Genomic DNA, 57,188 nt, shown 5'->3' with positions numbered 1-57,188 from the left:
CGGTGACGCACCCGCCCCGGCCCGTCAGTGGCCGCTGCTCGCCGTGCTCTGCACGGCCGGGATCGGGCTGCTGATCGTGGCGGTCGACCCGTTCGCCGAGGCCTTCCGGGTCGGCACGATGCTCATCGGCGCCGCCCTCATCGGCGGCGCGGTGCTGCGGCTCGTGGTGCCGTCGGTGGGCATGCTGGCGGTACGTTCCCGCTTCACCGACCTGGTGACGTACGGGCTGCTCGGCTTCCTCATCGTGATGCTCGCGCTGGTGGCGCAGCCCAAGCCGTGGCTGGACATTCCGTTCCTGGAACAGGCGGTCCACTTCACCATCCGCTGAGCCCGCCCGCACGGCCGGGTGCGCCGCTCGGAAGCGGTGCCCGTCCCCTCCCCCGAGAAGGGACGGACACCGGTATCGGGGCCCACCGGAACGTAAACGCCCCGGAATGCGGTGACTTGAGCGGCCTTGCCCCGTCCGGACTTCAGCCTGGTCGACGGGGTGAGGCCGGTTCAAGGGATGCCCGTGGCCTGTGGCACGGAAGTGACCATTCCGCCACCGTGTGATCGTCAGGCAACGGAGAGCCGGGCCGAGGGCGGAGCAGGGGGCGTGCGGCGGTGCCGCTGAACGGCCCGGGGCGCCGACGGCGGGCCGTGCGGGCGCCGCCACCGGGCCACCGTCTCCCGGGTGACCGGGATTCGGCCGGGTGAGCGCTGTGTGACGGGTTGTGTGCGGTGCCACAGGGGGCAGGGCGGCCGGGAGGTTCCGGGTCGGATAGCCTGATCGCTGGATATCTCTTCACATCAAGATTCAGGGATGTCCAGCACCAGGGGCCAGGAACCCCCACCGCCAGCTGTCTAACGGAGATCGCCATGACCCGCACTCCCGTGAATGTCACCGTGACCGGCGCAGCCGGCCAGATCGGCTACGCGCTGCTCTTCCGCATCGCCTCCGGCCACCTGCTCGGCCCGGACGTGCCGGTCAACCTGCGTCTCCTGGAGATCCCGCAGGGCCTGAAGGCCGCCGAGGGCACCGCGATGGAGCTCGACGACTGCGCCTTCCCGCTGCTGCGCGGCATCGAGATCACCGACGACGCCAACAAGGCGTTCGACGGTGCCAACGTCGCCCTGCTCGTCGGCGCCCGCCCGCGTACGAAGGGCATGGAGCGCGGTGACCTGCTCTCCGCCAACGGTGGCATCTTCAAGCCGCAGGGCAAGGCCATCAACGACAACGCGGCGGACGACATCAAGGTCCTCGTCGTCGGCAACCCGGCCAACACCAACGCGCTCATCGCGCAGGCCGCGGCCCCGGACGTACCGGCCGAGCGCTTCACCGCGATGACCCGCCTCGACCACAACCGCGCGATCTCGCAGTTGGCCGCCAAGACCGGTGCCGCCGTCTCCGACATCAAGAAGCTGACGATCTGGGGCAACCACTCGGCGACCCAGTACCCCGACATCTTCCACGCGGAGATCGCCGGCAAGAACGCCGCCGAGCTCGTCAACGACGAGGCGTGGCTGGCCGACACCTTCATCCCGACCGTCGCCAAGCGCGGCGCCGCGATCATCGAGGCCCGTGGCGCGTCCTCGGCCGCCTCCGCCGCCAACGCCGCCATCGACCACGTGCACACCTGGGTCAACGGCACCGCCGCGGGCGACTGGACCTCCATGGGCATCCCGTCGGACGGCTCCTACGGCGTGCCCGAGGGCATCATCTCGTCCTTCCCGGTCACCACGAAGGACGGCAAGTACGAGATCGTCCAGGGCCTGGACATCAACGACTTCTCCCGTGCGCGCATCGACGCGTCGGTGAAGGAGCTCACCGAGGAGCGCGACGCGGTTCGCGAGCTCGGCCTGATCTGATCCGTACGCCCTTCCACGCGTACCCCGTCGCCCCCGGCAGCACCCGCTGCCGGGGGCGACGGCGTCGGCACGCGGCCCCGGCCGGGAACTGACCGCACCCCCTCCCGAGTCTGGGCTGTCATGCGCGTGACGATGATTCTTCCGGCCCTGACAGAGGCGACCAGCCCGCTGTTCAGGCCCATCAAGTACTCGCTCTTCCCGCCGCTCGGCCTGGCGACCCTCGCCGGGTACCTCGATGCGGACGACGAGGTGACGCTCCTCGACGAACACGTCGAGCGGGTCGACATCGAGGCGCTCGACAGCCCCGATCTCCTGGTCGTCCAGCCGTACATCACCTCCGCCCGGCGCGGCTACGAGATCGCCGACCACTTCCGCGCCCGCGGCGTCCATGTCGCCATGGGCGGCCTCCATGTGACCTCGCTCCCGGACGAGGCCGCCGCCCACGCCGACACGATCTTCACCGGGCCGGGCGAGGACACCTGGCCGCGCTTCCTCAAGGAGTTCCGCGACGGGGTGCCGGGCCACCGGTACGACTCGAAGCTGCGCACCCTGGCCGGACTGCCGCCCGTACGGCGCGACCTGATCAAGCGGCAGCTCTACCTCGTGCCGAACTCGATCGTCGTCTCGCGCGGCTGCCCGCACCACTGCGACTTCTGTTACAAGGATGCCTTCTTCGAGGGCGGGAAGTCCTTCTACACCCAGGCCGTGGACGACGCGCTCGCCGAGATCGAGCGGCTGCCCGGCCGCCATCTGTACTTCCTCGACGACCATCTGCTCGGCAACCGGCGCTTCGCCGAGGCGCTCTTCGACGGGATGGCGGGAATGGGGCGGCTCTGGCAGGCAGCCGGCACGGTGAAGTCCGTCCTCCAGCCGGACCTGCTGGAGCGCGCCGTGGACGCGGGGCTGCGCAGCCTGTTCGTCGGCTTCGAGACCGTCAACAGCGCGAACCTCGCCGAGCGGCGCAAGGACCAGAACATCGGCAAGGACTACGCGGCCGCCGTCCGCCGGCTCCATGACGCCGGGGTCATGGTCAACGCCAGCTTCGTCTTCGGGCTCGACCACGACGGCCCGGACGTCTTCGACCGCACGGTGGAGTGGGCCGTCGAGCAGGGCATCGAGACGGCCACCTTCCACATCATGACGCCGTATCCGTCCACCGGTCTGTGGAAGCAGCTGGAGGCGGAGGACCGGATCGTCCACCGGGACTGGGACCTCTACGACACCCGCCATGTCGTGTACCGCCCGAAGGGCATGACCCCGCGCCAGTTGGAGGACGGGTACTGGCGTGCGTACCGCGACTTCTACCGGTGGTCCAACATCTGGCGCGGTGCGGCCGCCCAGCCGGGCACGCACGAACGGCTCAGGCACCTGGCGTACTCGGGCGGCTGGAAGAAGTTCGAGCCCGCGTGGGACGCCCTGATCCGCTCCCGCAACGTGGTGCGGGCCATGCCGATGCTGGAGCGGACCCTGGCGGCCTTCGGCGGCAGACGGGCCTGACCGCCCAGGACGCCGGCCCGGGTGCTAGGGCGTGTTCGAGAAGTTCCGTCTGTCTCGCGGGGTCTGACACGCACGCTCGCCGCGTTGCCGAAATGCCCTGGTAGCTCCGCTACGAGGGCACCCCGGCGCCTTGTGATCGCACGCGCCGGACCCCGCGAGACCCGCCCTCCGGGCGGACGACGCTACTTCTCGAACACGCCCTACCCCCTCAGCACCTCGTCCGCGATCTCGCGCACGGCAGCCATGGCCCGGCGCTGCAGCCCGGGGCCGAAGGTGATCCGGGTGGCGCCCAGCTCGCCCAGCCGGCGCGGGGTCGGGCCGCCCGGCCGCGCCAAGGCGTTGAGCGGGGCCGGGACGGCGGCGGCCAGTGCGGGCAGCGCCTCGGGCGGGGCCATGATCGGATAGACGCAGTCCGCGCCCGCCGCCACGTACAGCAGTGCGCGGCGGACCGTCTCCGTCTCCGGGTCCGTGCCGTCGGGGACGCCTCGGACGTACGTGTCGATGCGGGCGTTGACGAAGAGCGCGTCGCCCGCGACCGCCCGCACCTCCGCGAGCCGGTCCGCCTGCCGCCGGGCGTCGAGGAGGGCGCCGTCGGCGGAGTCCTCCAGATTGCAGCCGACGGCTCCGGCGTCCAGGAGCCGCTCCACGAGTTCCTTCGGCGCCAGTCCGTAACCCGCCTCGATGTCCGCCGAGACGGGCACGGAGTCCGGCACGGCGCGCGCGATCCTGGCCACGGCCGCGAACATCTCGTCGGCGGGCGTCGCCCCGTCCTCGTAACCGAGCGAGGCCGCGATCCCGGCGCTGGGCGTGGCCAGCGTCGGGAAACCGGCGTCGACGAAGACGCGCGCACTCGCCGCGTCCCACGGGCCGGGGACGACCAGCGGGTCGCCGGGGGTGCGGTCGTGGTGCAGGGCGCGGAGGACGGAAGCGGTCACGCGGAGCTCCTGTGGGGTGTCGAACGGTGGCGGTGCGCCGTACGAGTATGCCGGGCCGGCCCGGCATGCCCGCCGGGTCAGTGCTTGATGTCGCCCGACTTGTAGTGACCGGGGACCATACGGGTGGTCACGGCGAAGCGGTTCCAGGCGTTGATCGTCGTGATCGCGGCGATGAGATGGGCGAGCTCGGTCTCGTCGAACTGCTTCGCGGCCTTCTCCCAGACCTCGTCCGGCACGAAGCCGTCGGTCAGCACCGTCACCGCCTCGGTCAGCTCGATGGCCGCGATCTCCTTGGGCGTGTAGAAGTGCTGCGACTCCTCCCACGCGCTGAGCTGGACGATCCGCTCGACGGACTCACCGGCCGCGAGCGCGTCCTTGGTGTGCATGTCGAGGCAGAACGCGCAGTGGTTCAGCTGCGAGGCGCGGATCTTCACCAGCTCCGCCAGGACCGGGTCGAGGCCCTTACGGGATGCCGCGTCCAGCCGGACCATGGCCTTGTAGACATCGGGGGCCAGCTCGGCCCAGGACTGCATGCGCGGGGCGTGCTCGGGGTTGAGGCCGGTCGTCGGGTGGCTGTGGTCGTTCGTCGTCATGGCTACGACGTTACGGGGTGGATGGCGCAACGGTATGGTCCATTTCCATGACGGATTCATGGGCCACTTTCGGTGCCGACCTGCATCTCGAAACGACCGGAGCGACCGGGCTGCGGGCCGGACTCATGGACGCCCTGCGCGAGGCCGTACGGACGGGGCGCCTGACGCCCGGCACCCGGCTGCCGTCGTCCCGCGGCCTCGCCGCCGACCTCGGCATCGCCCGGAACACCGTCGCCGACGCCTACGCGGAACTGGTCGCCGAGGGATGGCTCACCGCCCGGCAGGGCTCGGGCACCCGGGTGGCGCGGCGGGCCGAGCCGCGCCCCCCGGCCGCCAGGACCACGCGGGCGCGGGCGGTGCGGTCCCGGCCCGGCCACAACCTGCTGGGCGGGTCGCCCGACCTCTCGACGTTCCCGCGCGCCGACTGGCTCAAGGCGTCCCGGCGCGCACTGGCGGCCGCGCCCAACGACGCCTTCGGATACGGCGATCCGCGCGGGCGCATCGAGCTGCGCACCGTGCTCGCCGACTATCTGGCACGGGCCCGCGGGGTGTACGCGGACCCGGAACGGATCATGATCTGCGCCGGTTTCGTGCAGGCGCTGAAGCTGATGGGCCCGGTGCTGCGCAAGCGGCGGGTGCGGGAGGTGGCCGTCGAGTCGTACGGACTGGACGTGCACTGGAACCTGCTCACGGACGCCGGGCTGCGGCTGCCCTGCCTGCCGGTCGACGCACTCGGGGCGAGGACCGGGGAACTGGCCGGTCTGCGCGGCGTGGGCGCGGTCCTGATGACGCCCGCGCACCAGTTCCCGACGGGGGTGCCGCTCCACCCCGACCGGCGGGCCGCGGCCGTGGACTGGGCGCGCGGCACGGGCGGGCTGATCCTGGAGGACGACTACGACGGCGAGTTCCGCTACGACCGGCAGCCGGTCGGCGCGCTCCAGGGCCTCGACCCCGAACGCGTGGTGCACCTGGGCACGACGAGCAAGTCGCTGGCACCCGGGCTGCGCCTGGGATGGATGGTGCTGCCGGAGGCGCTGGTGGGGGAGGTGTCCGAGGCCAAGGGGATGAGCGACTGGTCGTCCAGCGCGCTGGACCAGCTGACGCTCGCGGAGTTCATCGCGTCGGGCGCGTACGACCGTCATGTGCGCTCGATGCGGCTGCACTACCGGCGCCGCCGCGACCAGCTCGTCGCGGTACTGGCGGAGCGGGCCCCCGGGGTCCGGATCAGCGGCATAGCGGCCGGGCTGCACGCCGTGCTCGAACTGCCCGAGGGCAGCGAGGCGTCGGTGCTCCGGTCGGCGGCGTGGCAGGGGCTGGCGCTGGAGGGGATCTCGCGCTTCCGGCACCCGGAGGCGGCGCCGGGCCGCGACGCGCTGGTCATCGGCTACGGAACACCCACCGACAGCGCCTGGGCGGGCGCCCTGGACGCACTCTGCCGGGTGCTGCCCTGAGGTCCTACACGCCCTGGATGTGTTCGGGGGCGGACGGTTCCGGGGTGTCCGCCGGGGCCTCGCCGAACCGGGCCAGGGCCAGCGCGCCCGCCACCGCCACCACGAAACCGGCGACCGCCAGCCACTCCAGGCCCTCGCGGGTGCGGTCGCCGAGCCAGACGACGCCCACCAGCGCCGGGCCGATCGTCTCGCCGAGCACCATGCCGGCCGTCGCCGTCGTCACCGAACCGCGCTGCAGGGCCGAGGTGAGCAGCAGGAACGCCGAACCGCCGCCCAGCAGCAGCGCGTACGCGGCGGGGTTGGCGAGCAGCGCCGACGGCGACACGTCGTCGATCAGCCGGACCGTGACCTCCACCACCCCGAAGCCGCATCCCGCGCCGAGACCCAGCACGAGCGCCCGCGGCTTCTCCGGGAGGCGGCCGGCCACGGAGCCGATCAGCAGGACGCCGAGGGCGATCCCCAGCATCCACCAGCCCAGGGCCGCCGAGCCGGTGCCGTGGCCCTCACCGCCGGAGGCGAGCCCCAGCATGCCGAGGCCGGCGCAGACGACGCCGACCGCGGACCACTCGACGGCGCTCAGCCGCACCTTCAGCAGCCGGGCGGCGGCCACTGCGGTCACCGCGAGACTCGCGGCCAGCGCGGCGCCCACCGCGTAGATCGGCAGCGAGCGCAGGGCGACGATCTGGAGGACGAAACCGCAGCCGTCCAGGGCGAGTCCGGCGATGTAACGCCACTGGCGAAGGGCGCGCAGCAGCAGCGCCGGATCGACCCCCGCGTCCGACCCCGGCTCGGCGGCGGCCCGCGCGGCGACGGCCTGGAGGACCGAGGCCGTACCGAAGCAGACGGCGGCGCCGAGCGCGCAGATCATCCCGAGAAGCACAGGGGGACTCTACTGGGGGACGTTCGGTGTCCCCGCTTCCGGCCGCATCCGGCGGCCCTTTAATCTGACGAATGGCCACACTGGCTTGATTCGTATGGCGGGGGAGACGGAAACATGGCAACACGCAGGCTGAGGTCGAGCACCGTGGTGCTCGGCGGCATGGGAGTGCTCGCGGCGATGATCACCTCCTGCGGTTCGGAGCCGGACAAGCGGTGCGTCGACCCGCTGACCCAGGACAGACTGCCGAGCTACGAGTGCAAGAAGAGCGACGGCAAGGGGTCGTACTACTACGGCGGCAGCAGCAAGAACGGCAAGGTGCAGGGCGGCAGTTTCAACAAGTCCGCGGTCGAACGCGGCGGCTTCGGCTGCTCGGGCACCGGCGGCGGCTGACCGGCATGGAACGCCGCACCACGCAGCCGCGCCCCGACTGGCAGCGCACGGTGGAGGAGCAGGGGATCGTCTTCCCGCTCACCCGCTACCCGGACGGATCGCTGCGCCCGTACTGGGACGAGAGCGCCTACTACGTCTTCTCGCTGCCCGAGGTCGAGGCGCTGGAGGGCGTCGTCGAGGAACTGCACACCATGTGTCTGGCCGCGGCCGCGCACATCGTGGAGCGGGACCGCTTCGCCGAGCTCGGCATCACCGACCGCCGGCTGGCCGCACTGATCGCCCGGTCCTGGCACCGCCGTGCCGAACTGCCCTCCCTCTACGGCAGGTTCGACCTGTGCTACGACGGCACCGGTCCGGCGAAGATGCTGGAGTACAACGCGGACACCCCCACCTCCCTGGTGGAGGCCGCGAGCGCCCAGTGGTTCTGGATGGAGGACCGCTTCCCGGGTGCCGACCAGTGGAACTCGCTGCACGAACGACTCGTGGCGGCCTGGAAGCGGCAGGCCGCCCTGCTGCCGCCGGGGCCGCTGAACTTCGCGCACTCCGACGGCGACGAGCTGGGCGAGGACCTGATGACGGTCGCCTATCTGCGGGAGACCGCCGCGCAGGCCGGCATCGACACGGAGGCGCTGTCCGTCGAGCAGATCGGCTGGGACCGGCTGAGCGGGCGGTTCGTCGACGAGCGGCTCCGTTTCATCCGGAGCTGTTTCAAGCTGTATCCGTGGGAGTGGCTGGCGACCGACCGGTTCGGCCCGCATGTGCTCGACACCCTCGACAACGGCGGCGGTACGGGCACGACCTGCTGGATCGAGCCCGCCTGGAAGATGCTGCTGTCCAACAAGGCGCTGCTGGCAATCCTCTGGGAGCTCTACCCGGGCCACCCGAACCTGCTGCCCACCTACCTCGACGGTCCCCGTCGGCTCGCGGCGTCGGGCGGCTGGGTCGCCAAGCCGCTGCTCGGCCGCGAGGGGGCCGGGGTCACGATCCACGAGCCGGGAAGCCCGGCGGCGCCTCGGGACGAGCCGTGCTGCTACCAGGAGCTGGCGCCGCTGCCGGACTTCGACGGCAACCGTGTGGTGCTGGGCGCGTGGGTCGTCGAGGACGAGGCGGCCGGTCTCGGCATCCGCGAATCGGAGGGCCCGGTCACCGACGAGTACGCCCGCTTCCTGCCGCACGTCATCCTTTAGCCGGCCCTCGGTCCTCCAGGGCCCCGCCCGCGCGCAGCCAGCCGAGCAGGTCGTCCGTCACCGGTTCGCCCTCCACCTCGACGTGCTCGCGGATCGCGCCCAGTCCGAGCCGGTGGACGGAGGCGCGGTCGCGGCCGTGGCGGCGCATGAAGAATCCGTCGCCCCCGCTGTCGTCCCCGACCAGCACCCAGTGCGGCGCGTACCGGGCCACCTCGAAGGTCTCGTTGCGTTCCTCGATGAGGTGCGGACCGTAGACATGGACGCCGTTGTCGAGCAGTACGCCCGGCGTCGACCGCCACAGCCGGGCGACCGAGGGATTGGGCCCGTCCCGCAGCCCGCGCGACCGCGCCGCCTGGACGGCCAGGAATCCGGCGAAGGACTCGGCCACCGGGTCCTCGCACCCGTCCGTACCGTCACGGCGGACCACCGGGTACTCCCCGTCCCCGGCCTCCCCGGCCGGATCCAGGGCGAAGTGGTAGCCGTCGCCGCAGTCCGGCTCGACGGCGAAGCACAGCCGGTCGCCGCTCAGCCGCCACCCGGCGGTGACGGCCTCGTACAGGTCGTCGGCGGACCCGGCGGGCCCGACCGTCGCGATGTCCGCGTCCCCGGCCCGCCCGTGGCCGTACGCGGCCAGCCACCAGCGGTACGACGGCGGCAGCGGGCCGACGCGGGCCTCGGCCTCGCGGATCAGCGCCTCCGGTACGGCGGACGCGGGCCCGCGTCCGAAGCCCGGTGACCCTTCGACCAGGTCCCGCAGCAGTGTCAGGTCAGGTCTCACGGGACGGAGTCTGCCAGGGCGGGCCGCCGGACAGGCCCCGGGCCTGACCGGCGAGCGGGTGCGGGTGCGGGGATCAGCCGCGCAGGACGGCGCGGAGCTGTTCGAGGCCCCAGTCCAGGTCCTCCTTGCTGATCACCAGTGGCGGGGCGATCCGGATCGTCGAGCCGTGGGTGTCCTTGACCAGCACCCCGCGGTCCATCAGCTTCTCGGAGATCTCCCGGCCCGTGCCGTGGCTCGGAGCGATGTCGACGCCCGCCCAAAGACCGCGGCCGCGCACCTCCTCCACCGCGCCGCCGCCCACCAGCAGCCGCAGCTCCTGGTGCAGGTGCTCGCCCAGCTCGGTCGCCCGCTGCTGGAACTCGCCGGTGCGGAGCATCGCGATGACCTCCAGCCCGACCGCGCAGGCCAGGGGATTGCCGCCGAACGTCGAACCGTGCTCACCGGGCCGGAACACCCCGAGCACGTCCTGCGACGAGACCACCGCCGACACCGGCACCACACCACCGCCCAGCGCCTTGCCGAGCACGTACATGTCCGGCACGACCCCCTCGTGCTCGCAGGCGAAGGTCCTGCCGGTCCGGCCCAGGCCCGACTGGATCTCGTCCGCGATGAACAGCACGTTCCGCTCGCGCGTGAGCGCGCGCACCCCGGTGAGATAGCCCGGCGGCGGCACCAGCACCCCGGCCTCGCCCTGGATCGGCTCCATGAGCACCGCCACGGTGTTCTCGGTCATCGCCCCCCGGAGCGCCGTGAGATCCCCGTACGGCACGATCTCGAACCCCGGTGTGTACGGGCCGAAGTCCTCCCGTGCCTCCTGGTCCGTGGAGAAGCTGATGATCGTCGTCGTCCGGCCGTGGAAGTTGTTGGCGGCGACGATGATCTTCGCCATGCCGTCCGGGACGCCCTTCACCCGGTAACCCCACTTGCGGGCCGTCTTCACCGCGGTCTCCACGGCCTCCGCACCCGTGTTCATCGGCAGCACCGACTCCATGCCGCACAACTCGGCGAGCTGCGTGCAGAAGTCGGCGAACCGGTCGTGGTGGAAGGCGCGCGAGGTCAGGGTCACCCGCTCCAGCTGCGCCTTGGCGGCGTCGATCAGGCGCCGGTTGCCGTGACCGAAGTTGAGCGCCGAGTAGCCGGCGAGCATGTCGAGGTAACGACGGCCCTCGACATCGGTCATCCAGGCCCCGTCCGCCGTGGCGACGACGACGGGCAGCGGATGGTAGTTGTGCGCGCTGTGCGCCTCGGCGGAGGCGATGGCGGTTTCCGTGGCAGACACGGGATCTCCGTTCGTCGTGCGGCGTGGGCGGGGTGGTGCCCACTTTGTATCGTCGGTCGGATCCGTGGTGAGGAAACCTGTGTTTTGCGGCGCGCCAGGCCGGTCGGGGCTCGCCGCCCACACCTGAGACAATGAGTTCCATGGCCTCTGAACGCCCCCGCGTGCTCTCCGGAATCCAGCCCACCGCAGGCTCGTTCCACCTCGGCAACTACCTCGGTGCGGTCCGCCAGTGGGTGGCGCTGCAGGAATCCCACGACGCCTTCTACATGGTCGTGGACCTGCATGCGATCACCATCCCGCAGGACCCCGCGGAGCTGCGCGCGAACACCAGGCTCGCCGTCGCCCAGCTCCTCGCCGCCGGGCTCGACCCGGAGCGCTGCACGCTCTTCGTCCAGAGCCATGTCCCCGAGCACGCCCAGCTCGGCTGGATCATGAACTGCCTCACCGGCTTCGGCGAGGCGTCGCGCATGACGCAGTTCAAGGACAAGTCCGCCAAGCAGGGTGCCGACCGCACCACGGTCGGTCTCTTCACGTACCCGATGCTGATGGTGGCCGACATCCTGCTGTACCAGGCCGACCAGGTCCCGGTCGGCGAGGACCAGCGCCAGCACCTGGAGCTGACCCGCAACCTCGCCGAGCGGTTCAACGGCAGCTACGGCGACACGTTCACCGTGCCGGACCCGTACATCCTCAAGGAGACGGCGAAGATCTACGACCTCCAGGACCCGTCGGCGAAGATGAGCAAGTCGGCGCCGACCCCGAAGGGCCTGATCAACCTCCTGGACGAGCCGAAGGCCACCGCCAAGAAGGTGAAGAGCGCGGTCACCGACACCGACACGGTGATCCGCTTCGACCGGGCCGAGAAGCCCGGTGTCAGTAATCTGCTGAGCATCTACTCGACACTGACCGGGACCGGTATCGCGGATCTGGAGCAGAAGTACGAGGGCAAGGGCTACGGTGCGCTCAAGACCGACCTCGCCGAGGTCATGGTCGAGTTCGTCACACCGTTCCGTACCCGCACCCAGGAATACCTGGACGACCCGGAGACGCTGGACTCGATCCTGGCCAAGGGCGCGGAGAAGGCCCGTGCCGTCGCGGCCGAGACCCTGGCCCGGACGTACGACCGGATGGGCTTTCTGCCCGCGAAGCACTGAGTCCAAGGACCCTGGCGGTTTCGCGGCCGCAGGCGTCACACTGGCGATGGGAAGCCGAACCGGTCGGTGGCCGAAAACAGGCCACCGGCCATCGAGGATTGAGGAGGACGACGTGGGGACCGTAACGCTCGGCGTTTCGATCGCGGTCCCGGAGCCCTACGGCAGCCTGCTCCAGGAGCGGCGCGCGAGCTTCGGGGACCCTGCCGCGTACGGCATTCCCACGCACGTCACCCTTCTCCCGCCGACCGAGGCCGAGGCGGCCGACCTGCCCGCGATCGAGGCGCATCTCGCCCAGATCGCGACGGGCGGCCGCCCCTTCCCGATGCGGCTGTCCGGCACCGGGACCTTCCGTCCCCTCTCGCCGGTCGTCTTCGTCCAGGTCGTCGAGGGCGCCTCGGCCTGCACCTGGCTGCAGAAGCGGGTCCGGGACGCCTCCGGGCCGCTGGTGCGCGAGCTCCAGTTCCCGTACCACCCGCATGTGACCGTGGCGCACGACATCGCCGAGGAGGCGATGGACCGGGCGTACGCGGAGCTCGCCGACTACGAGGCGTCCTGGTCCTGCGGTTCCTTCGCGCTGTACGAGCAGGGCCCGGACAGCGTCTGGCGCAAGATCAACGAGTTCCCGTTCGGCGCCGGGAGCGGGGCGTCCGCCGTGCCCGCGCAGGGCGGCTCCTCCGTGGACGAGCCCTCCCTGCACTGAGCACCTCCCCGGCGCCCCCGGTTCAGAGCGGCAGCCGCCTGAACAGCGGGCGCGGCACATGCCGCAGCGCCGACATCACCGCACGCAGCGACCCGGGCACCCACACCGTCTCCGAACGCCGCCGCAGCCCCGTCACGATGGCCTCCGCGACCGCGTCCGGAGTCGTGGTGAGCGGCGACGCCTCCAGCGGCGCCGAGGCGAACCGGGCCGAGGCGGACCGTGCCGCGGTGATCCGCGAGGGCGCGAGCAGGGCCGCCCCGCCCCGGGCCGCCAGTGGCGTGGCCGGTGCGGCCGGCACCGTTTCCGCGGCCGGCTCCGGCCGTACGACGCCGGGGCGCACGACCATCACATGCACCCCCGTCCCGTGCAGCGCGTCCCCCAGCCCCTGCGTGAACGCGTCCAGCCCCGCCTTGCTGGACCCGTAGATGAAGTCGGCGCGGCGGACGCGTTCGCCCGCCACCGAGGACAGCACCACCAGCGAGCCGTGCCCCTGCGCCTGGAGCGCGCCGGCGCACACGAGCCCGGCGGAGACCGCCCCCGTGTAGTTGGTCTGGGCGACCCGGACCGCGGAGAGCGGTTCCTCCTCGTCGCGCCCCTGGTCGCCCGCGATGCCGAAGGCGAGCAGCACCATGTCGATGTCGCCCTCGGCGAAGACCGCGCCGAGCGTGGTCTCGTGGGACGCGGAGTCGAGGGCGTCGAAGTCGACCGTACGGACGTCGGCGCCGCGTGCGCGCAGTTCGGCGGCGGCCGCGTCGAGGGCGGGGGAGGGGCGTCCGGCCAGCCGGACCGTGCGGGTCCGCAGGGCGATCAGCCGCCGTGCGGTGGCCAGGGCGATCTCCGAGGTGCCGCCGAGGACGAGCAGGGACTGCGGGGCTCCGAAGGCGTCCTTCACGGGAACACTCCTTGCAGGCGTAGGGAGTCGGGGGTGGGATCGGGAGGGCGGAGTGCGGCGGCGGTCAGAGCGACAGCCGGCGCGACAGGTCGGAGCGGAAGGCCCCGCCCGGGTCGAGCTCGGCGCGCAGCGACCGGAAGTCGGCCAGCCTCGGGTACATCGCGGCCAGCAGCTCCGGCCGGAGCCGGGAGTCCTTCGCCAGGCAGACCCGGCCGCCGGCCGCCGCCACCTCCTCGTCCAGCGAGTCCAGAAACCGGGCCAGGCCGGGCAGGGCGGCGGGCAGGTCGAGGGCGAGCGTCCAGCCGCGCATCGGGAACGACAGCCAGCCCGGGTCGCCGGCGCCGAACCGCTTGAGCACGGCGTTCGACGTCGGGCAGCGCCGCTGGGAGATCCGGCGCACGATCCGGCGCAGCACCTCCTCCTGACCGGGTCCGACGACGAACTGGTACCGCACGGATCCGGCCCGCCCGTGGACCCGGTTCCACTGCGGCAGGCCGTCCAGGGGGTGGAAGAACGCGGCCAGCCTCTGGAGTTCGCCGATCCGGTACCGGGGCGCGCCGCGGTACCGGAGCTCGTTGAAGAGGGCGGCCGGGGCGCCGCCGAGCAGTGCTTCGGGTACGAGGACGGGGGCGGCCGGCAGCGGCCCCGGGCGGAACGCGAGCGGTGTGCGCCGGGCGTGCGCCGGGAGCGCGTATCGGGGTACGTGCTCCCCCCGGGTGAGCACGGAGCGCCCTGTCGCCCGGCCGCGGGCGCGGAGATCGATCCAGGCGGCCGAGTAGCGGTAGCGGTGGTCCCCGGCACAGAGCCGCTCCAGCAGGTCGTCCAGATCGACGGCGCGTTCGGTGTCGACCGACATCCACGAGCTGGTGACGCGGTGGCACCGGAGCGTGGCCGAGAGGATCACCCCCGTCAGCCCCAGGCCGCCCGCGGTCGCTTCGAAGAGACCGGTGCCGGGCCGGACCGTACGGATCTCGCCCTCGGCGGTCAGCAGCTCCAGCTCCTGGACGTGCCGGGAGAAGGAGCCGGAGCGGTGCTGGTTGTGGCCGTGGATGTCGGCGCCGATCGCGCCGCCCACGGTGACGTAACGGGTCGTGGGCGTGACGGGGACGAACCAGCCGAGCGGCAGCAGGACTTCCATCAGCCGGTGCAGGCTGACCCCGGCGTCGCAGACCACGAGTCCGGCCCCGGCGTCGACGGTGCGGATCCGGTTCAGCGCGGTCATGTCGAGGACGGAGCCGCCCGCGTTCTGGGCCGCGTCGCCATGGGCCCGGCCGAGGCCCCGGGCGATGGAGCCGCGCGGTCCGCAGCCGCGTACCGTCGCCGCCGCCTCCTCGTACGAACGGGGGCGGAAACGCAGGGCGGCCGTCGGGGCGGTGCGGCCCCAGCCGGTCAGGGACACGGTGTCGACAGACATGACGGTGACCGTATCGCCCGAGAAAACCCTTTCGAGGTATTTGTTACAACACTCACCGAAATGGGTGATTGAGGAGGCGTCAGTCCGTACGGCAGCGGGGCCCGGTGCCGGTTATCCGCGACCGGGAGGGTAGTCGTACGTCATGGACTGGCTGAAAAACCTCCCCGTCATCGGGCCGATCGTCTCCCGGCTGATGACGACGCACGCCTGGCGCTCCTACGAGACGCTGGAGCGGGTCCACTGGGCCAGGCTGGCCGCCGCGATCACCTTCATCAGTTTTCTGGCGCTCTTCCCGCTGATCGCGGTCGGTGCGGCGATCGGTGCCGCGCTGCTCTCCACCGGGCAGCTCCACAAGATCGAGGACAAGCTCGCCGAGCAGGTGCCCGGCATCTCCGACCAGCTCGGCATCGACAACCTGGTGACCCACGCGGGGACGGTCGGACTGGTGGCCGGTGCGCTGCTGCTCTTCACCGGTATCGGCTGGATCGGCTCGATGCGGGACTGCCTGCGTGCGGTCTGGGGCCTGGACGATGTGGATCTGGGCAATCCGGTCCTGCGCAAACTCAAGGACGTGGGGCTGCTGTTCGGCCTCGGCGGGGCGGCGCTCGCCACGTTCGCCGTGTCGTCGGTCGGCTCCGTCGCCGTCGGCTGGGCCGCCGATCTGCTGGGCATCTCGGACCGGGGGGCGGGCGGTGTGGTGCTGCGGGTGGCCGCCATGGTCGTGGGGGCGCTCGCCGGCTTCCTGCTGCTGCTCTATCTGCTGACCCTGCTGCCCGGGGTCGAGCCCCCGCGGCGCAGGCTGCTGGTCGCCGGGGTGATCGGCGCGGTCTGTTTCGAACTGCTCAAGCTGCTGCTCGGCAGCTATATGGAGAGCGTGGCGTCGAAGAGCATGTACGGCGCCTTCGGGGTGCCGGTCGCGCTGCTGCTGTGGATCAACTTCTCGGCGAAGCTGCTGCTGTTCTGCGCCGCCTGGACGGCGACGCAGAACAGCGAGGACACCGGGAAGGCGTCCGAAGCCGTCAGCGGCGAGGAAGGCGGCGCATCAGGTCCGGCAGCGGCCAGCGCCGGTTGACCAGGAACACCCCGCCGGCCAGCAGCACCAGGACGCCTCCGGCGATGCCCAGCGCGATCCCGGCGCCTCCGCCGCCGCTCTCGGCCGCGGCGGCCTTCGCGGTCTGCGCGGGGCCGTTCCGGCCCTCGCCCTTGCCCTGTTCGGCCGCGGGACCCTTCCCGGTGCCGGTGGCGGCGGACTTCGGGGGCACCAGTTCGCCGACCGGGGTCACCTTGCCGCTCGCGTCGAAGCCCCAGTCGAGGAGGTCGGCGGCTTCGTCGTAGACGGCGTGGGGCTTTTCGGACGACGGGTTCATGACGGTGACGAGCAGCACCTTGCCATTGCGTTCGGCGACACCGGTGAAGGTGTTGCCGGCGTGCGTGGTGTAGCCGTTCTTGACGCCCGCGATGCCCTTGTACGGCTCGACGCCACCCGCGCCGGTGAGCAGCTTGTTGGTGTTCTGGATGCCGAAGCTCTCGCGCTTCCCGTTCTTCTCCGCGCCGGGGAACTGCGCCTCGGCCGTCGAGCAGTACTCCCGGAAGTCCGCCTTCTGCAGCCCGCTGCGGGCGAACAGCGTCAGGTCGTACGCGCTGGAGACCTGGTCGGGCGCGTCGTACCCGTCGGGCGACACCACCTTCGTGTCGAGGGCCTGCAACTCCTCGGCGTGCGCCTGCATGGCGTCGACGGTCTTGGGGACGCCGCCGTACATCGAGGACAGCACATGCACCGCGTCGTTGCCCGACCGCAGGAACACCCCGAGCCACAGGTCGTGGACCGTGTAGGTGAGCTTCTCCTTGACGCCGACCAGGCTGCTGCCCTCGCCGAGATCGGCGAGATCCTCGTCCTTGACCGTGTACTTCTGGGTCTTCGGCTGCAGCGCGGGCATCACGGTGTCCGCGAAGAGCATCTTCAGGGTGGAGGCGGGAGGCAGCCGCCAGTGCGGGTTGTGCGAGGCGAGGACCTGGCCGCTCTCCGCGTCCGCGACGATCCAGGACCTGCCCGTGAGGTCCTTCGGCAGCACCGGGGCGTCCGGTCCCAGCTTGACCTGCGTGCCGGTCCGGCCCAGCAGTTCGCCGCCGACCTGGGACATGTCCGCAGGTGGCTTCGGCTGGTCGTCGGAGGTGTCCTTGTCGACCGCCGATGCCGGGCTGACGACAAAAGTGGACAACAAAGCGGCAGAGATGACCGTCAGTGCGGTCTTTTTGAGAGCAGGCACGGTCGGAAACGTACATGGGGAAGATATGGGAATGGGTGCGGACGGCTTGACCCGCCGGGTGTTCCGCCGGGACAGCCCACCCCGGGCGGCTTTGCCGGAGAGCGGCGGCGATACTGAGTCCATGAAGCTCAGCCGCCCCGTCTCCTGGTTCCTGCTCGCCTTCGGGGTGTGGAGCTGGTTCATCTGGATCACTTTCGTCAAGAACCTGTGGAAGGACGGCAGCGGACTCGCCTTCGACGACGCGGGTGACCCGACTGCGTACTTCTGGGTGCATCTGCTGCTCGCCATCACGTCCTTTCTCCTGGGGACGGCTGTCGGTGTGATCGGGTTCCGTGGCGTCAGGGCCCTGCGCCGCGAACGCGCATAACAGGCCGTACGGCGGGCGGGGAGAACAAGTGGCAGTGGCCGGTCTCGCGGTGATGGTGATCGTGGTGCTCGCGCTGCTCGCCGGCGTGCACCGCTATCTCTGGCGCCGCCTCGTCGGTGACACGACGGCCGAGGGCGGTGTCCTGCGCACGGCCGGCACGGTGGCCGCGTTCGTCCTGCCCCTGCTGAGCATCGGCGCGCTGGTCTCCGGCCGCACCGGTGCGCCCTTCTGGCTCCAGCGGGTGCTGGCCTGGCCGGGCTATCTGTGGCTGGCCGCCGTGCTGTACCTGACGCTGGCGCTGCTGGTGGGGGAGGTGGCACGGCCGGTTCTGCGCCGGGTGCTCGCGGGCCGGGCGAAGGGCGCGGACGTGGCGTCAGCGGACGACGCATCCCCAGTAAATCGCCCAAACGGTGCAAATCACTCGAATCTCCCCTCGGGTGCCGAGGCTTCCGCTCCACCGGTTCCCGGTGCCGCTGCCCCGGCCACCCTCGTCGCCGACGCCCCCGCCCCGCACCGCCCCGACGCCCCCACACGGCGCCTGTTCGTCGCCCGCGCCGTCGGCGGTGCCGCGGCCGTCGCGGGGCTCGGCACGGTCGGCTACGGCACCTACGGGGTGCTGCGCGGGCCGCGGGTCAAGCGGATCACCGTCCCGCTCGCCAAACTGCCGCGCTCCGCGCACGGCTTCCGGATCGCCGTCGTCAGCGACATCCACCTCGGTCCGATCCTCGGCCGTGCCCACACCCGGCGGATCGTCGACACGATCAACCGGACCCAGCCGGATCTGGTCGCCGTCGTCGGGGATCTCGTCGACGGAACCGTCGCCGACCTCGGGCCGGCCGCGGAGCCGCTCGCCCGGCTGAGTTCCCGGCAGGGGAATTTCTTCGTCACCGGTAATCACGAGTACTACTCCGGCGCCGCCCAATGGGTCGACCAGGTGAGGGAATTGGGCCTCCACCCGCTGGAGAACGCCCGGGTCGAGATCGGCGGATTCGATCTTGCGGGCGTCAATGACATCGCCGGGGAGAGCGAGGGGCAGGGCCCCGACTTCGACCGCGCGCTCGGCGACCGGGACCGTACCCGCGCCGCCGTCCTCCTGGCCCATCAGCCCGTCGTCATCCATGACGCCGTCGCCCACGGCGTGGACCTCCAGCTCTCCGGTCACACCCACGGCGGCCAGCTCTGGCCGGGCAACTACATCGCGGATCTGGCCAATCCCACGGGCGCCGGGCTCGACCGGTACGGCGACACCCAGCTGTACGTATCGCGGGGCGCGGGCGCCTGGGGCCCGCCCGTACGGGTCGGCGCGCCGTCCGACATCACCGTCGTGGAACTCGCTTCCCTCCGGGCGTGACTCTCCGTCGACGACAGGTTCCGGACGTCCAGATGCACCCAAGGTTTCAACTGTCGAACAAAAGGCTATGAGTCACAGTTTTGCTCTTCCAGATGTGAAATTCGTGTGATTGGCTGATCGTGAGCATGCGGTGATGTGCGGATCTGACGCACAACGCCGAGGTGGGGCTGGTAAGGGAGAGCACGGCAATGCGGTCGATCCGGCTACGGGTTCTCGCGATTTTCGCGGTTTTGGTCATCGCAGGCGTCGTCGCCTGGCAGTTGCTTCCTTCGGACGAGGTGAAGAACGACCCGGTCGCGGTCGGCACGACCGATGTGGTCACCTCGCTCGACCCCGCGGGTGCGTACGACGCGGGTTCCTGGGCGATCTACAGCAACCTCTACCAGTCCCTCATGACGTTCAAGTCCGGGGCGATCGTCCCCGAACCCGACGCCGCCGAGAGCTGCGGGTTCATCGGCCAGAAGCTCCAGACGTACCAGTGCAAGCTGCGCGACGACCTGACCTTCTCCAACGGCCGGAAGATCACGGCCGAGGACGTCAAGTACTCCATCGAGCGCATGATCAGGATCAAGACGGACGTCGGTCCGTGGATCCTGTTCCCGAGCCTCAAGAACGTGGTGGCCGACGGCCGCACCATCACGTTCAACCTCTCCTCGCGCGACGCGACCTTCCCGCAGAAGCTCGCCACCGGAGCCGGTTCGATCGTCGACCGCGAGTCGTACCCGCCGAACAAGCTCCGCAAGGGGAACACCGTCGACGGCTCGGGCCCGTACCTGCTGAAGTCGTACCGGGCGGGCGAGATCGCCGAGCTGGTCCCCAACCCCCTCTACAAGGGTGCGCTGAGCAAGACCGGTGTCCCGGTCACCGTTCACTACTACAAGAAGTCGGACGAACTCCAGGCCGCCTGGAAAGCCAAGCAGCTCGACGTCACGCACCGCGAACTGCCGCCGGCCACGCTCGCCGAGCTGAACCCCGGCGACCCCGACCTGCGCGTCACCGAGGCGGACAGCGCCGAGATCCGCAACCTCGTCTTCAACGTCCGGCCGAGCTCTCCGCTGGCCGACAAGAGGGTCCGGCAGGCCATCGCCTCGATCATCGACCGCGGGCCGCTGGTGAGCGGTATCTACAAGGGCACGGTCGAGCCGCTCTACTCGCTGATCCCGCAGGGCTACATCGGGCACAGCACACCGTTCTTCGACGCCTACCCCTCGCCCGACCCGGAGCGCGCCAAGAAGCTGATGAAGGACGCCGGCGTGCAGACTCCGCTGAACATCAGCTTCGGCTACCGCGGCGGCGACGAGACGTACGCCAAGGAGACCGCGGAGCTCCGCCGCCAGCTGGAGGCCGACGGGCTGTTCAAGGTCACGGTCCACGCCGTCGACTGGATGAAGTTCCAGAAGGAGTACGCGGCCGGCAAGTACGACGCGTACACGGTCGGCTGGCTCCCCGACTACCCGGACTCCGACACCTTCAGCCAGCCGCTGGTCGGCCGCGACAACAGCCTCCACAACGGCTACTCCAACAAGAAGGTGGACAGCCTGATCGGCTCCACGCTGCAGTACAGCGACCGCGGGCGCACCGCGGCCGACTTCAAGGAGCTCCAGGCACAGGTGGGCGAGGACGTGCCGCTGGTCCCGCTGTGGCAGAAGAAGGACTACGTCGTCAGCACGACGGACGTCTCCGGCTCGCAGTACCTCTCGGACGGCACCGGCCTCTGGCGGCTCTGGGAACTGAAGCGGATCTGACGGTCCTTAGGTCCTGACGGTCTGCCGGACCGGACACGGGGCGGTCGTACCGGCGCTGCCGGGCGGCCGCCCCGCCGCGTTCCTAGTCCGATGCGCCGGACCGGGCCCGGCCCCCGGGCTTCGCGGTGCCGGGGAGGAACTCCTCCAGCACGTCGTGGATCTGCCGCACCAGCGGACGCAGCACCCGGAACCGGGAGAGCGCGATGGCGCGGGCGCCGATCGGGGCGGAGCGCTCGACCAGGCGGCGGCTGCGTGCGGTGTGCTCCGTCCGGTCGTACACCCAGTACAGCACCAGGCCCATCTGCATCAGCCACATCAACTGCGGCAGCAGCTCAGCCAGTTCGGGGTCGGTCTTGGTGTCCGAACCGGCCAGGCACCGCCGGTGGATGGAGATCGCCGCCTCGCGGGCCGCGACCGACTCCGCCGAGAACGGGCTGAGCGGGCTCTCCGGGTCGGCGGCGTTCTTGAAGAACTGGGCGGCGAAGCGGTGGTACGGCTCCGCCACGTCCAGCCAGGTGAGCAGGACCCCGCGCATGCGCACCGCGAGGTCCCGGTCGCCGTCCAGGACAGGTTGCACGGCCGCCGCGTGCTCGGCGGCGAGCCGGTCGTAGAAACCCTGGACGAGGTGCTCCTTGTTCGTGAAGTAGTAGTAGGCGTTCCCCACGGAGACGCCCGCCTCCTGGGCGATGGCCCGCATCGTCGTCTTGTCGTAGCCGCGTTCCTGGAAGAGCCGGAGCGCCGTTTCGAGGATGAGTGTGCGGGTCTGCTCGCTCTTGGGAGCCTTGACTTCCTTCACGTCCTTCGCTTCCTTCGCCACAGCCCCGAGGGTATCCGGCCCGGTCAGCCCTCGGATCCGGGGACCGTACAGGCGCCGTCCCCGACCCCCTTGCCGCACGGCGGAGCGGTCAGGGACCGGTACTTGGCGGCGGCGAGCACGGTGGCTCGGGCGAACGGGCGGCCCGCCGGGGTGGTCAGCCAGTGTGCCCTGGGCCGGTGCTCGGCCAGCGCCCAGAGGCAGACGATCCACGCGGAGGTCCCGCGGTAGATCTGCCCCCGGTCGCCGATCACCGTGATCTCGTCCAGCGTCCCGGCGTGGTCGAGCCCGGGGAAGCGGCGGCGCGCCTCCTCGGAGGCCGCCGGGACGAGGTCGAGCGGGACGAGCTGACGCTGCTTCATCAGCCACTGCCGCAGATGGAGGCAGAGCGAGCACCGTGCGTCGTACAGCACCGTGAGGCGCTCGACGGAGAGCCGCCGCCCGCCCGGTCCGTCCGCCATGGCGCTCAGGCCCTCGGGGCGGGCGCCGCCCACGGGCCGTTGCCCGGCCCCGTCCAGCCCTGCGGAGCCACGGGCGGGGTCTGCTCACGCTCCATCAGACCGCGGCGGCGGATCTTGTTGAGCACATAGACATTGCCGAGGTGCATCACACCGAGGACGAGCAGGACGACGCCGAGCTTCACCGACAGTGCCTCGAAGAGCCCGCGGGCGTCGGTGACGCCGTCGGAGTTCCTCAGGTAGAGGGTGACGAAGCCCAGGTTGACCAGGTAGAAGCCGACCACCAGCAGATGGTTGACGGCATCGGCGAGTTTCTCGTTCCCGTGCAGCACATCGGCGAGGAACACCTTGCCGTTGCGGCTGAGCGTGCGCGCGACCCAGACGGTCAGTGCCACGCTGATCAGCAGGTAGATGACATACGCGACAACAGTGAGGTCCATGCCCCACCCTCCTTTGAACGCGTTCAAAAGCTGTTGTCATGGACTGTAGACCTGCTTTTGAACATGTTCAAGCCGGGGTCGCGGCGACGTGCTCCGCCTGCCTGCCCGGCGCCCCGAAGCGCCGTACGCCCGGCACCGCGGCCGTCCCCAGGCAGGCCGCGCCGACCGCCACCGCGGCCACGGTCAGGGGCACTTCGGCGCCCCAGGCCGAGGCCGCGAGCGGGGCCAGGGCGTAGCCGAGCGGCATCGCGCCGAGGGAGAGCAGCCAGTCGTACGAGGTCACCCGGGCCAGGGCGTGTGCCGGTACGGCGGACTGGACCGAGGTCTCCCAGACCGGGCCGAGGAAACCGAGGCCGGCCTGGGCGACGCCGTACGCGGCGATGGTGAGCGCGACGGGTGCGTGGGCGGCCAGCAGGCCGAGCGGCAGGGCGTACGTGGCAAGACCCAGGTTGGCGACCAGGACCGGACGGCGGGGGCGGGCCCGGCCGGCCAGCAGGGAGCCGAGGAGCAGGCCGACCGCGCCGGTCTGGAGGAGGGCGACCCAGACACCCTTGCCGCCCAGCTCCCGGACGAAGAGCGCCGGGCCGACCGTCATCAGGACGGCCGCCGCGCCGTTCCAGGCGGCGTGCGCGATCAGGCTCGTCCAGTACCAGTCACGGCCGCGGACCTCGCCCCAGCCCTCCTTGAGGTCGCTGAACAGTGAACGCCGGGGGATGGGTACGTGCCGTACCTCGATGGCGGACAGCAGTGCGGCGCTCACCGCGAAACTGGCGCCGTCCAGCACGAAGGCCCAGCCCGGACCCGCGGTGAGGACCAGCGCACCGGCGAGGGCCGGTCCGCCGAGCCGGGTGGTGCTGCCGACGACCGCCATCAGCGAGTTGGCGCGCAGCAGCCCGGACTCCGCCACGGTGCCGCGGATCAGCGGCGAGACGGTCGGCATCGCGAACGCCCCGGCGGCGCCGCCGATCGCCTCGGCGAGAGCGATCTGCCAGAGCGCGGGGTCGCCGCCGAGCAGCTCGGCGCCGACGAAGAGCTGGGTCGCGCACCGTACGAGATCCGTGGTGAGCGCGACCGTACGGGCGTTGAAGCGGTCGCCCACGACGCCGCCCAGCGGCAGCAGGAGCAGCTTGGGGACCATCGCGCAGCCGAGGACCAGAGCGAGCGCCCCGGTCGAGCCGGTGGCCAGATAGACGGCCAGGGAGAGGGCGGTGGGGATGACGGCGTCACCGAGGAGCGAGAGAGTGCGCCCGACGAAGAGCAGGCGGAAGGCGCGTGTGCGCAAGGGATGAGGCATATGCGAGAACTTATTTCGATACCGAACTATTCGTCAACGAAATATCTGGTTCCGAAGAGTAGTTGGAGGCCGGGCGTAGGCTCTCCCCATGGAGCGACGCGACTGGACCGACGGACATGTGGAGCGCTGGAAGCCCGTGCTTCCCGGCCTCGATCCCGATGTCGAGGGCGCGGTGACCCGCATGAAGAAGCTCTCCGTCCATCTGCGCCGGGTACGCGAACAGTCCCTGGTCGATTTCGACCTGGACCGCCAGGAGTTCGACACGCTCCACAAGCTGGCCGGACGCGGCGGGAAGGCGGCCCCTTCCGAGCTCGCCGCCGACCTCGACCTCGCGCCCGCCTCCGTCACCGGCCGGCTGGACGCGCTGGAGCGGCGCGGCTTCGTCCGCCGCACGCCCTCCACCACCGACCGCCGACGGGTCGACGTGGAACTCACCGACGAGGGCCGCTCGACCTGGCTGGGCGCGATGGACGTCCTCGGCAACGAGGAGTACCGGCTGCTCGGTGTCCTCGACAAGGACGAGCGCACGCTGCTCAACGACATGCTGCGGCGCGTCATGGTGGTCGCCGAGGACCGGGGCGGCGCCGCCTGGGACTGAGCCGGGAGCGCTCAGCGCGTCCCGTCGGCCGCGCCGGTCGCCTCACCGGGGTCGGTGACGAGGGAGTCGGCCGGCTCCGCCCGCGGCTCGTCCAGGTCCTTCGCGAGGATGCGGCCGAGCGTCTCGTTCCACCGCCGGGCCGCCTCCTCCACCGAGGGCCGGAAGCCGCGGCGCAGCGGAACGCCCGCCGGCAGCAGCGCGAACGCGGCGCCCGGCCGCAGATGACGGCCCTTCACCGGGGCGAGGCCGGGGACGGCCCGCCCGTCCGGCAGCACGGTCTCCCGGCCCCGGGTGGACTCGGCGAGATCCCGGACCGACGAGGCGTACGCGTCGACCAGTTCACGGTCCGGCGCGACGACGGTGACGGTGTGGCGGAGGCGGGCCAGCGGTGAAGGCCGTCAGATGCTCATCGCACGGGCCGTGTTGAGCTGGGCCATCACCATGGGGAAGGTGTCGGGGCCGACCGCCGGGATCATCGTCGAGTGGTGCCGCCCGCCGCTGGTCACCGAGACCTGGACGAAGCCGGTGGTCCGCTTCTCCTTCATCAGGAGGAACAGCAGACCGACCAGACAGAACAGCGCGAAGACGATCGCGAGCACGATCCCCACCGTCGGGATCTTCTCCTCGGTGCGCGTCAGGTCGGTGGCCGTCCACACCGCGCCCTTGAGCGGCATCGGACCGGCCGGAGTCACGATCTGGTCCTGCATGACCGCGATGTCACCGAACGCCAGGACCGGCATACCGGCGCCCATCGGGGCGCCCGGCTGCTGCGGGAAGCCGTGACCGGGCATGGTCGGCTGGGCCGCGACGCCCTGCGGGTAGCCGTAGCCGGGGCCGGGCTGGGCCGCGGACTCGGGCAGCGGCTGCGGGTAGCCGTACGCGGGGGTGGCCGGACCGGGGTGCCCCTGGCCGTCCGCGACGGTGGGCGGATTGCCCGGCTGCTGGGGAGCCGGCCCCCACTTGTATGAGTCGTCCGCGTACGGATTCGGATCGCTCAACGTTCCCCGCTCTCAAATCAAGCCTGTGCGCCCCGGGCCCTGCTGCGCCGGCGGCGAACCGGTGCCCGGTTCCGCACGACCGTACCGCCAAGACCCGGACGGCGCAGCAAGAGGCCCCGCTCCCCGCAGTGTTCCTGCGGAGAACGGGGCCTCGATGCGGCTGTTGTGCCGGTGGGGGTCAGAAGCGGCGCGTGATCAGCGCCCGCTTGACCTCCTGGATCGCCTTGGTGACCTCGATGCCACGGGGGCAGGCGTCCGTGCAGTTGAAGGTGGTGCGGCAACGCCACACCCCGTCACGGTCGTTGAGGATCTCCAGGCGCTGCTCGCCGCCCTCGTCGCGCGAGTCGAAGATGAAGCGGTGCGCGTTGACGATCGCCGCCGGGCCGAAGTACTGGCCGTCGTTCCAGAACACCGGGCACGAGGACGTGCACGCGGCGCAGAGGATGCACTTGGTGGTGTCGTCGAAGCGCTCGCGGTCCTCGGCGGACTGCAGGCGCTCACGGGTCGGCTCGTTCCCCTTGGTGATGAGGAAGGGCATGACGTCGCGGTACGCCTGGAAGAACGGGTCCATGTCGACCACGAGGTCCTTGAGGACCGTGAGGCCCTTTATGGCCTCGACCGTGATCGGCTTCTCCGGGTTGATGTCCTTGATCAGCGTCTTGCAGGCGAGCCTGTTCTTGCCGTTGATCCGCATCGCGTCGGAGCCGCAGATGCCGTGCGCGCAGGAGCGGCGGAAGGTCAGGGTGCCGTCCATCTCCCACTTGATCTTGTGAAGGGCGTCGAGCACACGCTCCTTCGGGTCGATCGAGATCTGGAAGTCCTGCCACTGGACCTCGTCGGAGACCTCGGGGTTGAAGCGGCGGATCCGGAGGGTGACCGTGATGTACGGGGAGGCGGCGGACTCCGCCTCGACCTTGTCCAGAGTCGGGGTTGCCATCAGTACTTACGCTCCATCGGCTGGTAGCGGGTCTGGACGACCGGCTTGTAGTCGAGCCGGATCGACTCGGTGCCGTCGGCCGAGACCTCGCGGTACGCCATGGTGTGGCGCATGAAGTTGACGTCGTCGCGGTTCGGGTAGTCCTCGCGGTAGTGACCGCCGCGGGACTCCTTGCGGGCCAGCGCGGAGGTCGCCATGACCTCGGCCAGGTCGAGCAGGTTGCCCAGCTCGACGGCCTCCAGGAGGTCCGTGTTGAACCGCTTGCCCTTGTCCTGGATGGACACGTCGAGGTAGCGCTTGCGCAGCTCGGCGATCTTGTCGACGGCCGTCTTGATGGTCTGCTCGGTGCGGAACACCATCACGTTGGCGTCCATGCACTCCTGGAGCTCCGTGCGGATCACCGAGACCCGCTCGGTGCCCGTCGAGTTGCGCAGCCGCTCGATCTGCTCCTCGACCATCTGCGCCGGGTTCTCGGGAAGCTCGACGAAGTCGTTCTTCACGGCGTACTCGGCGGCGCCGATGCCCGAGCGGCGTCCGAAGACGTTGATGTCGAGCAGCGAGTTGGTGCCCAGCCGGTTGGCGCCGTGCACGGAGACGCACGCGACCTCGCCGGCGGCGTACAGGCCCGGGACGACGGTGGTGTTGTCGGCCAGCACCTCGCCCTCGACGTTGGTCGGGATGCCGCCCATGGCGTAGTGCGCGGTCGGCTGGATCGGGATCGGGTCCGTGTACGGCTCGATGCCGAGGTACGTACGCGCGAACTCGGTGATGTCCGGGAGCTTGGCGTCCAGCTGCTCCGGCGGCAGGTGAGTGAGGTCGAGGTAGACGTGGTCGCCCTCGGGACCGCAGCCGCGGCCCTCACGGATCTCCGTGTAGATGGAGCGGGACACGACGTCACGGGACGCGAGGTCCTTCATGACCGGCGCGTACTTCTCCATGAAGCGCTCGCCGTCCTTGTTGCGGAGGATGCCGCCCTCACCGCGGGCGCCCTCCGTCAGCAGGATGCCCATGCGCCAGATGCCCGTCGGGTGGAACTGGAAGAACTCCATGTCCTCCAGCGGCAGGCCCCGGCGCCAGGCGGCGGCCTGGCCGTCACCGGTCAGGGTGTGCGCGTTGGACGTCACCTTGAAGAACTTGCCGGTGCCGCCGGACGCGAAGATGATCGACTTCGCCTGGAAGACGTGGATCTCACCGGTCGCCAGCTCGTACGCGACGACGCCGGCGGACTTCTTGACCCCGTCGACGTCCTGGAGCAGCAGGTCCAGGACGTAGAACTCGTTGAAGAACTCCACACCCTCCTTGACGCAGTTCTGGTACAGCGTCTGGAGGATCATGTGGCCGGTGCGGTCCGAGGCGTAGCAGGACCGGCGGACCGGGGCCTCGCCGTGGCTACGGGTGTGACCACCGAAGCGGCGCTGGTCGATGCGGCCCTCGGGCGTGCGGTTGAACGGCAGGCCCATCTTCTCCAGGTCGAGGACGGCGTCGATGGCCTCCTTCGCCAGGATCTCGGCGGCGTCCTGGTCGACCAGGTAGTCGCCGCCCTTGATGGTGTCGAAGGTGTGCCACTCCCAGTTGTCCTCCTCCACGTTGGCGAGCGCGGCGGCCATGCCGCCCTGCGCGGCGCCCGTGTGGGAGCGGGTCGGGTACAGCTTCGTGAGCACGGCGGTACGGCTGCGCTTCGTGGACTCGATGGCCGCGCGCATGCCGGCGCCGCCGGCGCCGACGATGACGGTGTCGTACTTGTGGATCTGCATGATTTCCTCTGGTCCCTCTGTCCCGGCGCCTAGCGGATGTTCGGGTCGAAGGTGAAGATCACCAGCGTGCCCAGCAGGACGGTGAACACCGTGGCGGTGTACAGCAGCATCTTCAGCCAGAAACGGGTGTTGTCCCGTTCGGCGTAGTCGTTGATGACCGTACGGAGACCATTGGCGCCGTGCAGCATGGCCAGCCACAGCATCCCGAGGTCCCAGAGCTGCCAGAACGGCGAGGCCCAGCGGCCCGCCACGAAGGCGAAGCCGATCTTGGAGACACCGCCGTCCAGCACCAGCTGGATCAGCAGGTGGCCCAGGACCAGGACGACCAGGACGATGCCCGACAGGCGCATGAAGAGCCAGGCGTACATCTCGAAGTTGGTGCGCGAACCCTTGGGGGTCTTGCCGGTCCGCTTGCGCGGCGGCTCGATGACCGGGGCCGGGTTGTCGACGTCGTACAGGCTGACGCCCTCGACGGAGCCGATCGCGGCGGAGGACTCGGTGGACATTGGCCTCAGCTCCCGAATACTTCGCGTACGGCGTGGCCGAGGACCGGGTACAGCGCCCCGACCATCAGCACGACCCAGATGCCCACGACCGACCAGAGCATCTGCTTCTGGTAGCGCGGGCCCTTGGCCCAGAAGTCCACGGCGACGATACGGAGACCGTTCAGCGCGTGGAAGAGAATCGCGGCCACCAGGCCGTATTCGAGGAGCGCGACGATCGGCGTCTTGTACGTGGCCACGACTTCGTCGTAGGCCTCGGGGGAGACGCGGACGAGAGCGGTGTCCAGGACGTGTACGAACAGGAAGAAGAAAATGAGGACACCGGTGACTCGATGAGCCACCCAGGACCACATGCCTTCCCGGCCGCGGTACAGCGTTCCAGCCGGCACGGAAGAACCCTCCGGGAGCGGGGATTGGGGTCGGCCGGCTTGACTGTCGGTCTGACCCGGCCGGGTACGGTCCACCGGCCCCGGCCATCGTAGCGACGGTTTGTCGGTTCGTTCGCGCGGGGGCCCGCGGTGTGATCAAAGTGGCAATCAAACAGGCACGGACGGGCTAGAAAGGGCTGCTCGCCCCGTTCGTCGAGCCCGTTCCGTTATGAACCCGATACCAGCTCGATGATGCGGCCCCGGGCGAGTCGGCGCATCTCGTCGGCGGTGACCACCCGTTCCTGGTCGGATTCGTGGCCCAGCCTGGTCCGGATCCCGGCGAGCACCTGGTCCGGCTGTTCGGCCGGCTCCAGTCCGTCCACGCACATCACGAAGACATGGCCGAAGCGGCACTCGTACGCGGCGTGCGCGGCCCGCAGCGCGAGGTGGGCGGAGTGCGGCGCGGCGTGGTGCAGACCGGGGGAGACCTCGACGGCGAGCGCCTCGGCGAGATCCGCCGGGGACAGGTCGTAGCCCGCCTCGTCGGCCGCGGCCAGCAGCGCGTCCAGGTCGGGATAGGGGCGGTGGGCGGTCAGCCGCTGCGCCCAGCGGCGGCTTCCGCAGCAGTCCAGCAGCGCCGCCTCGGCCTCGGCGGGCGGCACGGTGTTGAAGCGGTCGAAGCCCGGGGCGTGCGCGGCTCCGGAGCTCTGGACGGGTACGGCCGTCCGGGTGGCCGGTTGCCGCAGTTGCCCCGGGAGGCCGGCGTGGGACTCGCTGGACCTGGACAGCGTGGGCTCCTCGGATGCACGGCATCTGTGACCCTGGAGCGGGAAGGGGCGGATGAGACCAGGCAGATGCGGGGTGAAGGGAAAGATGCGGGGTGAAGGGAGAGAAGAATGTGCCTCAAAGCTAGCGAGGAGGGGCAACGGACGTCCGACAAATGCACGAACTTCACCCGGACGGGAGAGTTACGGAACGCCTGATGAACCGTAATCAAAGGAGAATGCCCCGCTGTCCCAATGCTTCTGCCTTGTTTTCCGTAAATAACGGAGGTTTCTGACCGATGTCGCCCTCACGTGGCGCTCTCGTGGCCGGTGCGGTCCTCACCGCGGCGGCTGCCGCGACGATCGCCGTCGTCGTCTGGCCGGAAGGCTCCGACAGCGGACTCGCCGGCCAGGGGGCGGACGCCCGCACCCCCGCGCCCGCCCCCGCGCCCACCCGGAGCTACCCGCTCTCCACCGCCCCGCGCACCATCCCCGCCGTACGGGAGCACATCGCGGCCCGCGGCCCCGGCTGGCGGCCGGGCCCGGACAGCGGGGTCGTCGTCGCCGACGGCAGCGGGACGCTCGCGGACGAGGGACAGCTGCTGGCCAAGGAGCTGAAGATCCACTACCGGGGCGCCGTCCCCGCCCGCGCGGGCGATGTGGAGCTGGCCCTCGCCCCGGGCAAGGGCACCCCGGAGTCGTACACCCTCGACGTCCACGACGGGCGGGTCCGGATCAGCGGACCCGACCAGGCGGGGGTCTTCTACGGGACCCGCACCCTGAAGCAGTCGGTGCGCGCCGACGGCGCGATGCCGGAGGGCGAGGTGCACGACCGCCCCGACCGGCCGCAGCGCGGCCTCAACCTCGACATCGCGCGCAAGCACTACACCGCCGCCTGGATCGAGGACCGGCTGCGCGAGATGGCCGACCTCAAGCTCAACCAGCTCGGCCTGCACTTCTCCGACGACCAGGCCTTCCGCATCGAGTCCGACACCCACCCCGAGGTGGTGTCGCCGGAGCACCTCAGCAAGGCGGAGGTGCGCCGGATCGTCGGTCTCGCGTCCCGGCTGCACATCGAGGTCGTCCCGGAGATCGACTCGCCGGGGCATCTCGGCGCGGTGCTGCGGGCCCACCCCGACCTCCAGCTGCGCAATGTGTCGGGCGCGCGCTCGCCCGGGTCGCTCGACATCTCCAACCCGGGCTCGGCGAAGCTCATCGACGAACTCCTCGGCGAGTACACCGAGCTGTTCAGCGGCGCGTACTGGCATCTGGGCGCCGACGAGTACCTCGCGCTGATGGCACGGAACCCGGCCGCCTCCTATCCGCAGCTGCAGCGCGCCGCCCAGCAGAAGTACGGAGCTCAGGCCGGCATCAAGGACCTGACGACCGGCTGGCTGAACGACCGCGCGGCGGTGGTGCGCCCGCACGGCAAACGGCCCAAGGCCTGGAACGACGGCTTCTTCCGCGACGGGATCGTCCACGCCGACAAGGACATCGAGGTCGAGTACTGGACGGGCAAGGAGTACGGCGCCCGGCAGCCCGAGGAGTATCTGCGCGAGGGACGGCGCGTGGTGAACCTCAACGACGAGTTCCTCTATTACGTGCTCGGCCAGCCCAACAACTTCGTCTACCCGACGGGCGAGCGGATCTACGAACAGTGGACCCCGCTCGTCCTGCGCGGCACCCAGCCGGTCCCGGCGCGCTACTCCGGCCAGATCCTCGGCGGCCGGTTCGCGGTCTGGGGCGACCTTCCGCAGGCGCAGACCCCGGCGCAGGTGGCGCAGGGCATCCGGATGCCGCTGCGCGCGACCGCCCAGAAGCTGTGGGTCCCGGGCAAGCCGGCGCTGAGCTGGGACCGGTTCCGGGCCCTGGCCGCACGGATCGACGGGGCGGGCTGAGCGGAATCGGCGTGGACGGCATCGACGGGGCGGGCTGAGCGGGAATCCGCGTGGACAGCCGGGTGACCGGGCGTTACGTTCCGCATGCCGCGCGTTCCGGGGAGGGGCGCGCGTCGTCGCGTCCGAGCTCGGAATCCTGCGCTCGGAGTCCCGCGCTCAGAACCTTGGGGGGTTCCGCTTCATGCTCTGCTCCACCTGCCGTCTCAGACCGCCCGTCACCGCCGACGGACGCTGCCTGCTCTGTGCAGGCCCGGCCGGGGCGGCGGCCCCGATGCCGCCCGCCCCGGCCTTCTACTCGCCGCAGCAGTACCTGCGCTCGCCCGAGGGGCTCGCGAAGGCCGTCGTCGTGCTGCTGGCGGTCGTCGCCGTGGCCGACGTGCTCGCCGTGGCGGCGGGGCTGAACACCCGCCGTGTGCTCGCGGCCGGGCCGGCCAACGACTTCGCGACGTACGACGAAGCGGCGGCGACCTTCGCGGACGACCTGTACGCGGCCGCGAGCTCGCTGCAGACCCTGACGAACCTGGCCACCGGGGTCGTCTTCATCATCTGGTTCCGGCGGGTACGGCTCAACGCCGAGGTGTTCGACCCGAGCATGCAGTCGATGCGGCCCGGCTGGGCCGTCGGGGCATGGTTCGTCCCGATCGGCAATCTGGTGCTGCCGCGCAGGATCGCGGGCGGCATCTGGACCGCGAGCGCCCGGACCAACACCGACGGCAGCCGGCGCACGGTCCCGGCCACCGTGATGAACCTGTGGTGGGGCGCCTGGGTCTGCTCGCAGATCATCACCCAGTACACGGCCCGGCGGTACTGGGGGGCCGAGCAGCCGCAGGAACTCCTGGACACGACGGGCCTGTTGGTGGCGACCGACGCCTTCGACATCGTGGCCGCGGTGCTCGCCGTCCTCTTCGTGCGCAAGCTGACCCGGATGCAGGGGGAGCGGGCGGCCCTCGGCGTGCATCCGCTGGGCGCGCAGGGTCTGACGGAGCGCGCCCACTGGGGCCGCGCCCACTGAGCGATGCAATTCGGCCCTCGGTGGTGACGGTTTTGAGCCATCTGGCGCTGAACGCGATACAGGAAGCGCCTCGTCCCCGTGTGCGTGCACGGGGGCGTGCCGACGGGAGACGCCGATGAGCCTGCTGGAACTGATCGCCGCCGCCGACGAGCGCGGGCTCGCCGCGAGCGCGGTCGCCTGCCTCGACCGCTGTCTGCCGCAGCCCCCGGACGGAGCGGATCCGGATCCGCTCCGTCCGCTCTGGGCGGCGTGCGCGGACCCGGCGCTCTGGCCGGGCCGCCTCGCCGAGGTCCGTGCGGTGCTGGACGCCGCGGCCGACGAGGAGGGCGCGGCCCCGCGGATCCGGAAGCTGCTGGGCGAGGCGCCCGCGGACCGGGCGGCGCCGGGGCTGCGGGACTGGGCCGACGCGTGCTCGCTGCTGGCCCTGGAGGTCCACCTCGGCGCGGAAGCGGCGTCGGCCGCCGCCGCGGAGACGGCGCGCCGCTGCCGCGAGGCCGGTCCGGACGGGGCCGGTCCGTTGCCGGCCGGGGAGCTGCGCCGCCAGGTCCGGATCCTGGAGCTGCTGGCGGGGACCGCGGACGTACCGGCGGCGGGGGCCGGGCTGCGCCAGGTGCTGGACGTGTCGGCGGAGGGGCAGCGGGTGCTGCGCGCGGCGGTCTCACGGCGGGCGCGCGGGCAGGGATAGGGCCTGTCCGGCCCGGGGAAACGAGGACGACCGGGGCCGCCGCCCCTGGCCCGGACGAGCCATAGAAGTGCCTTTGAACAGGCATTTTGCCGTCCGGGTGGAGGTTCTCGTGTACCGCCTGGGCCAGCCGCCGGCCAGGTTTCTGCCTGTTCCTGGCGGCGGCTGGTCAACGCGTGCCGACCCCCACCCCTCCCGTCGTCCCGGGACACCCCGGGGTCAGTCCGCCCCGTCGGCGAGCGCCTCCCTGACCTCGTCCCGCAGCAGCCGCACGTACTCCCGTGTCCATGTCTCGACCGTTGCCCGGTCCCACAGGTCGGCCGAGTACTCCACGGCACCCTCCAGCACGCCCTCGGCCGGGGTCAGCACCATGATGAACTCCGACCGGGACGCGGCCGGGGCGATCTCCGCCACCGTGGTGGTGAGTCCCGGCAGTTCGATCCCGGTGTCCAGCGAACTCTCGTAGGCCAGACCGATGGCCAGGCCGTCCGGTATTTCGACGCCCCTGCGCTCCCGCATCGCCGGCGCCACCTGGCGCGGCGACATGGCGTGCTCCATGCCCAGGACCGTCGTACGGGTGACCCGGTCCGTCAGCGTCGCGAAGGAACCGGCGCGCGCGTCACGGACCCGCAGGGCGAACGCGATGGCCGTGCAGCCCACCAGGGACTCGAACTCGCGGCTTTCCCGGCCCGCGTAGGAGATGCTCATCACCACGTCCTCCTGCTCCGCCTTGGCCGCCAGCAGCCGGCCGAGCGCCGCCGCGGTCACCACGAAGGGCGTGGTCGCCCGCCGGACGGCCAGCCGTTCCACATCGGCCCGGATCTCGGCGGGCACGGTGAATTCGACGACTCCGCCCCGCCCGCTGAGTGTGTCGGGCCTCGGCCGGTCCAGCGGCAGATCCACCGTGAAGGGGGCGTCGGCGAGTTCCTCCAGCCAGTAGTCCGTGCGGCGCCCACGGGTCGCCGCCTCGTGGGCGACCTGCCAGTGCGCGTACTCCACCTGCTGCGGCGCCGCGGGTGACAGGCCGTGTCCGGCTCCGGTGTCAGCCGTACGGTAGAGCGCGGCGAGTTCCTTCAGCAGCGTGGTCAGGGCCCACCCGTCGCAGGTGCAGTGGTGCAGCACGAGCAGCAGCACCCACTCCTCGGCGCCGGTGCGCAGCAGGCGGGTGGAGAGTACGTCCCCCTCGAAGAGGTCGAGCGGTGTCTCCGCCGCCCGCTCGGCGAGCCGCCGCACCTCGGCCTGCCGTTCCGGCTCCGGCCGCGAGGTGAGGTCGTCGACGGGCAGGTCGAGGGGGCGGGGTTCGAGCACTTCCTGTCGCCAGGAGCCGAGGCTCTCCCGTACCAGGCGGGTACGCAGCGTTTCATGACGCTCTGTCAGCTGCTGGAGTGCGGTGCGGAGCGATCCGGGGTCCAGCCGGCCGGAGAAGGTGATCCGCAGGGCGACGTTGAAGACCTGCGGCTTGGCGTGGCGGGCGTGCAGGGTGGCGAAGCGCGACTGCTGATGGCTGGCCGGGCCCCGGCGGACGACCCTTCTCGACCCTGCGCCGCGCACGAACTCCGTCATGGCGCGCAGCGTGGGCTCCTGGTAGAGCCGCGAAAGCGGGTACTCGATGCCCCACGCCTCTCTGATCCGGTTGACCAGCCTCATCGCGGTGAGCGAATGTCCGCCCAGATCGAAGAGGGAGACATCCGGATCGACGCCGGACGCGGTGAGGCCGAACTCGGCCGCCCAGAGATCACGAAGTCCGTTCTCCACCGCGGTGAGGGGTTCGGCCTCCGGCGACGGGCCGTCGGCCCGGCGGGCCTCGTCTCCGTCGGCCCGGCGGGCTCCCTCTCCGTCCGCCGGGAGGAAGGGATCGGCCGGCGGGAGCTGCGTCCGGTCCAACTTGCCGTTACCGGTCAGCGGCAGTTCGGTGAGGACCCGCCAGGCGCGCGGCACCATGTACTCCGGCAGGTGGTGGTGCAGCTCTTCGGCCCACCGGTCCGTGCGGGACCGTTGCTCCGTCGTACTGTCGCAGCCCGGCTCGGTGGGTACCACATAGGCGGCCAGGAAGGCCTCGCCGTTCGCACGGCGCAGGCCGACGACGGCCGCCCGGCGGACACCGTCGAGACGGCCCAGCACCCGTGCCACCTCCTCCGGCTCGATCCGGAATCCGCGGATCTTCACCTGGTCGTCGGTACGGCCCACGAACACGAGTCGCCCGTCCGCCGTCCAGCGGACCAGATCACCCGTGCGGTAGTAGCGGGCCTCCGCCCCGCCCTCCGGGGCGGCCGCGAACCTCTCCTCGGTGAGGTCCGGCCGGTGCAGATAGCCCGCGGCCACCCCCGGACCACCGACGAGGAGCTCCCCCACCGCACCGATGGGCACCGGCTTGTCCGACGCGTCCACCACGCGCAGCGTCACGTTGTCGGCCGGACGCCCGATCGCGATCGTGTCCGCTCCCTCGTCCGGGACAGGCCCGTCGGCCCCGGGCGAGACCGTATCGACGACGCACAGCACGGTCGTCTCGGTCGGGCCGTAGATGTTCACCGTCTCGTAGGGCGCCTCGGGCCCGGGGCGGCTCCGGAGCGCCTCGCCGCCCAGCAGCAGATGGCGCAGCGGGGGCTGATCGGCCACCGGCAGGCGCAGCACCTGTTCGCCCAGGGCCGTCGGCAGGACGCTGAAGGCGATGTCCTGGTCCGCGTACCACCGGGCCAGGGCGAGCGGATCGCGGCGGACCGCCTCACCGGCCACGACGATCGTGCCGCCCGCCGTCAGCGCCGGCCAGATCTCCAGGAGGGAGGCGTCGAAGCTCTGGCTGCACACGACGGCACTCCGGTCGTCGCCGGTGAACGCGAAGCGTTCGTGGTGCCACTGGCAGAGGTCCACGAGGCCGCGGTGCGTGAGCACGACACCCTTGGGGGTGCCGGTGCTGCCCGAGGTGTAGATGACGGAGAACGCGGAGAAAGCGGAGAAAGGGGACGCGCCCCCGGTGCCGCTCGCCGGCCGGGTGCCTGACCCGGGGTCTCCCGCCGGGGCGGCGTCCGGTGCGACGACGGTCACCGATCCGGGCAGCCGCAGGTCCTCCGATCCGGCCGCGCCGCTGATCACCGTGCGGGCGCCGCTCTCGGCGATCACCTGCGTGGCGCGGACGGCACCGAGCGACGGGTCGAGCGGCACGTACGCGCAACCGGCCCGCAGCACGGCGAGCAGCGCCACGACGAGCTCCGCGGAGCGCGGCAGCCACACCGCCACCAGGGATTCCTGGTCACCGTCCGCCCGGTGTTCCGCGAGCACGGCGGCGAGCCGGCCGGCTCGCTCGTCCAGCTCCCGGTAGGTCAGTACGGCGTCCTCGCCCACCACCGCGGTCCGCGCGGGGTGCTCTGCCGCCTGCCGGGCGATCCAGCCGTGCACGGTGGTGTCCGCGACCGGCCGGACCGGGCCGTGTTCCCAGCTCTCCGGCACCTCGTCACCCTCGACCGCGGTCCGCGCGAGCAGGGACAGCGGTGTGCCGGGCTTGCCGACGGCGGCGGCCAGAAGGTCGCGGAAGACCGTGAAGAACATGTCGACGGTGCTCGGCTCGAACAGCTCCGCGTTGTACTCCAGATGACAGCGAACGCCCTCCGGCCGGTCGGTGAAGTAGACCGTCAGGTCGGTCAGCGCCTTGTCGGGGCCCGCGTCCAGTGCGACTGCCTCGATGCCGGGGAGGTCGAGGCGGAACGGCTCCGCCGACTGGAACTCGGCGCACACCTGGAACACCGGCGTGCGGTCCGTCCTGCGTGGCGGAGCGAGCGCGCGGACCACCTTCTCGAACGGTGTCCCCGCGTGGTCGTAGGCGTCGAGCGCGGCGGTACGCACCCGGTCCAGCAGCGTCGCGAACCCGGGATCGCCGGCGAGGTCGACCCGCAGAGCGAGGGTGTTGACGAAGAAGCCGATCAGCTCCTCGGCCCGCTGCGGCCGGTCCGAGACCGGGATGCCGATGACGACGTCCTCCTGCCCCGTGACCCGTTGCAGCATCGCCGCCCAGCCGGCCACCAGGGTCATGAACAGGGTGGCGCGGTGGCCGCGGCTCAGCTGCCTGACCTGTTCGGACAGGCCGGGGTCGAGGGAGCGGAAGACGGCGCGGCCTTCGGAGGTCATCTCCGCCGGCCGGGGGCGGTCGGTGGGCAGTTCGAGGACCGGCAGGTCACCGCCGAGCACGCGCAGCCAGTGGGCCAGGTCCTGCGCGGTGTCGGGGCCGTCCGCCGCCGCGCGCTGTTCCCGTGCGTGCCGGGCGTAGCTCCAGGTCAGTGCGGGCAGACCGGCCTCCGTGCCGTCGCGCCTTGCCCGGTAGAAGGCGGAGAGGTCCCGGCACAGGACGGTCGCCGAGGCCGCGTCGACCACGATGTGGTGGAAGGACAGGACCAGCACGTGCTCGTCGACCGCGGTACGCACGACCCTGCTGACGAACAGCGGGCCGTTCTCCAGGTCGAAGCGGCGGGCGCTCTCCGTCGCCAGTGCCTCCTGTACGGCGGCCTCGGGCCGGAGGGTGCCGTCCACCACGTCGAAGTCGGGCTCGGCGGCCTCCCGCACCAGCTGGACCGCCGAATCGCCGGCCTGCCGGAAGACGGTGCGCAGCCCTTCGTGGCGGGCGACGAGCCGACGCAGCGCGGTGTGCAGCGCCTCGGTGTCGAGCGCACCGCGCAGGCGGATCGCCTTCACCTCGTTGTAGGCGGTGCGTCCCGGGAGCAGGCGTTCCAGGAACCAGATCCGCTCCTGGCCCGGGGACAGGGGCGCACCCGGGTCGGGTGTCCGTCGTTCCCGGTGCCGGCGGCGGAGGGCGTCCAGCCGGGGGAGACCGGCGCGCAGTTGGTCCGCACAGACGCCGAAGTCGACCAGCGCGACGATCTCGTCCGCGCCCGCGTCGACCACCGCCTCGACCACGGGCAGGACGGTGTCCACATCGCCGATCAGGGCACGCTGGTCGCAGTAGCGGCCGTAGGCGCGCCGGAAGACCACGTCCAGATCGTCCTCGCTGAGCGATCTCAGGTCGGTGGTGACGCCGAGACTGTTGGTGACGCCGCTGAACAGGGACAGGGAGGCCTGCATGTAGCGGGCCATCGGTGCGAAGGCCTCGGTCCGGGCGGTGTCGTGGTCCTCGGCGAGGTAGGTGTGCATCAGGACGGCGACCCGCCCGGCGTCCGGGTCGAGGCCGTGCCGCGCACGGGCCCGGCGGTAGCGGGCGATGTTGTCCCTGAGCTGGTCGATGTCCTGGGTCATCAGGTTGGTCACGATGCCCAGGTCGTGCGCGGCGGCGCGTTCGTACGACTCCGGGTTGGCGACCACCGCGGTGTAGAGCGGCGGCATCGTCTGGACGGGGCGCGGGAAGAGCCGGATCTCCCGTTCGCCGTCCCCGGTGGTGCGGCGCAGCGGCTCGCCACGCCAGAGGCTCCGCACCTGTTCCAGCCGGTCGTACATCTCCTGCTTGTGCGGCCCGAAGCGTTCGGGGAAGAAGACGAAGTCGTTGGCGTTCCACCCGCTCGCGACACCGAGGCCGATGCGTCCGCCGGAGAGGTTGTCCGCCATGGACCACTCCTCCGCCACCCGGATCGGGTCGTGCAGCGGGAGCACGACCGAGCCGGCGTTGAGGCGGATGCGCCGGGTCTCCCGGGACAGCGCCGCGGCCAGGACGGCGGGGTTCGGGAAGAGGCCGCCGAACGAGTTGAAGTGCCGTTCGGGCATCCACAGCGCCTCGAACCCGTGGTGGTCGGCGAACCGGGCCGCCTCCATGAGCAGTTCGTAGCGGCCCTCCTTCGGGCCGGGTCCGTCGTCCGGGTAGTCGCCGAAGAAGTAGAGGCTGAAGTCCGCGCGGCGCGGCGTCGTGAGCGCCGCGGAATCCGGGGCGGCCACGGGAACGGGGGGCGTATCGGCCACTGCTTCGGCCACTGCTTCGGCCATCGGGACCGGGAGGGGCGCCGCCGGTGTGACGGCTGCCCGGCCGGGAGCGGGCCTCCGGGACGGGGCCTTTCCGGTGCGGAAGAAGCCGGCCTGCCGCAGGTCCCTCAGCGACCCCCGCACGGCGTCGGCCACGTGCTCGATGTCACCGTCGGTGTGAGCCGTGGAGAGGAAGAAGTTGCGCCACTCCCAGACATGCACGCCCCGCAGCATCAGGTGGTAGTAGAGGAGCTCCATGTCGGCGCGGTGCTCGAAGCGGAACTGGGAGCCGAACCAGCCCATCCGCAGGGGGAATTCCTCGGCCTCGAAGAAGTCGTTGAGCCCGGTGGCCAGTTCGGTCGTCCGGGCGTTGAGCCGTTCCTGCAGGTGCGGACTGTGTTCCTTCAGATGGGTGAGTACGGCGTGCGCCGCGGTCATCGACACGGGGTGCTGCAGGTAGGTGCCGCCGAAGAAGGTGGTGTCGGCGGTCGGGCCGCTGTCGTCCCCGTAGGTCCAGTAGCCGCCGTCGATCCCGTCCATGATGTCGGAGCGGCCGGCGACCGCGCCGATGGGGAATCCGCCGCCGAGGAGCTTCCCGTAGGTGGCGAGATCCGGGGTGACGCCGTAGAGCTCCTGCGCGCCACGGAGAGCGGGGCGGAATCCGGTCAGCATCTCGTCGAACATCAACACGATGCCGTGACGGGCGGTCAGTTCGCGCAGCCTGCGGACGAACGCGGCCGGCTGGAGCGATGGATGCCTGCTCTGCACCGGTTCGACGATGACCACCGCGATCCGCGACGCGTCCCGTTCGATCGCGTGCAGGGCCTCCTCGCTGCCGTATTCGAGGACGGTCAGCTCGGAGACGGCACTGTGCGGGATGCCCCGGGAGACGGGCACGGTCCCCTCCTGGGCACCGTGGCCGGCCAGCCGGCCCAGCACCTGGTCGGCATGGCCGTGGTAGGAGCCCTGGAAGGTGACGATCCGGTCGCGGCCGGTGGCGGCACGGGCGAGACGGATCGCCGCCGCGTTGGCCTCCGTACCGGAGTTGGCGAAGGCCACCCGTTCCAGCCCGGTCAGTTCGCACAGCAGCTCGGCGGCCCCGCCCGTCTCGACGCTGCGAGGGCCGAGCCGGATGCCTCGGGAGAGGTGTTCGCGTACGGCTTCCCGGACGAAGCCGGGCTCGTGGCCGAAGAGGAGCACCCCGAAGCCCATGGTGATGTCGGTGTAGGTGTTGCCGTCGATGTCCTCGATCCGTGCGCCTTCCGCGCGACGGGCCGCTACGGGATAGAGCATCTCCTTGGTCGACTTGCGGAATCCGACGACCGCTCTGCTGTCGGCGAGTCTTCGACGGTGGCGCTGGGCGAGTTGCCTGGAGGCCGCCGTCCGCGCCGTGTACCGGCGTACGAGGTCGTCGAGATGCTCTTGCTGAGTGCGGGGTGAGGTGGAGCGGACCATGCCGGCATCAGGGGCGATCACCACGCGCGGCCCGTGTGCCTGAGGCTGTGGTGCACTGCCGGTCATGGCTCGCCCGGCGTCGATCTGTTCGGTGATGCGCTGTGCGAGTCCGGCCATGGCGGCCAGATCCCGGTCCAGGCCGGCCGTGAGGCTCTCCTGCTCGTTCACCGGACCACCTCGTCGTTCGGCAGGGTCGCCGTCGCGTTGCTCCGGAGTGCGAGCAACTGGGATATCTGGGAGAGCTGGGTGAGCATCTGGAGCTGGATCTGGGACAGCTGCTGGACCCGTTGGGCCAGCTCCAGCAGCTCCTGCCGGGTGACGAAACCGGTGTCCGCGACGGCGTGTTCGACCGGCGGTGCCACGCCGGTCGACGCGGTGTGGACAGGCGGTACGCCGGGGGCGGGTGGTGTGGTGCGCCGCGCGGGTATCGGCGTGGGGGCGAACGGCTGAGGAGCGCGGGCGGCCGGCTGCTGGGTGGGCGGTGTCAGGGGACCGGCGGAGAGGGGCTCCGCCGCGTACGGCTGTGAGACGGGCGGCTGCGGGACGGGCGGCTGCGGGACGGGCAGCTGCGTGATGGCCGCTGCCGGACCGAAGTACGGTGCGGCGGGCAGCTCTTCGGACACCGGTCCGGTGGTGGCGGGTGCGGTGGCCGGCAGCGGGGCGGTCCCGGGCTGTCGGGGCAGCCGCGCAGCGACGAGCTCGGCGAGAAGCCGGGGCGTTCCCGTCTCGTCGAACAGCTCTCGCATCGTGACTTTGACGTGGTGCTCCTGCTCGATCTCCCGGAGTGCGTTGATCATGAGGAGCGAGTCCGCGCCGAGATCGAAGAACGGGGTGTCGGCCGGGACCGAGGTGAGGTCCTCTCCGAAGGTTCTGGAGAGCACACCGAGGATGCTGTCCAGGAGCTGCCTGGTCTCCGTCGCTTCTGACGTCATGGTGCGTTCCTCTCTCGCCGGGGAAATGGGTTCGCGGGGCCGGGGTGGGGCCCCGACCCAGTGGTGTCGGTGCTGGAAGCGGTAGCCGGGCAGCGGGACGCGCCGCCCTCCGGTGCCGGCCAGGAACGTCTCCCAGCGGACATCCGCTCCCGCGCAGTGCAGAGCCGCCGCGGCGCCGAAGAGTGCCGTGAGTCCGGTGTCCCGGTGCAGGGAGGGAGTCGCCCGCACCGCGGGCAGGGAGCGGCGGGCCAGGCTGCTGAGTGTGGTGTGCGGTCCGATCTCCAGGAGCACGTCGGGCCGTTCACCGGCGACGGCACGCAGCGACGCGTCGTAGCGCACCGGCTCGCGGGCATGGCGGACCAGATGCTCCGGGTCGGGCATCCAGCCGGGCTCGCGGGTCCGGCCGTCGAGAGAACTGATGAAGCGGGTCCGTATGGGTGTGAAGGGGGTCTTCGCCAGTACCGCTGCGAACGCGTCGAGCATCGGCTCCGTGGCAGCGGTGTGGAAGGCCCGGTCCACCGCGAGGCGTTCGTACGGGGTGCCCCGGTCATCGAGCACGGCGCACATCCGGTCCACGTCCGCGACGGGACCGGCCAGTACCTGGGAGCGTTCCCCGTTGGTCACGGCGAGCTCCAGCCCGGGTCGCGAGGCGGCGAGCTCCGCGGCGGACTCCCGCTCCAGCGCTACCGCCACCATGGCGCCCGGCGCGCAGTGATCCCGCATCAACCGGCCCCGATGCGTGCTGAGTTCCAGGCCGTCCGCGAGCGACAGCGCCCCGGCCGCGAAGAGCGCCGCGTACTCACCGACGCTGTGGCCCGTCACGGCCCAGGGCCTGATGCCCGACTCCTCCCACAGCCGGACCAGGGCGCACTGCAGGGCGAACAGGGCCGGCTGCGCGGTCGCGGTCGGCCAGACAGCCCCGGGTGTGCCCGCCCCCTCGGTGAGGAGTCCGGCCAGCATCGGTTCACCGGTGAGACGGCGATGCCATGCCTCGCAGGCGTCGAGGACCTCACGCACGACGGGAAACCGTTCGTACAGGGCCGCCGCCGCTCCGGGGCGGAGGGAGCCCTGGCCGGTGAACTGGAACACCACCCGGGTGGGCGCGTCCCCCGGCGGCACGGGGCCCGCGTCGGCCGCGAGCGGTGCGGGGCCGCAGAGCCAGGCGTCGAGCGCATCGGCCAGCGCGGACGGTGTGCCTCCCCGGACCGCGATCCGGTGCCGGCCGTGCGAGCGCCCGAGGGTGGCGGTCGTGACGAGATCCGCCAAGGGCAGAGCGGTCCGCCTGCGGAGCACGTCGCGCAGCGACCGTACGTTGTCGGCGAGGGCTTCCCGGCTCGTCGCGGAGACCGGAAGCACGTCCGGCGGGGCCGCGGTGGCGGAACGCGGCCGGGGTTCGGGGGCTTCCTCAAGGATCAGGTGGACGTTGGTGCCGCCGATCCCGAGCGACGTGACACCCGCCCGCCGGGGGGTGCCGTTCTCGGGCCACGGCTGGAGGGCACGGGGTGCGTAGAACGGGCTGTCCTCCAGCCCGAGCAGCGGACTGGGATCGCTGAAGCCCCCGATCGGCGGGATCACACCGTGTCCGAGCACCAGCAGGGCCTTGACGAGACCGGCCAGTCCGGACGCCACGTCGAGGTGCCCGATGTTGGTCTTGACGGCTCCGAGCGCGCAGTAGCCGGTCCGGTCCGTGTCCTGCCGGTACGCCGCGCCCGCCCCTTCCAGCTCGATGGGATCGCCCTTGAGGGTGCCGGTGCCGTGGGTCTCCAGATACCCGATGGTGTCCGCCCCGACGCCCGCGTGGTCCAGCGCCCGGCGTACGGCTTCCTGCTGGCCCCGCGCACTGGGTGCCGCGAACGCCTGCTTGCCGGCGCCGTCGTTGCAGATGCCCCAGCCACGGATGACGCCGTGCACGGTGTCGCCGTCCGCGAGCGCACGGCTCAGCCGCTTCAGTACGACGGCCACGACACCGGTGCCTCCGACGGTCCCGTTCGCGGCCGCGTCGAACGCCCGGAGCCGGCCGGTCCTGGAGAGGATCGAGCCCTTGACGTAGTGGTAGCCGAGGACCTGCGGGACATGGATGGCGCTGGCGCCGGCCAGCGCGATGTCGCATTCGTCCAGCAGCAGGGACTGGGCGGCCAGGTGCACGCCCACCAGCGAACTGGAGCAGGCCGTCTGTACGTTGACGGCGGGGCCGGTGAGACCGAGCCGGTAGGCGACCCGGGTCGCGTTGAAGTCGGTGTAGTTGCCCACCAGGACCTGCATGCCGGCCAGCCAGTCGGCGATGTCCTCGTTCGGCAGGACGTTGTTGAGCAGATAGGACTGCATGTTGTACAGGTGGTAGCCGGTGCTGGCGTAGACCCCGATCCGCTTTCCGTCCCGCTCGTCGGGGTAGCCGGCGTTCTCCAGGGCGTGCTGCGCGCACTCCAGGAACAGGCGGTGCTGGGGGTCGGTCAGGCGGGCCTCGCGGGCGCTCATCCCGAAGTGCCGGGCATCGAACCCGGTGATGTCGTCCAGGACGGCCGAGGCGCCGATGAAGTCGTCGCGCCGGTACAGCTCCTCGGGGACGCCCGCGGCCTTCAGCTCGTCCTTCGTGAAGCGGGTGAAGCGGTCCTCGCCGTTGCGGATGATGCGCCACAGGTCCTCCGGCGTGTCGGCCCCGGGCAGCCGGAAGGACATCCCGACCACGGCGATGCGCGGGTCCTGCCCGCCACCGTTCATCAGCCGCGCCCTTCGTGCAGGGTGCCGCTGCCGGGCTGTCCCACCCGGTCGGGCCCGGCCGGGGAACGGCGCAGCACGAGCAGCGTCAGCAGGGCGAGGCACAGGACGATGGCGAGGCCGTGCAGGGAGGCGACCACCTGGAACGGGGACAAGGACTCCAGCAGCGATCCGCTGATCAGCATCCCCAGTCCGAACCCGGCGTTCTCGGCCGAGGCGGAGAGCCCGAAGAGGCGTCCGCGCTGCTCGTCGGGGACCGCCTGGAGCCGTGACACGTAAACGATTTCGGTGACTCCGTCCGCCGCTCCGGCGACGAGTGCCGTGGCGAGGGTCGGTACGGTGGGCAGCCCGCTGAACACGACGATGAACGCTCCTGACATGACGCAGGCGCCGACCGCGAAGGCCCGCTCGCCCAAGGTGTGCCCGGTCCGGCGGGTGTACCGGGCCAGCACCTGCTGGGCGATGATGGTGCCGACCGCCCACGTGGCCCAGAACTGGCTGATGAAGGTGGCCGGATGATCGGGGTCCAGCAGGCTGGAGTAGACGGGCAGCGCGACGTTGTGCGAGGAGGACCCCAGCCCGTCGACGGCCCGCACGGCGATCATCGCCATCAGCACCGGCGCGCCGGCCCACAGCAACCGGAGGGAACGGTGACCGGCGCTCGGCGTGCCGTCCTCGGTGCCCTCGGGCCCCTCGGACCGGGCCCTCGTGCGGATCGGCAGCATCAGCAGTACCGACGCGGAGAACAGGAACGTGACCGCGTCCAGGACGAACGCCGCCGTGTACCCGAGCTGTGCCACCACCACACCCGCCGAGGCGAAGCCCGCGATCATGGCGAGGGAACGGCCGGTGACCAGCTGACCGTTGGCGCGGCTCCGGTGCTCGGCCCCCACGATCTCCGGGATGCTGCTGCGCAGAGCGACCTGCGAGAGCGTCGAGCAGCCCCCGGTGACCACGGCCAGGCAGTACAGCAAGGAGATCCGGCCGGCCTCCGGGGCCAGGAGCAGCGCCAGGAGCGCCAGCGCCTGGCCGAGGTCGGCGCCGACGATCAGACGTTTGCGGTCGTACGCCGAGACGAGGCGCCCGCTCACGAACCCCGCCCCCACGCTCGTCCCCAGCCGTACCGCCATGAAGAGCCCAGCGGCCAGGGCACTCCCGGTGACGTCGTAGACGAAGACGTTCAGCGCGACCATGTTCAGATAACTGCCGTACGCGGAAACGCCGTTACCGAGAACGAGCAGCCGGAAATGCTTCATGCGCACCCTTTCGGAACCGCGAGGGGAGTTGGCGCCGATCGCCCGCTGCCCCAGCCTCATGTGCCGACCCGGTCTCCCAACACCCCATCCCCTCAAGGGGTTCACCGGTTCGCCACATGTACCTGCCAATTCCGTCAAGCCTTGCCCGTCTGTCACAGGCTTCACACCAGGCCGCTGACATTTCCGGGCTCCGATCGATCCGCGGACGCGCGGGTGATCACGGCGGCGGGGCCGGCGGCGTACGCCGCCACGGGTGTCCCGACCGGTTCCGCGGTCGCGACCGGCGGCGCGGCGAGGTCACGAACGACCTGGAGACGGGTGAGCTCGCAAGCCGGCTTCGGGGACGGCGCGGCGCGCCGGTCCGGCGAGGCTCGGATGAACCGGCCGGCGAGGTGGGCACGCGGCTGGATACGCGATTGGTCTGTGCATGTCAAAAATGTGCGTCGGGGGGATGGCGGGAAACGAGGACGACCGGGGCCGCCACCCCTGGCCCGACGGAGCCGAAATAGGCCGCTGACCAGGTGTTTTGTCATCCTGCCCGACATTCTCAGTTCCCGTCTGGACTGGCCCTCACCTGGGTATTTCTGCCTGTTCCTGGCCGCTGTTGGTCACGCGTTGGTCATGGGCCCAGCCATCGGGGCCGCTGACGGCTGACGTGCCAGGAGAGGAGGATGGTGGGACGGCCGCCGCTGTATCCAATGTGGCCAAAGCGGTGGTGAGCTGGGGTCCGACCTGTTCGGGTCGGACCCCAACGTCTTTCCGTGCGGGGATGGCAGTGAGACGCCCGTGCGAACTTGCGGGCCGCAGCTTCGTGAGAGGGTAAGTGCGACCCACTGACCCGTGCTCACGCATTCTTCACGACTCCGACGCCTCTCGCGGAAACAAATCGACACCTGCCCGACGTTGTCGGTCTCTGGATCGAGGAGGGGGAGGTGTCGAGCCTGAAGTTGTTCCGTGCGGAGATAGCGAATGGCGGCATGGTCGAGGTCATGCCGCGTCTGGCTGAGGTCGAGGCGGATGTTCAGGGTCTCGTCGAGGCACACATGGAGACGCTGCTGGGTGTTCGCTTCCTGGCGAGCGAGTACGGCACGGGGCCAGTTCACGGGGGTCGGATCGATTCGCTTGGGCTGGACGAGAACGGTGCGCCGGTCATCGTCGAGTACAAGCGGGGCGTCGATGCCGGCGTCATCCACCAGAGTCTTTTCTATCTCTCGTGGCTGATGGATCACCGGGCCGAGTTCGAGCGCTTGGTCCGTGACCGGTTCGGGGCTACGGCCGCGTCCCAGGTGCTATGGAGCGGACCCCGCCTGATCTGCATCGCAGGCGACTTCACACGCTACGACGTGCTTGCCGTGCGCGAGCACCGGAGGTCGATCGACCTGGTTCGCTACCGACTCTTCGGCGGTGACCTGCTCGGGCTTGAGACCGTGGCGTCCGTGAGTGGCGGCATGCACGCGGACCGCAGGGCGCGCCGTCAGGCGGTTGCTCGGGCGGCAGCCGACGTCCAGGGTGCGTCGATGATGGAGCTGGCGAGCGCGGTCGACGAAGCACTGCTCGGGCTCGGGGACGGTGTGAACCGTGTTGAGCGCAAGCAGTACCGGGCGTATCAGCGTTTGCGAAACTTCGCCTGCCTGTGCCCGCCGCAGCGGAGCAAGCTGTTGGTCTACCTGACGATCGACCCGAAGGACGTCGACCTCGTTCCAGGGTTCACCCGTGACGTGTCGGGCCCCGGCCACCACGGGACGGGTGATCTGGAGGTCCAGCTGCGTACGCCGAAGGATGTGGAGCGGGCGCTGGACTTGTTCCGGGCGAGCTACGGGGCGGCGTGATCGCCCGCTGACCTCTTGGCGGGCTGTCCTTCGTGCTGTGTCTGTTGTCGTCCGGGTGGTGCCTCTCGACGTACGGGCAATTCGTGGCGGTGGACCATCAATGATGCGCAGGGCTGCCGGTTTGGCCAACCGGCAGCCCTGCGCTATGTTGCCCGACTTTGAGGTGGCTCCCGCCATGCCCCGCGGGGCATGGCGGGACGATGCACCGCCTTGCGGGGAGCCCATGCCGAGGGAGATGTCGACTTGCGCACGGTGGCAGCCCGCATCCGAGCTCAATCGCACGGCTTATCTGGCACGGCGGCGGGTGGAGCGCGAAACTACGTGACAGCGGCGCATTCCGTTTGCCGATCAGCGATGCGCCCGTGGGCGAGGTAGTGGGTATGGGCTGTGGCGCGTGGGTGTGCGACGGTGCGTTGCTCAGCCCCTGGGTGATCAGCGTGGGCGACTGACGGCGGTCCCGGCCTTGACCGCCGCGGTGGCCGGCGGTGTGGTGAGAAGGCTCGTCATGCGTGCTCGAACAGCGGCCTGGGGCTGGCGGGTGCCGGTCCCGTGGGTGAGGGTTTCCGACAGATCGGCCAGTAGTGCGCTGGGGGTGTACGGAGATGCGGTGAGGGTCCAGGTGGCGCGGTTGAGGCTCGGGCCTGCCCAGACGGTCCAGGTGTCGAGGTTCTGGATGGGGTGCTGCGCGGCGAAGGCGTCGAATTGGACCCCCGCTTGGACTCCCGCGTCTCCGGCGGGGGATGTCCAGCGGATCCAGCGTCCGTCCACAGTGTGCTGCCATCCGGCATCGGAGAGGGGCTGCGTGGCGGCGGTGACGGTCTTTCCGTCGACTGGGGAGCCGAGGGCTGTGTCCCAGTCGTCGTTGTGGGCGAGATAATGCAGCAGGTCCTGCAGGACGGGAGCGGGGGTGCTGCCGGTCGCGGTGAGAACCCACATGCGGGCGGAGACCGGTGTTTCGTACGCCGCTACGGTCCACGCGACCTCCTTGGCGAGGGCGTCGTGGGCGCGTTCGACGCGCAGGGTCTGGTTCTCGTGAATGGCATGGGTGGTCTCGTCGGACCAGGTGCGCCACTTCTGCCAGTCACTGTGAGTGTTGAGGAACTCGTCAAGGAGGGCGTCGTGGTCGCCGGCGTCGGCTGCGTAAGCGGGGACGGTCTCCGGCGCGGCCGGGGGTGCCTCGGGCTCGACTGCTGGTGTGTCGAGGGACGTTCGGGCTTTGGCAGCGGCGCGCTCTGTATCCGTCATGGGAGCCGGGCCGGGGCGCATGGTGTCGCCGTGGGCCTTCTCGAAGGCGACCAGGGCCTGGGCCGGTGAGTCGAAGGTGTCGGCGATCTGCCGCCGCGCCCGTAGGCTCGCAGCCCGCACCGGCATCGAGCAGTGGGTCGGCCGGTACAACACCGAGCGCTCGCACTCAGCACTCGGCTACCTCCCGCCCGAGGAATTCGAAGCCCAGCACTACCGATCCCAGGCGACCACGAACGCCGCCTGAAACCACACAAACCAGCCGCTACGAAACCCGGAACAGCTCAACCGCGGGGCCGGAGGGGATACCGTCGACACGCGATCCGCGAGGTGACGGAATGTACGTCGCGGTCAACGGACCGGCGGCCGAGGCGGGTTGGGGCGACGCTCTCGCCGCGGCTCGTGTGGTCAGGGTAAATCGGTTGCTCGCAGGCGGACTGGTGTCGATCATCATTACCGATGACGGGTGAGTTTTCTTCTGTGAGGGGTCTGCGGTGACGATTGTGACGAGGGCTGACGGACTCGATCCGGCTTACCTGGAGGAGGCCATCTCCGCAGTGGCGCAGGGGAAGGGGTTCTCCGGCACGGTCCGTGTCACGCGTCACGGGGAGCCGGTATTCACCCGCGCGTTCGGGATGGCGTCACGGCGGTGGTCCATACCGAACACGTGCGACACGCGATTCCGGGTGGCGTCGGTGTCCAAGATGTTCACAGCGGTGGCCGTCCTGCAGCTCGTCGAGCGGAAGCAGGTCCGCCTCGACGACGCGCTGGTGGGCTTCGTGAAAGAGCACATGCCCCAGCTCGATCCGCGTGTCACGGTCCATCACGCCCTGACGATGACGGCGGGCATCGGCGACTGGTTCGAGGAGGGCAGCGCCGACTGGGAGGCCGAATGGGCCGCCCTGACCTCCTCCCACCCGCTCTACCTGCTGCGGAGCAACAAGGACTACCTGTCACTGTTCGCCGGCAAGCAGCCCCACTTCCTTCCCGGGGAGCGTCATCTGTACAACGGCGCCGGCTACATCCTGCTCGGCCTGCTCATCGAATCGGTGACCGGCCGCTCCTTCGAGGAGGTTATTGCCGACGACGTATTCGCCCGTGCCGGAATGAGCGCGGCAGGATTCCCGGCCCTGGACGACCTGGGGCCGGACATCGCCGAGGGATACCTCACCACCGCCGGCAGCCCCACCCCGTACCGGACCAATCACTACGCGACCACCCCCGGGGCCGCCGCCGACGGAGGGGCTACCTGTAGCGCCGCCGATCTGACGGCCTTCGCCCACGCACTGCGCCACGGGCGGCTGCTGAACGAGGAGACCACGCGCCTGGCTCTGACCCCGCAGGTCGACGAGCGTGAGGAGAAGGTCCGCGGCTACCGGTGGATGTACGGCTTCGGCCTCACCCACATCCTCGACGACGAAGGAACCATCGTCCGCTGGGGCCACACGGGCGAGGAGGACGGGGCCAGCGCCCGCCTCTATCACTACCCGCAGCAGGGCCTGGACGTCGCAGTCCTCGGCAACATCAGCTGGTGCGCCGGCGACATGGGGTGGGCCATCCACGACGCCCTGGTCGGCAACTGAGCAGCCGCGTGCCGCGTTCGCGACGCCGGGCGCTCAGCAGACCGGACAGGCATCGAAGGGTGGAACTGGAAGGATCGAGCCCTGATGGGTAGACAAGCACACGATGCTCCGGGCAGATAGTTTGCTGGGTCGACAACCCACCTAGCAGGAGCTTCGCCTCTTCCCACACTCGGCTCGGCGCCAACTCGGCCCGCCCGGCAATCGGGTCGGAAACAGCTCACTGAGCGTTTTCCAACCTCACGCTGATGCGTGGTGAAGGACCAGGACGGCTTTCACGACGTCGGTGATGCGGTTCGTGCTGCAGCGAAGCTTCCGAAGGAGACGCCAGCCCTTGAGGGTGGCCATGGCCTGCTCACCGACGCAGCGGATCTTGGCGTGGGTGTTGTTGTGGCGGCGCTTCCATCGCTTGAGACGGCGGCCTCGGAACGGAACCCGGACGGGCCCGCCAGCGCCTTGATACGCCTTGTCGGCCCAGCATTTGAGTCCCGCGTCGGCGAGGGCTTCGATGATCCCGTGCCGCCTGGCTGCGGTGAGGTCGTGGGTCGAGCCGGGCAGTGCGGGCGAGGCTCACAGCAGACGGCCGAACGGATCGGTGAGGACCTGGACGTTCACTCCGTGGCGTTTGTGTTTTCCCGAGTAGTACGGGGTGTCGGCGGCGATGCGGTCGATCGGCAGCAGGGTGCCGTCGAGGATGACGAACGCCTTCGCCCGGATCGTCCTCATCGCCTCCGCCAGGGACGGGGCGAGGGCGGACAGGACCTCGACGGCTTCCCGTATGTAGCGGAAGACGGTTGCGATTCCGATGCCGAACCCGGCGGCGAGCTGGGCATAGGTGTCACCGCACCGCAGATGAGCCAGGGCGAGCAGGGCCTGGCGTGCAGCGGAGAGACGTCGCCACCGCGTCCCGATCTCCTGCCTCCTCACGGCCAGTTGCCCCGTCAGGAACTGCAGAGTGCGGCTGGACAGATCGATCGAGGACGGATAGGCAAGCACACGAAGCTCCTGGCGGACACGGGTGATCTTGGTCGAGAACCCGTCTACCAGGAGCTTCGCCCTTGCGCAGGACTGTCCAACTCGCGGTCAGCAACGCCAGCTTGGAAACGGCTCAATGTGAGGCACCACTCGCCGGGCTACACGATGTCCCAGTACGGCAAGCGCCGGGTGGAGGGTGCGTGGAAGCTCGCGTCGGGGACCGCGCAGCGCATCGGCCTGGGGCGTATCGAGTGAACACGCAACGGGTTGGTCATGCCGTTGGTCACGGAGGGACTTTCCGCCTGCGACGGGGGCCCGGCGAGAGGAACTCGCTGGCGCGTTGGTCACGCCGTTGGTCACGGAGGGGGTAGACGGCCCGCAAAATACCTGGTCAGAGGGCTAAATGTTGGATGGACGACCGGGGCCGCCACCCCCCACAGGAGAGGCCCCGGTCGTCTTCCGCGGGGCCGTAGGACGACCCCGTACTCCACTCAGCGCCGTCGCTGCGTTTTCTGTCACACCACCAGGAGTCCGGGGAATGTTGCGGGTTGTACAAGACATGGACGCGACCCCCGCCGAGGACGTAGCGTGCGGAGTCGCGCAGGGTGGCGCGGCAGTGATGACCAGCTGCGATTCGGGACAGCAGGGCAGGTTGAGGGAGTGCTGGGGGACGACGCGGAGCTCACTGCCGCGGTACTCGCGGCACAGGACGGGGACGAGGACGCCTTCCGTACTGTGTACCGCGCTGTGCAGCCGCGGCTGCTGGGCTACATACGGACACTGGTGGGGGAGCCGGACGCCGAGGACGTGGCGTCCGAGTCCTGGCTGCAGATAGCGCGCGACCTCGACCGGTTCAGCGGCGACGCCGACCGCTTCCGCGGCTGGGCGGCGCGCATAGCCCGCAACCGCGCGCTGGACCATCTGCGGATGCGCGGCAGGCGCCCCGCGGTCGGCGGCGACGAGTCGGAGCTGTCCGAGCGGCCGGCCGAGTCCGACACCGCCGGCGAGGCGATGGAGGCCCTGGCCACCGGCCGCACGATGTCGCTCATCGCCCAGCTGCCGCAGGACCAGGCCGAGGCCGTGGTGCTGCGGGTGGTCGTGGGCCTGGACGCGAAGAGCGCCGCGCAGACGCTGGGCAAGCGTCCGGGGGCGGTACGCACCGCGGCGCACCGGGGGCTGAAGCGGCTGGCCGAGCTGTTGCGTACGGACGCCGACAGCACCGACAGCACCGACTCCCACCCTGGCGGAACGGACTCCGACGACTCCGACGACGCCGCCCCCGCGGGGGATCCGGCGGACCCGTCCGCCCCGCACCGGAGCGCGGCGGGCCGGGCGGCGGAACTCGACGCGGTGCCCGCCCAGCGCCCCGCCCGCAACGGTCTGGCGGCGCCGGCGGGTGTGACGCATTCGCGTCCGTGGACGCAGAAGGACATGTGATGGCCGACGAGCGGTACGAATGGCTTGACAAGGACGCCGCGGAGAGATTGCTCCGCGGCGAGCCGGTCGACCCCGTCGGCGGTCAATCGTGTACGGACGCCGAGAGGCTCGCCGCCGCGCTGGACGCAGCCGCACGGACCGCCCGCCCGGCCACCGGTGAACTGCCCGGCGAGGCCGCGGCGCTGGCCGCCTTCCGCACGGCCACCCACTCCGCGCGTGCGAGGAGCCGGGCGAACGCGCAGCCGAGGGGCACCACCGGGAATGCGGGCCGGCCGGCGGGTGCCGAGATGCTCGAACCGGTACGCATCGGGGCCACGCTCGTCGGCTCCGTCCCGTCCGGGGACTCCCGCCGTATCCGCTCCGCGCGCTGGAGCCGGCCCGTCCGCTTCGGTCTGGTCGCCTCCCTCGCGGGCTGTGCGCTCGGCGGGGTGGCCGTGGCGGCGGGGACCGGGATGCTTCCCGGCCCGTTCGGCGGGCACGCCCCCCTGCCGGCCACCTCCGTCTCGGCAGCGGCGACACCCGAGGAGCTCGGTTCGGGGCTCACCGAGGAGGAGACCCCGCAGCCACCGCCGTCCGCCTCCCCGAGCGCGGACCCCTCCACGCCCCCCGCGGCCCCCTCCACCCCGGCCGGTGACCCGGATCCCGGTGGATCGGGCCGGGCGAAGGAGCACAAGGGCGGCGGCGACCGGAAGCCCGGCGGCGCCACGACCGGCTCCACGGCCGGCCCCCGGAACGGCAATCAGCCCGAGAGCTCCGGGAGAACCGGCTCCGGCGAGTGGTACGCCAAGGCGCTCAAGGCCTGCCGCGCGTACCGCGACGGCACCCTGGACGACAAGCGCAGACGCAAGCTCGAAGCGCTGGCGAAGGGCGCCCGCAACCTGGACCGGTTCTGCGACCGTGTGCTCGAAGGATCCGGGAAGGGCCAGAACGACCAGGGCGACGACGAGCAGGGCGAGGACGGCTCGAACGGGAACAACGGCATCGGCTTCGGCTCCGGAGCGCCCTCGGCGATCCGGTTCGTGAACGGTGTGCGGCTGCCCTCGAACCCGGTCTCCCTGACGCCCTCGGCCCGGACCCCCGGCTGAGCGAAGCCGTGCGCGGCAGGCTTTTTCGAGCCCTCCGCCGCCAGGTGTGACGTTTTTCGAGGCCGTGACGCAGTACTGAGTGAGCCGACTGGTCATCGGCAGCGCACAGAGCCGGGGTTCCCCCCGTACCTACGGCTCAGCGCACATGGCGCGGGCGGGACACGTTCCCCCGGTCCCGTCCGCGCCCCTTCTCCTCCTCTTCCCGCCGTCCGGCCCTATCCGTAGACCACGACCTTGTCGCCGTTCTTCACCTGGGCGAAGAGCGAGGCGATCTTCCCCTCGTCCCGGACGTTGACACAGCCGTGCGAGGCGCCGCTGTAGCCGCGGGCCGCGAAGTCCGCCGAGTAGTGCACCGCCTGGCCGCCGCTGAAGAACATCGCGTACGGCATGGCCGTGTGGTAGATCGTCGACACGTGGTGGCGGGACTTCCAGTAGACGGAGAAGGTGCCCTCGCGCGTCGGCGTGTACTGGGAGCCGAAGCGGACGTCCATCGACGACACGACGCGGCCGTCGATCATCCATGACAGCGTCCGGCTGTTCTTGCTGATGCACAGGACCCGGCCGGTCATGCAGCGCTTGTCCGGCTTGGCGGCCGGTCGGGTGGTCGGCGGATTCAGCTCGGCGGCCGTCGGCTCGTGCGTCATGCCGAGCAGCTTCTGCCAGGTGAGGGTGTCCGTCCTGCCCGTACGGGAGAGGCCGCGCTTGCCCTGGAAGGACTGGACCGCGGCGACCGTGACGGAGCCGTAGTAGCCGGTGGGGCTGCGGTCGAAGTGGCCGATCTGCCGCAGCCGGGCCTGGAGTTCCCGCACCTGCTTGCTCTCGGTACCGCTCGCCATCAGCGTCGTGCCCTGCGGGTCGGGCTTCGGCGTGGGCGACGCGGTGGCCTCCGGCGAGGACGCGGCGGGCGTCGGCGGCCGGGAGGCGGGCTTGTCGTCGTCGGTGGTCGTGGTCGTGGCCCGCGGCGGTGCCGACGGGGCCGCCGGTGCGCTACCGGTGGCCTGTGCCTTGCAGCCGGCCGCCGCGGCGACGGTGAGGACGGCGAGCGCCGCCGCGGCCCCCGCCCGACCCCGCCTGCCGGTCCGCGTCGTGCCCCGTACGGCGGTGCGCGATGTGCTCCTGGTGGTGCTGTCCATCATCTCGGCCCCCTGTGTGTCCGGTGTCCCCTTGGACGGATTCCCGCTCTGCCCGGTTGCCAAAGCCCGCGCATGATGGGGAGTGCGGCGACGAGGGCCGTGGGGGAGGGCTGTGAGCAAGGTCCCAGCCCCTGCCCCTCCAACGGTCTCGCGCCCGCCGCTACAGTCCGTCGCGGGAACCGTGGTTACCAGCAAGTAGCTTTACTGGGCAGCTTCAGCGGGAGGCACAGCAGATGACGCGCGAGTCGGAGTCGGGACTGCCCATCGAACCGGTCTACGGGCCGGACGCACTCGACGGCTGGAACCCCGGCGAAAAGCTGGGAGAGCCGGGTGCCTACCCCTTCACACGCGGTGTCTACCCCTCGATGTATACCGGCCGGCCGTGGACGATGCGCCAGTACGCCGGTTTCGGTACGGCCACGGAATCCAACGCCCGCTACCAGCAGCTGATCGCCAACGGCACGACGGGCCTGTCCGTCGCCTTCGACCTGCCCACCCAGATGGGCCACGACTCCGACGCGCCGATCGCGTCCGGCGAGGTCGGCAAGGTCGGGGTCGCGATCGACTCGATCGACGACATGCGGGTCCTGTTCGACGGGATCCCACTGGACAAGGTCTCCACGTCCATGACGATCAACGCCCCGGCGGCGCTGCTCCTGCTGCTGTACCAACTGGTCGGCGAGGAGCAGGGGGTCCCGGCGGACAGGCTCACCGGCACCATCCAGAACGATGTGCTCAAGGAGTACATCGCGCGCGGCACGTACATCTTCCCGCCGGCGCCCTCGCTGCGGCTGATCGCCGACATCTTCAAGTACTGCCGGGCCGAGATCCCGAAGTGGAACACCATCTCGATCTCCGGCTACCACATGGCCGAGGCCGGGGCCTCGCCCGCGCAGGAGATCGCGTTCACCCTCGCCGACGGTATCGAGTACGTCCGTACCGCCGTCGCGGCCGGCATGGACGTCGACGACTTCGCGCCCCGTCTCTCCTTCTTCTTCGTCGCCCGCACGACGATTCTCGAAGAGGTCGCCAAGTTCCGTGCGGCCCGCCGGATCTGGGCCCGGGTCATGAGGGAGGAGTTCGGCGCGAAGAACCCCAAGTCGCTGATGCTGCGCTTCCACACCCAGACCGCGGGCGTCCAGCTCACCGCCCAGCAGCCCGAGGTCAATCTGGTGCGCGTCGCAGTCCAGGGCCTGGCCGCGGTCCTCGGCGGCACGCAGTCGCTGCACACCAACTCCTTCGACGAGGCCATCGCCCTGCCCACCGACAAGTCCGCCCGCCTGGCCCTGCGCACCCAGCAGGTCCTGGCGTACGAGACGGACGTCACCGCGACCGTCGACCCGTTCGCCGGGTCGTACGTCGTCGAGAGGATGACCGACGACGTCGAGGCCGCGGCCCTGGAACTGATGGCCAGGATCGAGGACATGGGCGGCGCGGTCAGCGCGATCGAGCGCGGCTTCCAGAAGGGCGAGATCGAGCGCTCCGCGTACCGCATCGCCCTGGAGACCGACAGCGCGGAGCGCGTCGTGGTCGGCGTGAACCGCTTCCAGCTCGACGAGGAGGAGCCGTACGAGCCGCTCCGCGTCGACCCCGCGATCGAGGCCGAGCAGGCGGCCCGCCTGGCGAAGCTCCGCGCCGGACGCGACCAGGACGCGGTGGACACGGCGCTGGCCCGGCTGCGGAAGGCCGCCGAGGGCACGGACAACGTCCTCTACCCGATGAAGGACGCGCTCAGGGCGCGGGCGACGGTGGGCGAGGTGTGCGACGCGCTGCGCGAGGTGTGGGGGAGGCATGTGCCGTCGGACGCGTTCTGAGGCGCTGGGTACCCGCACGGGTGATCTCTCGCTGAATGTCCGTGTACCTGGATAAGCTCATGAACAGTGGTCCCCGAAAGGAGGATGCCGTGGCCGTAATACAGCACGAGGAGCAGGTGCGCGTGCAGGAACAGCCGGAGCTGACGCTCGGCGAGGCAGCCGACCAGCTCGCACGCTCGCTGCCTGGGCATCGCGTGGAGATTCTCCAGGGGAGGCTCACTGTGACACCACCGGCGGACGTGTCGCACGCTCTGGCTCTGTCCTGGCTCGGTGAGGAGTTCGGTGCGCGGGCGCGCACCGTGGGGCTCAGACTCGTCCAGGGGGTCGGGTTGTGGTTGCCCTCCGGGCCGGAGGACTACGCGATTCCCGACCTGTCGGTCGTCGAGGCCGACATCAAGGACGCCCATGTCATGAAGAACTGCTACGCCGCTCACGTCTTCCGCATGGTCGTGGAGGTGACCTCGACCAACTGGGCGGACGACCTCGGCCCCAAGGTCGAGGACTACGCCCAGGCGGGCATTCCGGTCTACGTCGTGGCCGACCGCAAGCACGACCTGGTGCTCCTCTGCAGCGATCCCCGGGGCGGCGAGTACAA

At 70.8% G+C, this 57,188-nt stretch carries 47 protein-coding genes and 1 pseudogene (2 of these 48 only partly in view); 23 read left to right on the top strand and 25 right to left on the bottom strand.

Annotated features, from left to right (window positions below):
- From ACFV8T_RS06000 to ACFV8T_RS05990, 3 genes are all read left to right on the top strand, one after another.
- Positions 1 to 328, top strand: partial view of a DUF3017 domain-containing protein gene (locus tag ACFV8T_RS06000; RefSeq protein ID WP_385325110.1) — the 3' portion only. Its footprint begins 305 nt before the window's first position; only the last 328 of its 633 coding nucleotides appear in the window; its start codon lies beyond the left edge, outside the window; it ends in the stop codon at positions 326 to 328.
- 530 nt (positions 329 to 858) lie between these two features.
- Positions 859 to 1,848, top strand: a complete 990-nt coding sequence (locus tag ACFV8T_RS05995) for a malate dehydrogenase (RefSeq protein ID WP_385325107.1) — start codon at positions 859 to 861, stop codon at positions 1,846 to 1,848.
- A 120-nt stretch (positions 1,849 to 1,968) separates the two neighbouring features.
- Complete coding sequence (locus tag ACFV8T_RS05990; RefSeq protein ID WP_385325104.1) at positions 1,969 to 3,345, top strand: B12-binding domain-containing radical SAM protein; 1,377 nt, start codon at positions 1,969 to 1,971, stop codon at positions 3,343 to 3,345.
- A 200-nt stretch (positions 3,346 to 3,545) separates the two neighbouring features.
- Here ACFV8T_RS05990 and ACFV8T_RS05985 read toward each other — a convergent pair whose 3' ends face one another.
- Entirely contained in the window at positions 3,546 to 4,280 is a 735-nt protein-coding gene (locus ACFV8T_RS05985) for an isocitrate lyase/phosphoenolpyruvate mutase family protein (protein WP_385325101.1), read from the bottom strand.
- A 77-nt stretch (positions 4,281 to 4,357) separates the two neighbouring features.
- Entirely contained in the window at positions 4,358 to 4,873 is a 516-nt protein-coding gene (locus ACFV8T_RS05980; RefSeq protein WP_385325099.1) for a carboxymuconolactone decarboxylase family protein, read from the bottom strand.
- Positions 4,874 to 4,920: 47 nt separating this feature from the next.
- On the opposite strand from ACFV8T_RS05980, the gene ACFV8T_RS05975 reads away from it, so the two are divergent.
- Complete coding sequence (locus tag ACFV8T_RS05975; protein WP_385325096.1) at positions 4,921 to 6,324, top strand: PLP-dependent aminotransferase family protein; 1,404 nt, start codon at positions 4,921 to 4,923, stop codon at positions 6,322 to 6,324.
- A 4-nt stretch (positions 6,325 to 6,328) separates the two neighbouring features.
- Here the strand turns inward: ACFV8T_RS05975 and ACFV8T_RS05970 are convergent, their stop codons facing one another.
- Positions 6,329 to 7,192: a hypothetical protein gene (locus tag ACFV8T_RS05970; RefSeq protein ID WP_385325549.1), complete on the bottom strand. Its 864-nt coding sequence runs from the start codon at positions 7,190 to 7,192 to the stop codon at positions 6,329 to 6,331.
- A gap of 126 nt (positions 7,193 to 7,318) precedes the next feature.
- Here ACFV8T_RS05970 and ACFV8T_RS05965 point away from each other — a divergent pair, with 126 nt between their 5' ends.
- Both ACFV8T_RS05965 and ACFV8T_RS05960 read left to right on the top strand, forming a co-directional pair.
- Positions 7,319 to 7,594, top strand: coding sequence for a hypothetical protein (locus ACFV8T_RS05965; protein WP_266415265.1), 276 nt, complete (start codon positions 7,319 to 7,321; stop codon positions 7,592 to 7,594).
- A gap of 5 nt (positions 7,595 to 7,599) precedes the next feature.
- On the top strand, positions 7,600 to 8,781 hold the full coding sequence (locus tag ACFV8T_RS05960; RefSeq protein WP_385325093.1) for a glutathionylspermidine synthase family protein: 1,182 nt from the start codon (positions 7,600 to 7,602) through the stop codon (positions 8,779 to 8,781).
- Here the strand turns inward: ACFV8T_RS05960 and ACFV8T_RS05955 are convergent.
- Together ACFV8T_RS05955 and rocD are read right to left on the bottom strand one after the other, a co-directional pair.
- A complete protein-coding gene (locus tag ACFV8T_RS05955; RefSeq protein ID WP_385325090.1) occupies positions 8,771 to 9,559 on the bottom strand; it encodes an SMI1/KNR4 family protein in 789 nt (262 codons plus the stop codon). The two genes, ACFV8T_RS05960 and ACFV8T_RS05955, sit on opposite strands and share 11 nt — an antisense overlap.
- Positions 9,560 to 9,632: 73 nt before the next feature.
- Positions 9,633 to 10,838 (bottom strand): ornithine--oxo-acid transaminase, encoded by a 1,206-nt coding sequence (gene rocD, locus ACFV8T_RS05950; RefSeq protein WP_385325087.1) that lies wholly within the window; start codon positions 10,836 to 10,838, stop codon positions 9,633 to 9,635.
- A gap of 140 nt (positions 10,839 to 10,978) precedes the next feature.
- Between rocD and trpS the strand changes: the two genes are divergently transcribed.
- Both trpS and ACFV8T_RS05940 read left to right on the top strand, forming a co-directional pair.
- Positions 10,979 to 11,992 carry a tryptophan--tRNA ligase gene (gene trpS / locus ACFV8T_RS05945; RefSeq protein WP_385325084.1) on the top strand — a complete coding sequence of 338 codons (1,014 nt, stop codon included), beginning with the start codon at positions 10,979 to 10,981 and terminating at the stop codon, positions 11,990 to 11,992.
- A 112-nt stretch (positions 11,993 to 12,104) separates the two neighbouring features.
- On the top strand, positions 12,105 to 12,692 hold the full coding sequence (locus ACFV8T_RS05940) for a 2'-5' RNA ligase family protein (RefSeq protein ID WP_385325082.1): 588 nt from the start codon (positions 12,105 to 12,107) through the stop codon (positions 12,690 to 12,692).
- A 22-nt stretch (positions 12,693 to 12,714) separates the two neighbouring features.
- On the opposite strand, the gene ACFV8T_RS05935 is transcribed toward ACFV8T_RS05940, so the two are convergent.
- Positions 12,715 to 13,584 carry an SDR family NAD(P)-dependent oxidoreductase gene (locus tag ACFV8T_RS05935; protein WP_385325080.1) on the bottom strand — a complete coding sequence of 290 codons (870 nt, stop codon included), beginning with the start codon at positions 13,582 to 13,584 and terminating at the stop codon, positions 12,715 to 12,717.
- A gap of 64 nt (positions 13,585 to 13,648) precedes the next feature.
- Positions 13,649 to 14,998 (bottom strand): FAD-binding protein, encoded by a 1,350-nt coding sequence (locus tag ACFV8T_RS05930; RefSeq protein WP_385325077.1) that lies wholly within the window; start codon positions 14,996 to 14,998, stop codon positions 13,649 to 13,651.
- Between the two features lie 142 nt (positions 14,999 to 15,140).
- Between ACFV8T_RS05930 and ACFV8T_RS05925 the strand changes: the two genes are divergently transcribed.
- Positions 15,141 to 16,070, top strand: coding sequence for a YihY/virulence factor BrkB family protein (locus ACFV8T_RS05925; protein WP_385325074.1), 930 nt, complete (start codon positions 15,141 to 15,143; stop codon positions 16,068 to 16,070).
- Here ACFV8T_RS05925 and ACFV8T_RS05920 read toward each other — a convergent pair.
- On the bottom strand, positions 16,018 to 17,265 hold the full coding sequence (locus ACFV8T_RS05920) for a D-alanyl-D-alanine carboxypeptidase family protein (protein ID WP_385325072.1): 1,248 nt from the start codon (positions 17,263 to 17,265) through the stop codon (positions 16,018 to 16,020). The two genes, ACFV8T_RS05925 and ACFV8T_RS05920, sit on opposite strands and share 53 nt — an antisense overlap.
- Positions 17,266 to 17,386: 121 nt before the next feature.
- Between ACFV8T_RS05920 and ACFV8T_RS05915 the strand changes: the two genes are divergently transcribed.
- From ACFV8T_RS05915 to ACFV8T_RS05905, 3 genes are all read left to right on the top strand, one after another.
- On the top strand, positions 17,387 to 17,632 hold the full coding sequence (locus ACFV8T_RS05915; RefSeq protein WP_093549020.1) for an SCO4848 family membrane protein: 246 nt from the start codon (positions 17,387 to 17,389) through the stop codon (positions 17,630 to 17,632).
- 52 nt (positions 17,633 to 17,684) lie between these two features.
- The gene (locus ACFV8T_RS05910) at positions 17,685 to 18,983 is read left to right on the top strand and encodes a metallophosphoesterase (protein ID WP_385325548.1); all 1,299 of its coding nucleotides are present in this window, start codon (positions 17,685 to 17,687) and stop codon (positions 18,981 to 18,983) included.
- 188 nt (positions 18,984 to 19,171) lie between these two features.
- Positions 19,172 to 20,728 carry an ABC transporter substrate-binding protein gene (locus ACFV8T_RS05905; protein ID WP_385325069.1) on the top strand — a complete coding sequence of 519 codons (1,557 nt, stop codon included), beginning with the start codon at positions 19,172 to 19,174 and terminating at the stop codon, positions 20,726 to 20,728.
- A gap of 82 nt (positions 20,729 to 20,810) precedes the next feature.
- Here ACFV8T_RS05905 and ACFV8T_RS05900 read toward each other — a convergent pair whose 3' ends face one another.
- The 4 genes from ACFV8T_RS05900 to ACFV8T_RS05885 all read right to left on the bottom strand — a co-directional run bounded on the left by ACFV8T_RS05900 (position 20,811) and on the right by ACFV8T_RS05885 (position 23,734).
- Positions 20,811 to 21,545, bottom strand: a complete 735-nt coding sequence (locus ACFV8T_RS05900) for a TetR family transcriptional regulator (RefSeq protein ID WP_385325067.1) — start codon at positions 21,543 to 21,545, stop codon at positions 20,811 to 20,813.
- Positions 21,546 to 21,568: 23 nt separating this feature from the next.
- Positions 21,569 to 22,003, bottom strand: coding sequence for a thiol-disulfide oxidoreductase DCC family protein (locus ACFV8T_RS05895; protein ID WP_385325064.1), 435 nt, complete (start codon positions 22,001 to 22,003; stop codon positions 21,569 to 21,571).
- 5 nt (positions 22,004 to 22,008) lie between these two features.
- Positions 22,009 to 22,440: a hypothetical protein gene (locus ACFV8T_RS05890; protein ID WP_266415238.1), complete on the bottom strand. Its 432-nt coding sequence runs from the start codon at positions 22,438 to 22,440 to the stop codon at positions 22,009 to 22,011.
- Between the two features lie 67 nt (positions 22,441 to 22,507).
- A complete protein-coding gene (locus ACFV8T_RS05885) occupies positions 22,508 to 23,734 on the bottom strand; it encodes an MFS transporter (protein WP_385325062.1) in 1,227 nt (408 codons plus the stop codon).
- Between the two features lie 88 nt (positions 23,735 to 23,822).
- On the opposite strand from ACFV8T_RS05885, the gene ACFV8T_RS05880 reads away from it, so the two are divergent.
- A complete protein-coding gene (locus ACFV8T_RS05880) occupies positions 23,823 to 24,332 on the top strand; it encodes a MarR family winged helix-turn-helix transcriptional regulator (protein ID WP_385325059.1) in 510 nt (169 codons plus the stop codon).
- An 11-nt stretch (positions 24,333 to 24,343) separates the two neighbouring features.
- Here the strand turns inward: ACFV8T_RS05880 and ACFV8T_RS05875 are convergent, their stop codons facing one another.
- From ACFV8T_RS05875 to ACFV8T_RS05845, 7 genes are all read right to left on the bottom strand, one after another.
- Positions 24,344 to 24,607 (bottom strand): hypothetical protein, encoded by a 264-nt coding sequence (locus tag ACFV8T_RS05875; protein WP_385325057.1) that lies wholly within the window; start codon positions 24,605 to 24,607, stop codon positions 24,344 to 24,346.
- 123 nt (positions 24,608 to 24,730) lie between these two features.
- Complete coding sequence (locus ACFV8T_RS05870) at positions 24,731 to 25,330, bottom strand: hypothetical protein (protein ID WP_385325055.1); 600 nt, start codon at positions 25,328 to 25,330, stop codon at positions 24,731 to 24,733.
- 178 nt (positions 25,331 to 25,508) lie between these two features.
- Entirely contained in the window at positions 25,509 to 26,267 is a 759-nt protein-coding gene (locus ACFV8T_RS05865; RefSeq protein WP_385325052.1) for a succinate dehydrogenase iron-sulfur subunit, read from the bottom strand.
- Complete coding sequence (sdhA, locus tag ACFV8T_RS05860) at positions 26,267 to 28,021, bottom strand: succinate dehydrogenase flavoprotein subunit (protein ID WP_266415232.1); 1,755 nt, start codon at positions 28,019 to 28,021, stop codon at positions 26,267 to 26,269. Before sdhA ends, ACFV8T_RS05865 begins: the two co-directional genes overlap by 1 nt.
- Before the next feature lie 29 nt (positions 28,022 to 28,050).
- Positions 28,051 to 28,527: a succinate dehydrogenase hydrophobic membrane anchor subunit gene (locus ACFV8T_RS05855; protein WP_366297106.1), complete on the bottom strand. Its 477-nt coding sequence runs from the start codon at positions 28,525 to 28,527 to the stop codon at positions 28,051 to 28,053.
- A 5-nt stretch (positions 28,528 to 28,532) separates the two neighbouring features.
- Complete coding sequence (sdhC, locus tag ACFV8T_RS05850; protein ID WP_266689036.1) at positions 28,533 to 28,913, bottom strand: succinate dehydrogenase, cytochrome b556 subunit; 381 nt, start codon at positions 28,911 to 28,913, stop codon at positions 28,533 to 28,535.
- A gap of 206 nt (positions 28,914 to 29,119) precedes the next feature.
- Complete coding sequence (locus ACFV8T_RS05845) at positions 29,120 to 29,638, bottom strand: 2-oxo-4-hydroxy-4-carboxy-5-ureidoimidazoline decarboxylase (RefSeq protein WP_385325547.1); 519 nt, start codon at positions 29,636 to 29,638, stop codon at positions 29,120 to 29,122.
- 317 nt (positions 29,639 to 29,955) lie between these two features.
- On the opposite strand from ACFV8T_RS05845, the gene ACFV8T_RS05840 reads away from it, so the two are divergent.
- The 3 genes from ACFV8T_RS05840 (at position 29,956) to ACFV8T_RS05830 (ending at position 33,251) form a co-directional block, all read left to right on the top strand.
- Positions 29,956 to 31,554 carry a glycoside hydrolase family 20 protein gene (locus ACFV8T_RS05840; protein ID WP_385325048.1) on the top strand — a complete coding sequence of 533 codons (1,599 nt, stop codon included), beginning with the start codon at positions 29,956 to 29,958 and terminating at the stop codon, positions 31,552 to 31,554.
- 181 nt (positions 31,555 to 31,735) lie between these two features.
- Positions 31,736 to 32,566: a DUF4328 domain-containing protein gene (locus tag ACFV8T_RS05835; protein ID WP_385325046.1), complete on the top strand. Its 831-nt coding sequence runs from the start codon at positions 31,736 to 31,738 to the stop codon at positions 32,564 to 32,566.
- A 115-nt stretch (positions 32,567 to 32,681) separates the two neighbouring features.
- Positions 32,682 to 33,251, top strand: a complete 570-nt coding sequence (locus ACFV8T_RS05830) for a hypothetical protein (protein WP_385325043.1) — start codon at positions 32,682 to 32,684, stop codon at positions 33,249 to 33,251.
- 216 nt (positions 33,252 to 33,467) lie between these two features.
- Here the strand turns inward: ACFV8T_RS05830 and ACFV8T_RS05825 are convergent, their stop codons facing one another.
- Genes ACFV8T_RS05825 through ACFV8T_RS05815 form a run of 3 tightly spaced genes read right to left on the bottom strand, consistent with a single transcriptional unit; the run spans position 33,468 to position 45,498 of the window.
- Entirely contained in the window at positions 33,468 to 40,763 is a 7,296-nt protein-coding gene (locus ACFV8T_RS05825; protein ID WP_385325041.1) for a MupA/Atu3671 family FMN-dependent luciferase-like monooxygenase, read from the bottom strand.
- Positions 40,760 to 44,245 (bottom strand): type I polyketide synthase, encoded by a 3,486-nt coding sequence (locus tag ACFV8T_RS05820; protein ID WP_385325038.1) that lies wholly within the window; start codon positions 44,243 to 44,245, stop codon positions 40,760 to 40,762. The genes ACFV8T_RS05825 and ACFV8T_RS05820 overlap by 4 nt, the downstream gene beginning before the upstream one ends.
- Positions 44,245 to 45,498 carry an MFS transporter gene (locus ACFV8T_RS05815; RefSeq protein WP_385325035.1) on the bottom strand — a complete coding sequence of 418 codons (1,254 nt, stop codon included), beginning with the start codon at positions 45,496 to 45,498 and terminating at the stop codon, positions 44,245 to 44,247. The genes ACFV8T_RS05820 and ACFV8T_RS05815 overlap by 1 nt, the downstream gene beginning before the upstream one ends.
- 932 nt (positions 45,499 to 46,430) lie before the next feature.
- On the opposite strand from ACFV8T_RS05815, the gene ACFV8T_RS05810 reads away from it, so the two are divergent.
- A complete protein-coding gene (locus ACFV8T_RS05810) occupies positions 46,431 to 47,327 on the top strand; it encodes a DUF5655 domain-containing protein (protein WP_385325033.1) in 897 nt (298 codons plus the stop codon).
- Between the two features lie 432 nt (positions 47,328 to 47,759).
- Here the strand turns inward: ACFV8T_RS05810 and ACFV8T_RS05805 are convergent, their stop codons facing one another.
- Positions 47,760 to 48,572 carry a DUF317 domain-containing protein gene (locus ACFV8T_RS05805; protein WP_385325031.1) on the bottom strand — a complete coding sequence of 271 codons (813 nt, stop codon included), beginning with the start codon at positions 48,570 to 48,572 and terminating at the stop codon, positions 47,760 to 47,762.
- Here ACFV8T_RS05805 and ACFV8T_RS05800 point away from each other — a divergent pair.
- Both ACFV8T_RS05800 and ACFV8T_RS05795 read left to right on the top strand, forming a co-directional pair.
- Positions 48,571 to 48,816, top strand: coding sequence for an integrase core domain-containing protein (locus tag ACFV8T_RS05800; protein WP_385325029.1), 246 nt, complete (start codon positions 48,571 to 48,573; stop codon positions 48,814 to 48,816). The genes ACFV8T_RS05805 and ACFV8T_RS05800 overlap by 2 nt on opposite strands.
- A 247-nt stretch (positions 48,817 to 49,063) precedes the next feature.
- Positions 49,064 to 50,152 carry a serine hydrolase domain-containing protein gene (locus tag ACFV8T_RS05795; RefSeq protein WP_385325027.1) on the top strand — a complete coding sequence of 363 codons (1,089 nt, stop codon included), beginning with the start codon at positions 49,064 to 49,066 and terminating at the stop codon, positions 50,150 to 50,152.
- A gap of 237 nt (positions 50,153 to 50,389) precedes the next feature.
- Here the strand turns inward: ACFV8T_RS05795 and ACFV8T_RS05790 are convergent.
- Positions 50,390 to 51,145 (bottom strand): annotated as a pseudogene (locus ACFV8T_RS05790) (transposase family protein).
- 639 nt (positions 51,146 to 51,784) lie between these two features.
- Here ACFV8T_RS05790 and ACFV8T_RS05785 point away from each other — a divergent pair.
- Positions 51,785 to 52,561, top strand: a complete 777-nt coding sequence (locus ACFV8T_RS05785) for an RNA polymerase sigma factor (protein WP_385325025.1) — start codon at positions 51,785 to 51,787, stop codon at positions 52,559 to 52,561.
- The gene (locus ACFV8T_RS05780; RefSeq protein ID WP_385325024.1) at positions 52,561 to 53,646 is read left to right on the top strand and encodes a hypothetical protein; all 1,086 of its coding nucleotides are present in this window, start codon (positions 52,561 to 52,563) and stop codon (positions 53,644 to 53,646) included. Before ACFV8T_RS05785 ends, ACFV8T_RS05780 begins: the two co-directional genes overlap by 1 nt.
- 215 nt (positions 53,647 to 53,861) lie before the next feature.
- Here the strand turns inward: ACFV8T_RS05780 and ACFV8T_RS05775 are convergent, their stop codons facing one another.
- A complete protein-coding gene (locus ACFV8T_RS05775) occupies positions 53,862 to 54,782 on the bottom strand; it encodes a L,D-transpeptidase family protein (RefSeq protein WP_385325022.1) in 921 nt (306 codons plus the stop codon).
- A 230-nt stretch (positions 54,783 to 55,012) separates the two neighbouring features.
- Between ACFV8T_RS05775 and ACFV8T_RS05770 the strand changes: the two genes are divergently transcribed.
- Together ACFV8T_RS05770 and ACFV8T_RS05765 are read left to right on the top strand one after the other, a co-directional pair.
- Positions 55,013 to 56,593 (top strand): methylmalonyl-CoA mutase, encoded by a 1,581-nt coding sequence (locus ACFV8T_RS05770; protein ID WP_385325020.1) that lies wholly within the window; start codon positions 55,013 to 55,015, stop codon positions 56,591 to 56,593.
- 89 nt (positions 56,594 to 56,682) lie between these two features.
- On the top strand, positions 56,683 to 57,188 hold the 5' portion of the coding sequence (locus ACFV8T_RS05765) for a Uma2 family endonuclease (protein WP_385325017.1). 106 nt of this gene lie beyond the right edge of the window; only the first 506 of its 612 coding nucleotides appear in the window; its start codon is at positions 56,683 to 56,685; its stop codon lies off the right edge, out of view.

Origin of the sequence: Streptomyces sp. NPDC059832 (assembly GCF_042731715.1) — a bacterium.
GTDB lineage: Bacteria > Actinomycetota > Actinomycetes > Streptomycetales > Streptomycetaceae > Streptomyces.
The sequence above is the reverse complement of the archived record's forward strand: the minus strand, read 5'-3'. Positions and strand labels throughout refer to the sequence as shown.

Coding starts and splice junctions, on each gene's coding strand:
- ACFV8T_RS05880 (WP_385325059.1), top strand. CDS start 23,823: ATGGAGCGACGCGACTGGACCGACGGACATGTGGAGCGCTGGAAGCCC.
- ACFV8T_RS05775 (WP_385325022.1), bottom strand. CDS start 54,782: ATGATGGACAGCACCACCAGGAGCACATCGCGCACCGCCGTACGGGGC.
- ACFV8T_RS05820 (WP_385325038.1), bottom strand. CDS start 44,245: ATGAACGGTGGCGGGCAGGACCCGCGCATCGCCGTGGTCGGGATGTCC.
- ACFV8T_RS05995 (WP_385325107.1), top strand. CDS start 859: ATGACCCGCACTCCCGTGAATGTCACCGTGACCGGCGCAGCCGGCCAG.
- ACFV8T_RS05925 (WP_385325074.1), top strand. CDS start 15,141: ATGGACTGGCTGAAAAACCTCCCCGTCATCGGGCCGATCGTCTCCCGG.
- ACFV8T_RS05970 (WP_385325549.1), bottom strand. CDS start 7,192: ATGATCTGCGCGCTCGGCGCCGCCGTCTGCTTCGGTACGGCCTCGGTC.
- ACFV8T_RS05990 (WP_385325104.1), top strand. CDS start 1,969: ATGCGCGTGACGATGATTCTTCCGGCCCTGACAGAGGCGACCAGCCCG.
- ACFV8T_RS05815 (WP_385325035.1), bottom strand. CDS start 45,498: ATGAAGCATTTCCGGCTGCTCGTTCTCGGTAACGGCGTTTCCGCGTAC.
- ACFV8T_RS05930 (WP_385325077.1), bottom strand. CDS start 14,998: ATGTCTGTCGACACCGTGTCCCTGACCGGCTGGGGCCGCACCGCCCCG.
- ACFV8T_RS05865 (WP_385325052.1), bottom strand. CDS start 26,267: ATGGCAACCCCGACTCTGGACAAGGTCGAGGCGGAGTCCGCCGCCTCC.
- ACFV8T_RS05830 (WP_385325043.1), top strand. CDS start 32,682: ATGAGCCTGCTGGAACTGATCGCCGCCGCCGACGAGCGCGGGCTCGCC.
- ACFV8T_RS05835 (WP_385325046.1), top strand. CDS start 31,736: ATGCTCTGCTCCACCTGCCGTCTCAGACCGCCCGTCACCGCCGACGGA.
- ACFV8T_RS05915 (WP_093549020.1), top strand. CDS start 17,387: ATGAAGCTCAGCCGCCCCGTCTCCTGGTTCCTGCTCGCCTTCGGGGTG.
- ACFV8T_RS05840 (WP_385325048.1), top strand. CDS start 29,956: ATGTCGCCCTCACGTGGCGCTCTCGTGGCCGGTGCGGTCCTCACCGCG.
- ACFV8T_RS05885 (WP_385325062.1), bottom strand. CDS start 23,734: ATGCCTCATCCCTTGCGCACACGCGCCTTCCGCCTGCTCTTCGTCGGG.
- ACFV8T_RS05890 (WP_266415238.1), bottom strand. CDS start 22,440: ATGGACCTCACTGTTGTCGCGTATGTCATCTACCTGCTGATCAGCGTG.
- ACFV8T_RS05895 (WP_385325064.1), bottom strand. CDS start 22,003: ATGGCGGACGGACCGGGCGGGCGGCGGCTCTCCGTCGAGCGCCTCACG.
- trpS (WP_385325084.1), top strand. CDS start 10,979: ATGGCCTCTGAACGCCCCCGCGTGCTCTCCGGAATCCAGCCCACCGCA.
- ACFV8T_RS05800 (WP_385325029.1), top strand. CDS start 48,571: ATGGGAGCCGGGCCGGGGCGCATGGTGTCGCCGTGGGCCTTCTCGAAG.
- ACFV8T_RS05805 (WP_385325031.1), bottom strand. CDS start 48,572: ATGACGGATACAGAGCGCGCCGCTGCCAAAGCCCGAACGTCCCTCGAC.
- ACFV8T_RS05855 (WP_366297106.1), bottom strand. CDS start 28,527: ATGTCCACCGAGTCCTCCGCCGCGATCGGCTCCGTCGAGGGCGTCAGC.
- ACFV8T_RS05905 (WP_385325069.1), top strand. CDS start 19,172: ATGCGGTCGATCCGGCTACGGGTTCTCGCGATTTTCGCGGTTTTGGTC.
- ACFV8T_RS05910 (WP_385325548.1), top strand. CDS start 17,685: ATGGTGATCGTGGTGCTCGCGCTGCTCGCCGGCGTGCACCGCTATCTC.
- ACFV8T_RS05960 (WP_385325093.1), top strand. CDS start 7,600: ATGGAACGCCGCACCACGCAGCCGCGCCCCGACTGGCAGCGCACGGTG.
- ACFV8T_RS05980 (WP_385325099.1), bottom strand. CDS start 4,873: ATGACGACGAACGACCACAGCCACCCGACGACCGGCCTCAACCCCGAG.
- ACFV8T_RS05975 (WP_385325096.1), top strand. CDS start 4,921: ATGACGGATTCATGGGCCACTTTCGGTGCCGACCTGCATCTCGAAACG.
- ACFV8T_RS05780 (WP_385325024.1), top strand. CDS start 52,561: ATGGCCGACGAGCGGTACGAATGGCTTGACAAGGACGCCGCGGAGAGA.
- ACFV8T_RS05770 (WP_385325020.1), top strand. CDS start 55,013: ATGACGCGCGAGTCGGAGTCGGGACTGCCCATCGAACCGGTCTACGGG.
- sdhA (WP_266415232.1), bottom strand. CDS start 28,021: ATGCAGATCCACAAGTACGACACCGTCATCGTCGGCGCCGGCGGCGCC.
- ACFV8T_RS05965 (WP_266415265.1), top strand. CDS start 7,319: ATGGCAACACGCAGGCTGAGGTCGAGCACCGTGGTGCTCGGCGGCATG.